This window comes from Nocardia aurantia, assembly GCF_009604425.1.
GTDB classification, from domain to species: Bacteria; Actinomycetota; Actinomycetes; order Mycobacteriales; family Mycobacteriaceae; genus Nocardia; species Nocardia aurantia.
This window is the reverse complement of record NZ_WEGI01000002.1, coordinates 627,048-684,718: the sequence shown is the minus strand read 5'-3', so window position 1 is coordinate 684,718 and position 57,671 is coordinate 627,048. Positions and strand designations below refer to the sequence as shown.

Sequence of the window (57,671 nt, the reverse complement as noted above, 5' to 3'; positions counted from 1 at the left end):
CGGGTCCGGTGACGAACACCCGGCCCTCGGGGGCCATGATCACGACGTCGGTCAGCGCGGGGCCGTAGGCGGCGCCACCGGCGGCGAAGCCGAGCACCACCGAGATCTGCGGAACCAGTCCGGAAGCGCGGACCATGGCCTCGAACACCAGGCCGACCGCGTGCAGGGCCTCGACACCCTCGGCGAGCCGGGCGCCGCCCGAATGCCAGATGCCGACGATGGGCAAGCGCGAGTCGATCGCGGTGTCGATCGCGTCCACGATGTGCTTGCAGCCGTCGACGCCCATCGCGCCGCCCATCACGGTGGCGTCGGAGCAGTAGGCGACGGTACGGACGCCGTCGACCTCGCCAATGGCGGCCAGCACACCGGACTTGTCGCGGGGGTGTAGCGGGAGAACCGTTCCGGGATCGAAAAAGCGCTGCAACCGGCCGAGCGGATCCCGGGGATCGGTTACGGCATCCGCATGAGCGGGAGCCAGAATGGTCATCGCGTTATCTCCTCGAGGGGATATGTAGGAGTCGCTTGAGCGGCTGCGTGTTGTGGAGCGAAGCTATGTGTTGAACTACGGATCGAATCCGGTGGGGCATCCACGTCATCGGGGGAGATATCTCCATTGGAGCACCCCACCGGATTCATCCGATTACCGGCCGGTCAACGGCCGGTGACATCAGTACCGGCCGAAGGTGAGCGCGACATTGTGCCCACCGAAGCCGAACGAGTTGTTGATCGCGTACTCGATGTCCTGACGGCGGGCTTCGCCGTGCACGATATCGAGGTCGATCTCCGGATCCTGGTTCTCCAGGTTCAGCGTGGGCGGCACGATGCCGTCCCGGATGCTGAGCACGGTGAGCACCGACTCCAGGGCGCCGACGGCGCCGATCGAGTGGCCCAGGGCGGATTTGGGAGCGTAGACCGACGCATGGCCGACGCCCGCCTTGTGGATCGCCTTCGCCTCCGCGGTGTCACCGATGGGGGTGGCGGTGGCGTGGGCGTTCACATGGGTGATGTCGTTCGCCGACAGGCCGGCGGTCTGCATCGCGCGCTTCATCGCGCGACCGGCACCGCTGCCCTCCGGATCCGGGGCGACCAGGTGGAAGCCGTCGGAGGTGATACCGGCGCCCATCAGGCGAGCGTGGATGGTGGCCCCGCGCGCCTTGGCGTGTTCCTCGGTCTCGATGACCATGAGCGCACCGGCCTCGCCGAAGACGAAGCCGTCGCGACCGGAATCGAACGGCCGTGACGCACCCTTCGGATCCTCGTTGCGCGTGCTCATCGCCCGCATCATCGAGAACGCCGCGATCGGCACCGAGTCGATGAAGCCCTCGACGCCGCCGGTGACGACGATGTCCGCGTCGCCCATGACGATCATCCGCCACGCGTTCGCGATGGCCTCCGAACCCGACGAGCACGCCGAGACCGGAGTGATGACGCCGGCCCGGGCCTTGAGCTCGAGCCCGACGACCGCGGACGGTCCGTTCGGCATGACCATCTGCACGGCCAGCGGCGAGATCTTGCGATAGCCGCCGGTCTTCAGCTTGTCGACCGAATCGATCAGCGCGTCACCGCCGCCGAGGCCGGTGCCGATAGCCACGGCCAGTCGTTCCGGGTCGACCTCCGGGCTGCCGGCGTTCTTCCACACCTCGCGGCCCAGCACGGTGGCCAAGCGCTCGACGTACGCCATGCGGCGGATCTCGACCCGTTCCAGCAACGTGTCCGGCGATACCTTCAGGTGACCGCCGATGCGGACCGGAAGGTTGTACTGCTCGATGAAGTCGTCCTCGAGAACCTCGATTCCGCTTTCACCATTGAGCAGACCCTTCCACGTCGCATCGACATCGCCCGCGATCGACGTGGTCGCCGCCAGGCTGGTAACGACGACGTTGGGAAAATTCCCGTTGAGGGTGGAAGGAGTGGTCACGGATATCGGCCCTTACTCCGAGTGCCCGAACTTGGCCTTCAGTTCCTCGGCCGCGTCGGAGTTCTCGGCCTCGAGCTTCTGGATGTAGGAGACGGCGTCACCGACGGTCTTCAGGCTGGCCAGATCCTCGTCCGGGATCTTCACGCCGTACTTGTCCTCGGTCTGCACCGCGATCTCGACCATCGAGAGCGAGTCGATGTCCAGGTCATCGACGAAGGACTTCTCCAAGGTCACCTCGGACGGCTCGATGCCCGTCACCTCCTCGATGATCTTGGCGAGCTCTTCGACGATCTGTTCCTGGGTCAGAGCGGCCACTTCGTGGCTCCCTTCTTGTTACATCCGTGGGTTTGCGGTTGTTTCTTCATTCGGTCCGAGCCGGCCGAGCGTTTCGCCCGGCTCGCCCGCGTACCGCATCGTTGCGGTCGCGAGGAAAGCTAGCTGGTTGCGGAGACTCGAGACAACTCGTGCAACTTGGCGATGTCCTCAGGAGCCTTCAGGGCGAGGTTCGGAGTGCCCTTCAGTTCCCGCTTCGCGATTCCGATCAGGGTGCCCGCCGGCGGCAACTCTGCCACCCCGGAAACCCCTGCGGCGCGGACGGTCTCGGTGCAGAGGTCCCACCGGACCGGCCTGGTCACCTGAGCCGCCAGCTTCTCGATGGCGTCCTGACCCGAAGTGACCGGGCTACCGTCGTAATTAGACAGTAGAACGCGCTCAGGTTTGCTGGGAGTTATCTGAGAAATCGCTTCGGTAACGGCGTCCTGGGCGGGTGCCATGAACGTCGTGTGGAAGGCGCCGGCGACAGGCAGCGCGCGCACGCGTGCCTTCTCCGGGGGCGCGGCGGCCAGTTCGGCCAGCGCGTCCAACCGGCCCGCCGCCACGATCTGGCCGACCGCGTTGCGGTTGGCCGGCGTCAGGCCCAATTCCTCGAGCCGGGCGAGCACGGCTTCCTCATCGCCACCGAGCACCGCGGACATGCCGGTCGGCTCGAGTGCGCACGCTCCGGCCATCTCCGCACCGCGGAGAGCGGCCAGGCGCACGGCGTCGTCGGCGGAGATTACCCCGGCGACGGCGGCGGCGGCGAGTTCACCGACGGAATGTCCGGCGACGATGGTGTCGGCCGGCAGCGCGTCCCGCGGAATCTCCGCGAAAGCGAGCAGCGCGGCCGCGACCACCAGGGGCTGGGTCACCGAGGTGTCGGTGATCTCCTCCGCGGTGGCCGTGGTACCGAGGCGAACCAGGTCCAGCCCGATTGCCTTGGACCACAGTTCGAGACGGTCGCGCGCACCGGGGAGATCGAGCCAAGGCGCGAGCATGCCGGGTGTCTGAGAGCCCTGTCCTGGGGCGAACAACGCGATCACGTTGTCAAGAAAACACCCCCGGCACCCGTTTCGGAGATGTCGACGCGAATGAAGCTTGTCGGCGGCTTTTGTGTGGACCCCACAAAACGGCAGTTGGGTCGGCGCAATCGACAGCCTCGCGGCCGGTGTTACAGGTGACCTTCGGAGTAGGTGGCAACTGGGTCTTCTGGGGCGGATGACGACGATTCGTTACGAGTTCGTGTCAAACGGCCTACTGTCGCAGCGACTCGGAGCACGTACGCGTCCCGCGGATTCATCGGATCCCGCCCCGTGATGTCGCCGATTCGCTTCAGCCGATAGCGCACGGTGTTTGGATGAACGAACAGCTGCCGTGCGCAGGTCTCCACCGCGCCACCGCAATCCAGATAGGCGTCCAGGGTGTCGGACAGGGCCGAGCCGGCGGCGGCCAACGGTAACACGAGGTATTCGTTCAGGGCGTCGATCGCGGCACGGTCTCCGAGCAGCGCGCGCTCGGGCAGTAGCTCGGCGGCGTGCACCGGCCGCGGCGCGCCACGCCAGCCCACCACGGCCTCCATCCCGGCCATCGCCTCCACCGCGCTGATGTGCGCCGCGGACAGCGTGCGCATGGTCGGCCCGATCACCACCGGGCCCTCGGAGAACGCCTCGGCCAGCAGATCCGCCAGGAACGGCACCGGGAACGCGCCCTCGCCGAGCATGCCGCTGACCACCATCACCAGCCGCGATCCCTGCACCACCGCCAGCGCCGAGCGGCCGTGCCGGGACGCGATGGTGTGCACCGAACCGACCACCACCTGATCCTTGGGCGGCGTGCCGACCAGCACGGTGGCGAGTGCGGTGGCGTCCCAGTTCAGGGTGGCCGCGCGCGACAGCATCTCCGGGCCGGTGTCTCCGCGTACAACGGCGTCGACGACGAGCGCCTCCAGCCGCGTGTCCCAGGCGCCGCGGGACTCGGCCGCGCTCGCGTACACCGAGGCGGCCGCGAAGCCCAGTTCCCGGCCGTAGCGCAGTACCGCCTCGGTGAGGGCCACCAGCTGCCGATCGTTGCGGGCCAGCGCGGGCAGCCACTGTTCGAAGAAGTCCATGGCCACCCGGACCATGTCGACGGTCTGCCGCAGGGTCAGGCGGCGGGCCAGATCCTGCGGGATCACCTGGAAGGCATCGAGGCTGAACCGGATGTCGCTCTCCGGATCCTGTAGCCATTCCAGGAAGTTCACCACCGCGGTCTGTACCAGCATCTGCACGCCCGCGCGCTGCGCGGCGTCCAGATCGCCGAAGAAGGGGAGCCGGTCCTCCATCGAGGCGATCGCCTCGGTCGACAACCTCCCGGAGAACTGCTTCACCCGCTTCAGCAGCGTGTCCGGCAGCGGATCGCGAGCCTGCGGATTGGGCGAGAGAGCGCCGGTGGGGAGATACACCTCGTGCTCGGACGAGGTGTCATCGATCCGGCGCGGCCGCGGCGGTTTACGTTCCACTTGTCGATTTTCTCCCGCGAGGGTAGCCCCAGTGCATACCCCCAGGTCGTAGGCGTGCCGGACTGGGAAGGCGGAGGTGGGGCGCCGGGCCGGCTACGGCGGCGGTCCGGCGCGTCCCTACTTCCGGTTCTACTCCTCGGTGCTGGTGAGCGACTTCGGTGCGGCGTCGACATCGTGGATGCGATACCGCTCCGCGGCCTGCTTGACCAGCGCCGGGTGCAGTTTGCCCAAACGGGACAGGGCGGCCAGGGCGGCCACCGTGATCGACTGGGCGTCGACATTGAACACCCGCCGCGCCGCCGGCCGGGTGTCGGAGAACCCGAATCCGTCGGTGCCGAGGGTGGTGTAGTCACCGGGTACCCACTTGCGGATCTGATCCGACACCGAGCGCATCCAGTCCGATGCCGCGACGAACGGACCCGCGTTGCCCTCGGCGGAGCCGGGCGCGGCGGACAGCACCTGCGTCACATACGGCACGCCCGGTTCGAGGTCGGGATGGTGCAGGGCCTGAATCTCCTTGGCCAGCGCGTCTTTTCGCAGTTCACTCCAGGAGGTCACCGACCAGACGTCGGCCTGGACGTTCCAGTCCTGCGCGAGCAGTTCCTGGGCGCGCAGGCCGTCCGGCACGGTGACGCCGGCGACCAGGATCTGCGCGCGCAGATCGCCCGTGCCGCCGCGCTTGTACAGGTAGATGCCCTTGAGCAGGCCCTCGACATCGAGGTCGTCCGGCTCCGCAGGCTGCGGATACGGCTCGTTGTAGAGGGTGATGTAGTAGTTCAGGTTCTCGCCGCCGAAGTTGTCCGCGGCCATCTGCGGACGGGTGCCCGGCAGGGCCGTGGACTCCGGAGCCGGCCGGCCGCCGCCGTACATGCGCCGCAGGCCGTCCCGCACGATGTGCGCGATCTCGAAGGAGAACGCCGGATCGTAGGACACCATCGCCGGATTGGTGGACGCCAGCAGCAGCGACTGACCGTCGTTGTGCTGCAGACCCTCACCGGTCAGCGTGGTCCGGCCGGCGGTGGCGCCGAGGATGAAGCCGCGGGTCAGCTGATCGGCCGCGGCCCAGAGGCCGTCGCCGGTGCGCTGGAAACCGAACATCGAATAGAAGATGTAGAGCGGGATCATCGGCTCGCCGTGCGTGGCATAGGAACTGCCCGCCGCGGTGTACGAGGCGGTCGACCCGGCCTCGTTGATGCCCTCGTGCAGGATGTGCCCGACCGGGCTCTCCTTGTACGCCAGCATCAGTTCCGCGTCGACGGACGTGTACAGCTGGCCGTTGCGGTTGTAGATCTTCAGCGACGGGAACCACGAGTCCATACCGAAGGTGCGGGCCTCGTCGGGGATGATCGGAACGATCCGGTCGCCGATGTTCTTGTCCCGCAACAGTTCCTTCATCAGGCGCACGAAAGCCATGGTGGTGGCGACGCTCTGCTTGCCGGAACCCTTGCGCACCGACCGGTAGGGCTCGTCGCCGGGCAGCTGCAACGGCTTCGCCGTCGATCGCCGCTCCGGGACGAAACCGCCGAGGGTGCGGCGGCGGTCCAGCAGGTACTGGATCTCCGGCGCCTCCGGGCCCGGGTGGTAGTACGGCGGCAGATACGGATCCGCCTCCAGCTGTTCGTCGGTGATCGGGATGCGCTGCACGTCGCGGAAGGCCTTCAGGTCGGCCAGCGTCATCTTCTTCATCTGGTGCGTGGCGTTGCGTGCCTCGAAATGCTTGCCGAGGCCGTACCCCTTGATGGTCTTGGCCAGGATCACCGTCGGCTGACCCTGATGCGCCAGCGCGGCGGCGTATGCCGCGTAGATCTTGCGGTAGTCGTGGCCGCCGCGCTTGAGGTTCCAGATCTGCTGATCCGACAGGCCCTTCACCAGTTCCTTGGTGCGCGGGTCACGCCCGAAGAAGTACTCGCGGACGTACGCGCCGTCGTTGGCCTTGTAGGTCTGGTAGTCGCCGTCGGGGGTGGTGTTCATGAGGTTGACCAGCGCGCCGTCGCGGTCGGCCTGCAGCAGCGCGTCCCACTCACGGCCCCAGATGACCTTGATGACGTTCCAGCCGGCGCCGCGGAAGAACGACTCCAGCTCCTGGATGATCTTGCCGTTGCCGCGGACCGGGCCGTCCAGGCGCTGCAGGTTGCAGTTGATGACGAAGGTCAGATTGTCGAGGGCCTCGTTGGCGGCCACCTGGATCAGGCCGCGCGACTCCGGCTCGTCCATCTCACCGTCGCCCAGGAACGCCCAGACGTGCTGATCGGAGGTGTCCTTGATGCCGCGGTCGTGCAGGTAGTGGTTGAACCGCGCCTGATAGATGGCGTTCATCGGGCCCAGGCCCATGGAGACCGTGGGGAATTCCCAGAAGTCGGGCATCAGCCGCGGATGCGGATACGACGACAGGCCGTGGCCCGGACCGCCGTGGCTGTATTCCTGCCGGAACCCGTCCATCTGGGCCTCGGACAGCCGGCCCTCGAGGAAGGCGCGCGCGTAGATGCCGGGGGAGGCGTGGCCCTGGATGAAGACCTGATCGCCGCCGCCGGAATGATCCTTGCCGCGGAAGAAGTGGTTGAAGCCGACCTCGTACAGCGCCGCCGACGAGGCGTAGGTCGAGATGTGGCCGCCGACACCGATACCCGGGCGCTGCGCGCGGTGCACCATGACCGCGGCGTTCCAGCGGATCCAGGCGCGGAAGCGGCGCTCGACCTCCTCGTCGCCGGGGAACCACGGCTCGTTCTCGGTCGGGATCGTGTTGACGTAATCGGTGGAGGTCAGGGCCGGGATCGCCACGTGACGCTCACCGGCGCGCTCGAGCAAGCGCAGCATGAGATAGCGCGCCCGTCCCGGACCCTCCCGGTCGAGCATCTCGTCGAAGGATTCGAGCCATTCGCCCGTCTCTTCCGGATCGATGTCCGGTAGGTACGACGCAACCCCCTCGCGGATCACGCGCACGCGCGCACCGGCGGGCCGCTGCGCCGACTGGTCGGCTGCGGCACCGTTGGAGCTCGACGACATCGGGTGCATCAGGTCGGTCAAAATTCAATGCTCCTCGTACAAAGGGGTGGACAAGCTGATGGCTCTAACCCGGACCGGCCGCATTGGTGCACGGGCCGGCCGACGCTGGACAATGGTTGGGGCGCACCTCACATCCTTCCCGATGATGCGGCCCAGGTCATCATGTCAGGGGGAAATCCAGTACGGTTCGCTAGGCAAGGCTGCGCCGGACACGAAAGTCGGTCGGCGCCACGACAGGACACGCTCGAGTGCCTTCGAGGAGCGGGGAGGATGATGGGACTGCTCAACCCACGAGGGTTCGGGCTGGCATGTGCGGCAGCGGCGATCGGCAGTGGCCTGGTCATAGCGGGATGCTCCAGTTCGGTCCACGGCACGGCGACGGTGAACCAGGCGGACGCGGCGGCCTATCGCACCGAGATGGCATCCTCGGTGGCCGCGGCGAGTTCGTCCCGCAAGGCGGCGGCTCAGGCCAAGGCGATCGGCGACAACTGCAATCCGTTCCGGGACACCACCAGCGTGGCGGTCACGAAGTACAACGACTTCGTCGACGCACACGACGGTAACGCTCCGGATCAGGACGGCAAGCGCGACGACGCCGCCCAGACCCTCGAGGACGCGGCCCGCACGGTCGAGAGCCGGGTGAACTCCGCCGGCGATCAGCTGCCGCCGGAGCTGGCGCAGAAGTTCACCGACTATGTGGCGGCCGCGCGGGAGCTGGCGGCGGAATCTCGGAAAATGAACTACACATCCCCGGTCGGAGCCCTGAACGACGCCAGCAAACGGGTGAACGACGCGCTCAACGCGGTGCGAGGAGCCTGTCCTGCCCGCTGAGAATCACGCTGATACGCGACATTTCGGGGCGGAATCCGGCGGATCGGCTTGCGCTGGGGCGGATAACCATGTTCGCTTGCAACTACATATTGTCGGGAGTTGAGGAGGAGACCACCGTGGTCGCCGCGGCGGACGCGCAGAACTACGCTCAGAAGCTTGGCATCTCACACGGCATGTCGGTCCAGGAGTTGGGCTGGGATGAGGACACCGACGACGCCCTCAGGGACGAGGTCGAGGAGGTGACCGGCTCCGACCTGCTGGACGAGGAGACCGACGAGGTCGTCGACGTCGCCCTGCTCTGGTGGCGTGACGGCGACGGTGATCTGGTCGACGCCCTCATGGACGCCATCGGACCGCTGGCCGACGACGGCGTGGTCTGGGTGCTGACACCCAAGACCGGGCAGTCCGGGCATGTGGACCCCAGCGAGATCGCCGAATCCGCACCCACTGCGGGCCTGACGTCGACCACACCGGTGAGTCTGGGGTCCTGGACCGGCACAAAACTGATGCAGCCCAAGACGCCCTCGAAGCAGCGCTGATCGCCACGCGGCTAAGGTTTCTCCGGGGGCGGGCACTTTTCCCCGCCCCGCGAACCCGAGACGAGAGGGGAATCCGCATGCCGCTCGAAGTGGGCACGGCCGCGCCGGATTTCACGCTGAAGGATCAGAACAACCAGGAAGTCAGCCTGTCCGACTACCGGGGTGAGAAGAACGTCCTGGTGGTGTTCTACCCGCTCGCCTTCACCGGTATCTGCCAGGGTGAGCTGTGCAAGGTGCGCGACGAACTGCCCAAGTTCCAGAACGACAGCGCCGAGATCCTGGCGATCTCGGTCGGCGCGTCGCCGACCCACAAGATCTGGGCCGCCGAGCAGGGCTACACCTTCCCGCTGCTGTCGGACTTCTGGCCGCACGGCGCGGTCGCGCAGTCCTACGGCGTCTTCAACGACGCCACGGGCTTCGCGAACCGCGGCACCTTCGTGGTCGACAAGGACGGCATCATCCGTTTCGCCGAGATGAACGGCCCCGGTGAGGCCCGTGACCAGGCGGCTTGGGAGAAGGCGCTCGCTGCGTTAGATTCGTAAACCACCGCGGTCCACACCGCGTTTCCCTCTCCGTCGGTCGGCCGTCACCCACCGGCGGGATCCGGACGTATAGCTCAGCGGTAGAGCACTGGTTTTACACACCAGCGGTCGGGGGTTCGATCCCCTCTGCGTCCACCATTGCCGGCCTTGTGGGGGAGGCCGCTTCGTGAGGTGGGGGGCACCGGCATACGTTCGGACTTGCGCAGGTCGATGCCAGGTCTACGGAAGTCGGCCTTCGGATGGAAGACGAACGGTGAGCGTGAGCGCACTCACCAGCGATTCGCCGCAGCCCATCAGGGTCGAGCTGTCGCCTGAGCAGATTCGGGACCATCGTCGTCAGGCCGAGCGGATTCTCGCGGGGGAGTTGCCGGACGGTCACGTCGGCGTCCTCGTTGATCAGGATCGATAGCCGAGTCGTCAGTGTCTCACCTGAGAGAGCACCCGGGAAGCCTCGGTCATGCATTCTCGGCGTCGGCTTGGAAGCCGAGTCGCAGTGCACCCAGCGCGATGCGAGTGTCAAGCACAGCGGTCCTCATTCCGGTTGTCTCCCTTGCTGTTCGAGCCGGTTGTGGGTCCGATGCTGGTGCCGGCGCGGTAGGCGTTAGCTTGATCCTGCGCCCGATCGGACGGGTGCGGCTCGATTCGGTGGAAAGGAAGCTCGATGTCCGAGGGTTCGTCTGGTTCGGAGCGCGCGGAACTCGAGGCGCTGCGTCGGGAGAACGCACGGCTGACCGCAGAGCTGGAGGTGTTGGCCGGCCAGTTCCGCGCGGCTGGTCCAGCGCCGGAGGAGTTGGCGCTCGAGTATGAAGACGAAGGGGAGGCCGGAGATCCGCGCGAGCGGGCCCAGAATCTGAATGAAGCCGCCTCGTACTGGGTCCTGGCCGGTGATCTGGTGCGGGCGCGGCGCCGATATCTGGATGCGATCGCTGACGGTGGCGAGGTCGCCGGTGGCGGTGCCCGAGTGTGGTACGCGCTGTTCCTGATGGACCACGGTGACCAACAGGCGGGGCGGAAGCTGCTCGGGACAGTTTTCGATGAAGGTCCGGAGGATTTTTCGGCGTACGAACTCGTGGGTGAGATGTTCGAGGAGCGCGGCGAGTTCGACGCTGCGTTGCGGTGGTTCGAGGCGGGTCTGACTCGGTTGCGGATGGGCGGTGATGATCCGGAGCATCGTCTGGGCCGGTTTCGTCTCAGCGGTGGGCGGGGGCGGGTGCGCCGGGCGCTGGGATTGCCGGAAGATGCTGCTGACCTGCGGGTCGATGCGGACCAAGCGTCTGTGCTGGAGCAGGTGAATCAGCGGTTCCGGCCGCAGGGGCCGGAACCGGTATCGGTGGCGGTGTTGTATTTCCCAGCCGAGGAATTGTCGGAGGTGGATCGCCGGTGGCCGAGACCGGCGGACGAGTACGGCAGTCACGACGAGCACCTGGCGTCGGTTGAGCTCCAGCTGCGGGCTATCGATCCGGGCATGTCGCCGCGGGTCGCCGTGGCCACCGCGGCCGGCTTCGCCGGGTATGTGGCCGACCACGGCGTGGATCCGCTGGATTCGTCGGCGCGCGCGGCGTATGCGGCCGAACTTGCGCGGCGCGGCCAGGCGCTGGTGTGGCCGCCGGGCCGCAACGAGCAATGCTGGTGTGGTTCGGGCCGTAAATACAAGAAATGCTGTGGGAAGCCGAATTGACGAACGAAATCCCGGTCCGGTCCCATCCGCGGCAAAGCTCGGATGGGGTTCGACAGCGGCGTACACATCGAGGATGGCAGCCGCGTTGGAGTGGTGCGGCGGGGCGATCGACACGACCAGTTCACCACCACGGGCGACCGGGATCGACGACGGAGGTCGGGTCGAGCTCACGACTTTCCGAGGAGTTCCGATCTGCGTCCGCTCCACGTGACGACCACCTGGTCACGGGCGCGGCTGGCTGCGACGTAGAGCAGGGAGCGCTCCCGGAGGCGGGCCTCGGTCAGTTCTTCCTCGGGTACTCCCAGTAGACCGGCCTTTGCCGGTACGTGGGCTTCGTCGATGCCGGTCAGGATCACTCGGGAGAATTCCATTCCCTTGGATCGGTGCATCGTCAGGATTTGGACGTGGCCGGGGATTGCTGGGTTGTCGTCCAAGGCACGGGCGCTGATGCCGCGCTCGGCGAGGGCTCGGACCAGTTGACTGCGGTCGCCGACCCCACGAGTGAGTACGGCGACGGTGGAGGGGTCGATCGATGGGTCGGACATCCATTCTTGGAGTTGCTCGGCGACGGTCCGTAACTCCTCGGATACGGAATTGCATTGGCGCAGTATTGGTTTGGGTCCGGTGCGTGCTGATCGGTACTCGGCTGCGGATTCCGGGGCGGCCTCCAAATCGTGGTATTCGGCGCCGGTGAGGATGCCGATGGCGAAGGCCAGGTTCTGTGCGGTGGTCCGATAGTTGAGGGTCAGTCGGCGGGAACGGCCGACGATCTTGATGCCGAGGCGGCCGAGTACCACGGGTTGCCCGTAGATGCGCTGGTGGGAGTCCTCGGCGAGGAACAGGTCATTGGGGGCTTCGGCGACCAGGGCGCGCAGCATCAGCCAGTGCGCCGCGTGCAGGTCCTGGGCTTCGTCGACGATGACATGGTCGGCCGGGCGGTCGGCGGCAGTGCTCGCCCGCTGCTGCAGGTGCTCTGCCGCGATCGCCAGAACCTCTGGGAAGCTCAGTGTTTCGTCCATGCGGCTGCGGCGCCGGTAGGCCTCCACGAGTTTCCATACCGCGATGCGCTGTGGTCTCGAGAGTCGCACACCCCGGCCGGCTCGGGAGACCCGCGCGTACTGCTCGAGTGTGGTCACCTTGTTGGCGAGGACGACCGAGGTGTATTCGGTGTCGAGAAACCAGGGCGTCGCGAGCCTCGGTTCGAGGCCGGTTGCGATGGTGTCGACGATTTCCCGCCACACCTGATCCTTCTTCGTGCGCGCAACGGGAACTTCGGTTCGGATGCCGAGTACGGCTTCGGTCGCGGGTCCGATCTCGGCGGCTTGCCGTACGACATCATTTGCGAGTTTGTCGATTCCTTCGACGTAGATGCCGGGTTCGCCGAGCCTCTTCGCGATTCTGATGCCGGGTTCCAGTGCGGCGAGGTCGGTTTCGAGATTCTTGGCGAGGGTTTTGTTGAACGTGGTGAGCACGATTCGGGCGTTCGGGTTGCGGGTCAGCAGGTTACGGGCGCGGTGGATGGCGACCACGGTTTTGCCCGTGCCGGCACCACCGGAGAGCCGGAAGGGCCCGCTGTAGTCCTTCTCCGCGTATTCGCGTTGCTCCGGATGCAGGAAGATCCGCCAGGCCGCGAAATCACCGCCTTCGATGACACGCCGCAACTCGTCGCTGCCTTCGATGTACGTGAACTGCATCTTCGAGGCCAGCCGGTCGAGTGCCCGGATGATGCGGTCGTCCTCGTCCACCGTCGTGTCGACGGGAACCTCGCTGAACCGGAATTTGTCTCGAATGTCGTCTATGCCGGTGCCGCAACCCAATTCGAGTAGTGCATCGGCCTGCCAGCCGGATGCCCGCGCGGCGATGTCGTTGAGTTCGAAGTCGTCGGCGGCGGCCAGTGCGCGTCCGGCCAAGGAGGCATCGATGCCGAGTCGGTGGGTGAGGTCCGACAGCGTGAATCCTGCCTCGGCCAGAAAGCCTCGGGCGGACTCCGTCGGCGATTCGACCGAGCGCGGCGGGGTCGGGTCGGTCGTGTCCTCGACAGATTCCGTCACGACGCCTTCGAGGATGCCGTTCACCGGGTTGACCCGGAGGACCGCGCGCTCGGCGAGGGAGTTGGCGACGTCGTGCTTCCAGGTCCCCATGTAGACGTAGGTGGTGCCACCCTCCTTCGGGTCGACCCGGAACAGCACGGCGCGATGATTCTGGTCGACCCGGCCCGTGCGGACCCGCCGGTCCACGGCACCCTTGATCGGCTCGATGTGCAATCCGAGGGTGGTGTCGTCGGTCTGCAATTTGTCCAGAAAGCTGAAGACCCGCTGGACCAGGGATCCGTCGAGCTTGGCGAGCGCCTTGCTCTGGTTCATCATCACGATGTTGGCCATCACATCACTCCGTTCGCGATCAGGGCGGTGATGATCGGTGCCGTCTCCGGCGGGCAGATCGTCCAGCCCTGATCGGCCAGCGTATTGGGCGCGGCGTCGCCGCCGTCGAACAGCACCCCGACGCGCGCGCCGGGCCAGGCGATGTCGATGACCTCGCCGTCGTCGGTTTCGAAGCCCTGCTCGGGCACGGGGGTGCCGGCCGCAGCCAGGTCCAGGACCAGCGCTCGTTCGGCGTCGGAGATGCTCGTGTCGTAGAGCGTCTGCCAGTGCGGCGGCAATTCGCCGGCGAGGGTGTCGGCGCGCGGCTCCGGCGCGGCGGTGTCACCCGTCACCAGGCTGCGCGTGGTCACCAGGTGGGTATCGCGCAGGCCGAACCAGTTCGACAAGCGCAGCCATTCCCGCCAACCGTCGCCGGTGCCGAGCGCGGCGTCCCGGTCGTCGAGCACGAGGACGGCGGAAACGGTTGCGGTGTCCGGTCGTATCGCCGCGGTGACGGTCAGTGGTCCGTCGGTGTACGAAGCGCACGCGTGGTCGCCCGCCGGGATCGCCGAGTCATGGTTGTCGAGCAGGGCCAGCGCCCATTCGGCGAGTCCGGAACTGTCACCTCTGCCGCGGTGTTCGCGCATGAACATCAGTGGCAGCCAATGCCCGACCTTCGCCCACTCCTCGATGTCGGGATCGGTCAGGAACCCGAACAATTGAGTGATCGGGTCGGCGAGCAGCAGGTCGGTCAGCGGTCGGCGTAAATTGCCCTGCTGCAGCATGATTCGGCTCAGCTGTGCCGAGTACCAGGACGGGGTGACGGGTTGCCGCGCTTCGAAGCGTTCCAGGTCCTGGTGGCAGAACGACCAGACCATGACTCCGCCCGAGCGGAGAATGGCGCGTTTGCGCGCGTCGTCGGCCACCCGGTTACGGTCTGGTACGGCGTGATATTCACGGCCGTCGGCGAAGATGGCGATGATCGGAATCTCGGGGTCCGAGGTTTTCAATTCGTAGTCGGGCAGGCTGTTGCCCATCTGCATCTGTGGGGTGAGCGTCCAGGTGCGGATGGTCGGACCGGGGATGGTGATGGTGGCCTTGTTGGCGTAGGTGCCCGGGGTCTCCTTGATCGTGGCGCCGAGCGTGCGCAGCCGCTCCAGGAAAGCCTGGTAGAAGCGGCGTTCGAGTGGCGACTCCGGGCTGCCGACGCGATTGTCCGGTGTTTCGTCCACGATCGACTGCGACCATCGATCCCACGCCGGGTCGCTGTCCTGGGCGTCGAGGATCGTGTCGAGGATCTTCACTGCCGTCTTCCGGGAGACCTTGTCCAGCTCGTTCGGCGGGGTGAACGGCAGCAGGCAGTTGTGACAGGCCAGCCGCGACTCGGTCGCGCACGAGCAGCTGTGCAGTACCGCACGGGCCGCGACCAGAGCCGACCACACCTTGTTCGGGTCGGCGAATTCGGCCAGGTAGCCGGTGCCGCCGGGCACGGTGTCATGGATGAGCAGGGCGTGTTGATTGGGTGCGTAGAGGGCATCGGGGACGGCGACGACGTCGAGGTGTTCGGGCGCGCCACCGATCACCTCGCGCAGACCGAGGAGGACGGCCGCGCTCAGGCTGGGATACGCGAAAGTGTCGTAGCGCAGTTCCGGCGGCACGTGAAGCAAGACCGCCTGGGTACGTAGCGTGCGTGCCAGCGCGATATCTCGGACGTGGTGTTCGTCGGTGGCTTTGCGGTACCGGCACCAGCTGCGGTGCTCGTAGATCTCGTTCCGGCCGGCTATCCGGTCGAGCTGCCCGCAGCCCGAGCACACCCGGAACAGGCCGGTGGTCACGTCGGTGCCCGCGATGGTGCGCCGGACGCCCTGGGAAGTACGCCGGCCCACGTTGAGCCAGCGAATGTCGATGCGGCGCAAGTATTCTGCGCCGAAGGCGTGTTCCGTGGCGAACCAGCGCCGGGCGACATTCCCGGGGTCGATATCGGCAGCGGTGACCACGGAGTACACCTCGCGGTGGCGCTCGTCGCGCGAGTCGGTGATGGCGGCCTCGTCGCGGCGCACCTCCGCCGACACCTTCGACATCTCCAGCACCTGCAACTGCTGGCTGACGTCGGTGACGGCACCGTCGCCGCAGCGCGGGCAACTGCCCCGATGTCGGGGCTGTTCGCCGTTCGCGCTGATATCGGCCCACCCGCAACGCGGGCACATTCGCCAGGTGTGGATGGCGGCGGCGCCTCCGCCGAGATCGACGGCGTCGATCCGCACGGCCAGACCCTGGGCGTAGAAGGTGGAGCCGGGGGCCAGTTCGGTCAGGGCGACGCGGGCGCCCCGCTGATAGCTCTCAGCCTCGTCATGGATCTCCTTGGTTTCCGCGTCGATCCAGGTGATGCCGACATCCAGCGTGACCGAATCATCGAGCAGCGTGTAATTGGGCAGCACGCCATAGCGTTCCAACACCCCGACCCAGTGCTCGTCGGTGAGGGCGCTGATGTGTTTGCGGAGCAACCTCAGTGTGCCGCGCGCGGTACGCAGGTTGCGGCGGTCGTCGTCGGTGGCCGCCGGGGAGGTGGCGCGCTGCTCGAACTCCGGTAGCGCGGCGTCGACGGCGGTCCGGCGATCGGTGAGATCGGTGACGTCCCGGTTCCAGCGGTGCACGGTCTCCCGCAGATGCCGGGTGAGCGGGCCGGGTTCGCCGTCCACGCCCGGCGAGGCCCAGGCGCGCAGCCCGTCGCGAGCGGTCCCGTCGAGCAACCCGCCGAATTGGCCGAGGAATCCGTCGAGCAGGTTCGCGGCCCCGGTTTCGGCGGCGTGGATGAGTTGCGCCATCCACGTGTGCTCGTCGAAACTCCCCAGTACCGCGCGGGCGTCGAGCGGATCCAATGCGCCGGGCTGTCGCGCCAGCCGGTCGATGACGTGGGCAACGTACTGGCGTTGCAGGATTTCCTCGGCGGTGAGGAAGGTCGCCGGTGGCCGCACCTTGCCGTCGATCACCGAGAGCGGATCGTAGAGCTTGGGCAGATGCTCACCCCGCCCGCGAATGAAGGCCAATATGAGGGAGTTTCCGGTGCTACGGCCGGCGCGCCCGACCCGCTGCAGATAGGAAGCGACCGTCCGGGGCATCGAACCAAGCATGACCGTCGAGAGGTCGCCGATATCGATACCCATTTCGAGGGTGGGGGTGGCGACGAGCACGTTCGGTGCGGTGGGATCGTCGCCGGATCCCTTGAATTTCGTCTCGTATTCGAGCCGGATCCTGGTCGGCAGCAGCGAGGTGTGTTCGCGCGCCACCACCCGTTTCATTTCGGAGCGGTCGTAGAGCCGGCGATAGAAGTTGTCGCCCTTGTGCGCTCGCTGCAAGGTGCCGGGACAGCGGGCGAGCAGGCACGGCGCGCCCTCGAGCTGATCCACGACGGCGGTGCTGCCGGGATTCTGGGTCCGGCACACCTCGCACACTAGCAGATGCCGGCCCGCCTGCAGGTCGGCCAGGTCCGGCGCACCGACCATGATGCCGCTATCGCTCAATTGATAAGCCGTGAGCGACTTTTCGGTGGTGACGGTGATGACGATGCGTTGCTCGGCCAGCACCGTAAACAACGATCGGGCGAGGAAACCGCCTTCGAACGCGGATACGCCCAGGCAGCGGGAGGCCCATCGCGCGTACCACGAGGAGGGGGCGGTGATCGCGTCAAACCCGTCCGGGACGGTTCGCGCCCCGACCGCCGGAAAGGCCGGGGCGGGACGGCCTTTCGGGAACGCGGGCATCCCCACGCCGCGCGGTCGCCCGCCCCAGATGTAGCGCCGGTTGGCGTCGTGCCGGACGAAGGCCGCCAGCCAGTCGTGCAGGATCGCGCCTTGGGTGCGCATCCGTTCCACCGTGCCGCGCACCCAGCGGGTGATCGCCGCGGTATCGGGTTCAGAGACGGCCAGTTGATATTCCGCACCGGCGAGCGCCTGCCCGCCGAGGCTCGCGACGCGCGCGGGGGAGCCGAGGTCGACCTCGGCGACGACGCTGCCGGTCAGTTCGAGCGTGCGGCCGAGTCGCGATTGCAGGCCGAATTCGAGGTCGATATCGAACTGCACCCGCTGCTTGACTTTGCGTAAGGCACTGCGCCGCTGGTCGATGCGGGCATCTCGCTGCCAGAACGCGACGAATTCATCGTGCTCGACGATGTCGGGCGCGAGCAGATGATAACGCCGGGCCGGGTCGTCGCCCGCCCGCTCGATCACTGCCTCGCACAGTTCGGTGAGCGTCAGTACCGCGGCGGCGTTCGCACCGAAGACCTTGGCGCCGAGAGCGTTCCGCAGCGTCGAGCGCAGGCTGAGCGTATGTGAGCGGGCCTGGACGAACCCGGCCCGGTGGGCGGCGTCCTGCACGCTGTCGGTGAACATCAGCGCCTTCTTCTCGTCGGCGGCGAGTTCCGCATCACCGAACATGTTCGACAGCGCCACCGACAGCTGCGTCGCGACCGCGCTGCCGAGGAAGCGGATGCCGTCGGCGGTGTTGCACGCCGGGCAGACATCCTTGCGCGAATCCTCTTCCGCCGCCGGCCCGTGCAGCATGAGCACCGGAAGGGCGTGTCCCTCCAGAACTTCGGGGCTTTCGGGGTCGGGGGTCTCGTCGCTGAGTTCGCGCTTGTCGACCAGCAGCCAGCGCAGGCCGTCCACGGCGGTGCCGAGCTGGGCCTCGAGCGGCGCGGAGATCAGCGCGCGGATCCGGGCGTCACCGGTGAGATGCAGCGACCGTACCGAGTCCTGATCCGGGTCGAGGACCTCGCCGGTGGGTGCCATTCGCACGCCCCAGCCCGACCTGCCACAGTGGCGGCAGAAGAGGGCGGGCTGATATTCGACGTCAACACCTTCGGGCACGCCGTCGTCGGCCCAGCGGAACCGCGCCGTGACAGCGAGCTCCCGGTCGATCCGGGACAGTTCCCGAACCCACAGGTGCACATCGACATTCAGTGCCGACCTGCCGATTTCGGCACGCAGATGCGACAGCGCGGCAAACACGAAATCGAGGTACCGCTGCCGGGTGGCCTGCGCTCGCGGGTTGTCCCGCTCGGCCGATGGGGCCGGCAGCACCGCCGAGGCGAGTTCGGCCAGCGACACCGCCTTTTCGCAGCGCTTGACCAGCTGGCCGAACACGTTGTGCTTCTTCAGCAGGTCCAGTTGCTCGGCCTCGTCGAGGCGACGCAACTCCGAGGCCAGCTCCCGGAGCCCCGGCGGCTGATCACCGCCCCGCTCGAACAGGGTCGCCAGCACCGCGGCGGTGAGGTGCCCGTTGCTCGGAGCGGTCTCCTTCAACGCGGTCAGGAATGCGACGGCTTCCTCGACAGCCGGGACGATCGGCTGGTACAAGGCGTCGAGCTTCGTTGCCCGATCGAGCAGCCAGGCATCGGATTCGAGCCGGGTCTCCTTGACGAGCGACTCGGCGGGGAAGTGTTCCCCGAACACCTCGTGCGCGAAGTCCAGCATCGCCGTCGGCTCGCCGTCGCCGCCCAGCGTCGCCGAGGTCGCCACCGGGGTGATCCGCCCCAGCGGGCGCGCCCGACCGGCTGCACTCACATTTGTGGCGTCCGTCCAGTACGACTTCACCGCCAGCCCGAGCCGCCGCAGCAGCATCGCCACGTCTGTACCCTGCGCGCCGTCGTAGGTGTGGAACTCGTCGAGCACGACGTACTGCAACGACTCTGCCGACTGCCGCCACATCGCCGCCCGATCCGGCCGCAGCAGCAGATGGTCGAGCATCTTGTAATTGGTGAGCAGGATGTCCGGTGGCGAATCGTGCATCAGCCGCCGATCGGTGATCAGCCCGTCCGCAGAAACCAGGGTCCGCCCGCCCGAGGACTGCTCGCCGGTGTAGAGGCCCGCGGTGACGCCGGCGAGCTCCGGGTGGGTGGCGATCAGCCGCGCGAGCCGCTGCTCCTGGTCGTTGGCCAGCGCGTTCATCGGATAGATGATCAACGCTTTCATTCCTGCGACGCCGCGCTTCTTCGCGCGCAGTACGTGATCGAGAATCGGGATGAGGAACGACTCGGTCTTACCGGATCCGGTACCGGTGGTGACCAGGGTTGGCAGTGGCCGCGGCTGGAACTTGGTCGACAGGCGCCCGAAAGCCTCGGCCTGATGACCGTAGGGCACGAAACCTTGTGGGAGCCAATCCAAATGCATGCCCCAATTGCCGCGTGCGGGGGCGAACGGCAAGCGCAGCCGGAGATAGGGGCCCTTGAACATGCCCGTGCGGGGTTCGCCGACGAAGTCGATCAGGGCCGCCTGGGTGTCGGGGTCGGTCAGCGCGAAGGTGGTCGCGAGGTAGTCGGTGAGACCCTCGCGCAGGTGATTCGCCTGCAGCGTCGGCAGGAGTGCCCCCATGAGTGTTGCTCCTCGACTGATGGTGCGATCGCGCTGTGGTGTCGGCCGTCGACGTCAAGGACGGTATCGCATGGCACGGACATGTCGGGGGAGTCCGGGTGGAAGTCGGCAGGGGCTCGGCTCTGGCGGACTTCGAGGACGCCCCGGGGCCGCCCGCCGCTACCGCACCGTCGAGATCCGCGCCGGCAACCGGATCCTCACCGACGCTGCCCGTGTCCGGGAGGTCCCTGCTGACTGTCGAGACGACGGCAGGCCGCTCACGAGCCTGAGCTGCCGACTGCATCCCAAGCATCCCGGACCAGGCGCAGGGCTTCTGCGGCAGTGACCGTCAGTCGGGTCTGGCCGGAGAGTTGGGCGTGCCACTCGGATTCGGTTGGTGCGGTGGCGAATTGCCAGGACTGTGGAAGCCTGTTGGTCGGCCCGTGCCGGCGGAACAGCCGACCGGCTTGCTCGTCGATCGCTCCCTGGGACGCCAGCGCCCACAGATCCCAGAGGTCGCGGGGTGCGGCACGGTCATGCCAAGCGACAGTCTTGGCTGCGACGAATGCCGCCCGGGTAGGGACCTCGAGGGTGGCTGCCGGAGCATCGGTGTATCGCTGGATCAGCGAACGGGTTTCGAGTGGCCAGCGGGGAATCCCTGTGCCGGCCAGGAGTTGGATCTTGATACCGACGCTGCCGTCGGCCGAGATCAGCCGTGCGGGTTCGGTATCGGCGACGTCCGTGAGCCGGATGTCCCAGTGCAGTCGTCCGAAGCCGCGTTGAGCGGCGCGCGGAAGTGTGTGGGTCAGATCGGCTGCCACCGTGGATCGGGATACCGGGGCTATCAGGTCGATGTCCTCGCTCAATCGCCCGTGCGGGAGATGTGTTCTGGCCAGGGCGGTTCCGCCGAAGAAGATGACCGCGTCGGCGTAGTGGGTGCTGAGGTGGGCGAGTAGCAACGAGATCAGGTGATCGCGTTCGACCTGAGCGTTCGTGACGCCGAATTGTGCTGCGACGGTTGCCCGTTCGTCGATGCCGAGGCTCACGGGTATTCCAGCATACCCATGACGCGGTCGAGTGCGGCTCGCAGTCTCTGTGCGTGGGCGAGTCGATCGAGTTGTTCCGGGTCGCAGCGTCGATAGAGGGTGCGGACGGCTGTGGGGACATCGGTGGCGCTGTCGCCGAGATCGGGTCGGTGTGCGAGGTCCAGAACCGTTTGTTCGGGTGTGGTGACCAGGGTCGATCCGAGCTCCGTGGAGATCGTTTCGGCGTCCAGGTTGTCGGTGTCGCGTGTGACGAAACGGACGATGGCGTCACGGTCGGTGAGCCGGAGCGCGGCGCGCTGTCTCGGTACCGCGACGACCGCGACGGCGAGGGCCCGCGGGATGGCACCGTGAACGCGGGCCGCGCTTATACCCATCAGAACGGCGTGATCGGCGTCGAACACGGCAGTGGCGATGCCCGCCGCCGTGGCCTCGAGGCCGGGTAACCATCTCCTGTCGAGGTGATCCAGCGGGACGACCGTGTAGTAGCCGTGCGCCGGACGGTGTAGCAGGCCGCGCGCCGTCAGCTTGGACAATCGCTGATGGGGGTAACTGTAGAAGGCTGCGGCGTTCCGGGCCGTGAAGGTGCGCATCGGCATGCGTGCCAGCTCCGGCGGCACACCGGAGTGGCGAGTCGGTTGCGAGGTGGCATCCTTCTCCATCACTATGAGGATTCTAGCCTATAAGGCAAGATATCCGATAGTGAAGCTCGCCGCCACCGGCCACATCGTGCGGTGCCGTCCGACGGGACACCGGAGCTCGACCGGCATCATGTCTCCCAAGCCGTGCCGATGTAGTTGGCGACCGTCAGGGCGCGGAACTGCGGATCGGCCTGCTCAGAAGTTATCAGCACCGGGGGTGGTAGGAATCGCGGGAGGACGAGTTTCGCCCCGTTGCGCTGGGAGTAGTCCAGGATTGCCTGGCAGATTCGCTCCTGATGTGCCGTTGTCAGCTCGATCAGCTCGTCGAAGACAGCGGCTTGGTTCGCGTGCCGGAACGGCAGCGTCGGTTCGGTGCCGGCGGTGAGGACGACGGCGCGATCGGCGGTGAAGGGAACGGACCTTCGAGTCGTCGTCGGGGTCGTTGAGACGGATCACCACCACGTTCGTGTTGCGGACGACGGCGGTGCCGATCCGGCCGGTTTACCACACGGCGGTGGAGTCGGCGGTCGGTTGTCTGTCGACGGTCGCGAGACCGAGCATTGTTCTCCTGTAATGAAATTGGATGGTGTTCGGTGGAAATTGGCGCTGCCGAGCGCAAACGGGTTGCCGGGTACGGCATAGACCGATCGGTTCGCGGATCGGGCTGTGGGGGTAGCGAAAGTTTGTCGGTAGTGGGCCGATTGGGACAGTTCAGTGGAAACGGCTGTGGTTCAGGAGGTTCGGGCTTTTGCCAGAGCCGAGAAGTGCTGGTGGGCCACCTGCATGTCCCGCTCGCGATCCACGCCGGTGAAGGGGGCGGCGTAGGTGATGCCGTCCGCGATGATGTCGGTGCGACCCAGCGTGGGGTCCTCCCGGAGTTCGGAGGCGATCTTCGTCGGGAGCTGGCGGCCGTTGGCGTCGTAGCGGGCTTCGCGTTCGTAACGTTGGAGGACCGGGAATTGGGTGCGGTAGATGGTGAGGAGCTCGTCGGCGGTGATGTCGAGCATCACGGCGACAATGGCGTCGATTTCGACCAGGGCTCGGCGGCGGTCTGCGGCGGTGCGGAGCGGTGTGCGCGCGTCCCAGTTGGGGCCTGGGGTGCCGAGTGCGACGGAAGTGTTTATATCGAAACTGGGTGTCCACGAATCCGATTGCCAGGATGGGCTGTACAGCTCGTTCCACAGTTCCGCGAATGGGGTGACCTGGCAGTTGAGCCGCAGGGTTCTGAGGATCAAGTGTTCTTCGAGTGCGTGGCCGGTCGGGCACGGAAGCTGGAGCCAAGTCGATGCTTTGATATGGGCATTGCCGATCACTTTAATCATGAAATCGGCGACGAGAGAGTGACTCACGCCTGCAACGACGACGAGTCGGCGATTATCGCCTGCGATTGTAAGGCTATGGACTGCGTGTACATGCGTGGGACCTGGTGGCAGCAGAGCGGATTGGAGGGTGCGAACCGTTGCTGTATCGCACATTTCCCGCCAAGCGAGGCGGAAATAACTGCAGCTGGACTCGCTGTTCCAGCGCGGGTACGCTGCAAGGTACTCGGCTGATGGCCGCGCCACCTGATAATTGGTTCGAGGGATGAAGTTCTCGGGTACGGTTTCCAAGTCGATCGGTGAGTAGTCCCCTTTGCTGCGCATTGTCAGGTTGCCTTGTTGATATATAGGGGTGGCGACAGTGAAGTGTGGACCCTGCAAAATTGTATCGTGCCAGTATTCGGGAACGGCGGAGCGCGCTTCGAAGTAACCGAGCTTGCGATCTGCCGTCTCGTGCCAACCCGCTGTCCACGGAAAGGCGAAATCGGACATTCTGGGTGCGGTGGCGATCTTATCGAGTACATGTGCGCTTATGCGGTTCACTGGGTACAACATGCGAGCTTCCGTTACCGGGGTGTCGGCCTCATCAATTAGGGCTGCCCAATTGGAAAGCTCGGTGTCAGTAACTACGATGATGCGCTCGGCGTGCGGCCGGATATCCCACTGCCCGTTAGGGTCTTTCACTCCAGGTGTGGGGCCATCGCCGTCGTGGTGTAGCGAGCGCAGTACCACTTCGGGGTGATAGAGAGTGGCGGCTTGGAGGAAATGGACATTCGGCCGGATATCTCCATAGACATGGACGCCGAAAGTTCGGGCGTGACCGAGATCGGCGAACAGGTTGAGTTGATTATAGAATTGCCAGTGACGTCGGAGACGTTGGTAGCACTCTCTTCGCAGGTCGCTTGCCCGCGTTTCGGTGAAGTGGCTCTCCGGATGGATCAGCGAGACGATTCCGTTCGGCGCCGATGAGCGCCAAGTACGTTCCATGAAGCACCGATAGGAATCGGGTTGCAGACCGGTCAGGACGGGTCGATCAATACCCGATCCTAGGTGTTCGCTCTGGCCGGCCTGCTTGGCCCGCTCGTCCAGGTACACATTGTGGGTACTGGGCGAACCCATTGCCTCAACACGCTTCTCGCGTTTTGCGGCTTCCGACGGTTTGTGCGCCAGCTGCCACCAAGGATCGAAATCGGCGAGCACCGCGGCCTCATCCCAATCCGGCCGGACCCAGGGCGGGTTCCCCACCTGGAGGTCGAAGCCGCTCCGCGCGAACACCGGAGCGAAGTCGAGCTCCCAGTGGTGGAACCCTTGGCTCTCGGCGATTTCGGCACTCACCTCGAGCCACGCAAACCTCTCCAGCGCTTTGTCGATCGGTAATGCCTGGGAGAACGTCCGGCCCGTGTTCTCGGCAACTTCCAGATCTTGCCAGCTGAGGTCACCGGCAAGACTGATCTGCCCGTGTTTCTCGAACTTCCCGGCCTTCGGTGGCACCCCGAGCACGGCTTCCAACCCGCCGACCCACTGATCCCAATCCGGCGCAACGACATCGCCGGTCACCGGCCAGGACCACAGCGCGCACCACGCGTCCATTACTCGCCGCAGCCGCCGGTAGGCCCCGTTCTCGTCGTACAGCACCGCCTCGATCTGCTCTCGGCTGACAGCGGGTCCGGTTTCGACCGGCTCCCCGCCCCACAGGTGAAGATCTCGCTGGACAGCCGATTCGGCGATGCTGAGACGTCGGAAGGTCAACTCCCACAATGTGTCCACCCGTTGCGCCAGCCCGGCGAGCCGCTTCGCGATCTCCTTCGAGGGCGACTTGCGGATCTCGTTGCGCCACAGTCGCAGTTCCTCCCGCTTCGCCGGCGTGTACGTCTTCGCCTCGGGGGTGTCGATCACCGCTCCCCACCCTTCGGCAGGCAACAGGAAGTGGTGGATCCCCGCCCCGATCTCCTCCCCGAGCGCAACATCCTTCGGCACGGCCTTCAGCCACGCCTTCTTCGCCAATTGCCCTGGCTGATACACCGCTCGCCGTGCCCCGATGAGTGAATTGCCCCGCCGCAGATGCAATCCGAACCATGGCGCCTGCAATCCGGCCACCATGGTGTCGAGCCACAGCGAGATCTCGGCGAGTTCGACGGCGGTGGCGTTGAGGTCCACCCCGTACACCTGGTGAAGGGCGATGTGCGCCTTCACCTTCTGCAATTCGACCGGATACTCGTCGGCCTCGATCCGCTTGCCGAGGTCTTCCTGTTTGCGCTTCAGGTATTCGGCGGCGAGCTGCCGCACGGCCTCGATGGCGAACGCGCCGGATCCCAGCGTCGGTTCGCAGATGGTGAGGCCGAGGATATCCTCGGGGGTGGTGCGGTGGTCGTTCTGGTCGAGTAGTTCCTCCAGCGCTTGGGAGACAACGAATTTGGTGAGCACCTCCGGCGTGTAGTAGGAGGCGGACTGCTGGCGTTCGCGGCCGGCGAGGCGGAACACGAAGGTGCCCTTGGCATGCACTACAGGGCGCAATTCGTGGGTGTCCGGATCTTCCTTGCGCACGAAATCGGTCTCGGCGAGGTGGTCGGCGCGGCCGACGGGCACCACCCAGGAGCCCTTCTCCGGATTACCGTCCTTGGCGACCTCGTAGAGGTCCTCCTCGGCGAAGAAGCCGGTGTAGGACATCAGTCCCTCGTACACCGCCCCGAGCTGGTTGATACCGAGTTCGGCATAGCTGATGAAGCCACGGTCGGAACCCTTGCGGCCCTTGCTCTCCTTGCTGAGCAGCAGATGCTCGAGCACCTCCTGCGTGGCCGCGTTGCCGAGCCCGACCTCGTCGATCAGCGCGGTTGCTCTCTCGGAGAACAGGTCTGCGCGCAGCGGGTTGAATTCGAGGCCCGGGGCGGGGTCGTCGGCGATGTTCTGCCGCACGGCCGGACTGTGACCACCCTCGACGAGGTCGAACAGTTTCTTCAGTGACTCGTACAGGTGGGTGCCGGTGCGGGCGCGGTGGGAGACCAGTTCGGTAAGGGTGAGTTCGCGCAGGCGGTCCAGACCGTAGCCCTCCTCGTATTCGGCTGCGCCGGTGGGCAATACCTGCATTTCCGGGGATGCCTCGGCATACAGCAGGAACAGGATTCGATACAGGAAGCGCAGGGATTGTTTCGCCAGTTCGTCGCCGTCGACGCCGGCCATGGTCAGGCCGCGTTCGCGGCGGCGGCGGACGACCTCGTTGGCGATGATCTCGATCGACAGGCGGATGCCTTCGCGCAGATCCTTGGAGACGCCGACGGTGTGCTTGACCGAGTCCTCCAGCACGCCGGTCCACCAGATGGCGCCGTCGGCGTCGGGCAGCAGCGCCTGGTGGCCGAAAATGGCGCAGGCGCGGTCGATTTCGCCGCCGCGCGCCTCGTGTTTGCGTTCGGCGACGACCAGCAGGTCGACCGCCAGGTAGCGGCCCTCGGCCCAGCGTTCGGCCTCGGCGAGCAGCTGCCACTGGCCCGCCTGCACCACTACGAACGTCGGCGGGGTGTCGGAGCGGAATGCGGCCGAGACGGCTTTGGACACCGACTCGATCGGCTTGTCGTCCTCGGTGGCGGGGGTGCCGAGCAGGCCGGTCTCGGGGGCCAGTAGATCCTCCAGCGCGGACACCGGATTCGCTTGCAGGAAAAGAACGTTCGTTGTGCCGGGTAGTTGGGTGTCCGGGATCACCAAGTCGGAGCCGGCGCGTTCGGCGGTGAATGCGGACAGTTCGCCGTGGTAGCCCCAGATCTCGCGGATCCGGTCGTGGACCTTCGCGGCGGCTTCCGGATTCTCGATGAGTGCGGCCAGCGCGGTTTGCAGGTCCCGGGCTGCGGCGAGGAAACGGCTGCGGACGGTGGCGCGGCCTTCCTTCGCCTCGGCGTCCCAGGTTTTGCGCAGTTCCGTCACGCGGCCGTGGAAGGACTCCTTCACCGAATCGGTGGTGAAGTAGTGCTCGCTGATCCAGTCCTCGCCGACGACGATGGAGTCGAACGAAGGCATGGTCACCGATCATTTTCCGGGACGATCACCAGCAGCGGACGTACCAGTTGCTGGGTGGGGGCGAGGGATTCGGCCAGCCGCTGTTCCTCGGCGATGCGGTGAGAGAGCTTGTCCACCTTGGACTTTCGGCTGCCGAACAATTCGAGCTGGTCGGCGGCGGCATACCACCGGTCGGCGCGGGCCCGCCAGGCCGCGAGGCGCTCGGTGGCCGAACTCTCCTGCTGATCCAGAACCAGTCGCATTGCCTGCGCGGCCTGCTCGACGGCGCGGGGGATCAGGGGACGCAGGGCGGCGGCGTCCTCGAGCAGGCCGGGGTTGGGGGTGCCGGGGCGCAGGCCGGTGTCGGTGAGCAGGAATCCGAGGTCCTGGTGGGTTTCCACCAGCGAGAACGAGGGGTTGGCCGGACTCGGGAAGGTGACCGTGGCGAACACCCGGGACACCAGCTGGCCGCGCCGGTTCATCAGCGTGCCCATCAGCAGTACGGTCGGCGCGGCCAGTGAACCACGGATGGCGAACACCTGATTACGGCCGAGCGCGCTCAGCGCCCGGTCACTGGCCCAATCGAGCACCGGGTGCAGCGGCCCCAGGAAGTGGGCTTCCGGCCAGGTGGTGTTGTCGACGCCCTTGCCCTGCTTGGCGGCGCGCAGCTGGGCGTCGCCGACCTGGGGTGTGGTGGCCAGCTTCAGGCGTTCGAGGACGCGGCCGTGCTCGAGATAGTTCTGCGGGAGCTGGTTCAGCCGCCGGCGTAGATCGCGTGGTGGGATCAGTTCGGCGACACCGTGATTGGCGTGCACGGTCCAGCCGATGCCGCCCGCGGCGGGTTCGGCGTGGGGGACGTCGTCGAAGGCGGCGCGCAGCGCCTCGTCGAGGAAGGTAACGTCGTCGGGGTAGAGGCTCTGGCGGGGAAGTTCGGGCAGCTCGGGGGTGTCGTCGTCGAGCAGGTCAAGCTGTGCGAAGAAGGCGTCGATGTCGTCGCCGTCGCGTACCTCCTCGATGCTGCGGACCTGTTCGTCCAGAGTTGTCTTGCGGGCCAGGACATCTCGGATCGCCGACTCTTCCTCGCCTACGCTGTGCCGGCCCATCAGGGAGGCGACGTCGCCGAGCGCGGAATGCGCCTGGTTCTCCTTTTCCAGCAGCCGCGACAGCACCCGTAGGTCGCCGGAGAACGCCGGGTCGGACGGTTCCAGGATCAGCGAGGAGATGACCGGCGGGCGGCGCTGGCCGTAGCGGTCGATGCGGCCGTTGCGCTGCTCGATGCGGATCAAGGACCACGGGATGTCGTAGTGGATCAGATGGTGGCACTGGGCGTGCAGGTTCACGCCCTCGGAGGCGACGTCACCGGTGACCAGTACCCGGATCGGGGAGGTGGCGAGCTTGAAGCTGTCCACGATCTCCTGCTGTTCCACATCCGACAGGCCGCCGTGCAGCATCACGACGTGCTCCGGCCGCAGTCCCAGGGCGGAGGGCAGCAGTTCGGTGAGCCACTTCAAGGTGGCGATGCGTTCAGCGAAGACGACCGCGCGCAGGTCCGACGCCGGGCCGACGCCGATCTCGGTCAGTCGCTGGACCAGTGCCGCCTGCTTGCCCGCCGCCTCGGTGAACGCCTTGTCGTTTAGATCGGAAAGCGTTGTCAGAGAAGATAATTCGAGGCGCGCTGCCGGGCTGCCGGTGAGCTTGGCGCGGCGCTGATCGATGGATTCACGCAGCGCGGCCGGCGAGGAGAGGAACGCCTTGGCCAGCGTCCAGGGGAACAGTGCCTTGATCTCACCGGAGTACGGCGACGAACCGTTGGGCGGATGCAGCCATACCTGGGCCAGTTCGCGGGCCACCGCGTCCTCCGCGTCGGAGGGTTGCACCAGCCGATGGACGGGTTCGGCGCGCTCGGCCCAATCGCTGCCGACCTCGGCGGCCACCTCGTCGTGATGACGGTGCCTGCGGATCAGCAGGGATTGCACGTCGGCCTTCTCGAAGGAGCCGTCGGCGGCCACGGCGGTCGGGTCGAGCAGGCGCAGCAATTCCGCGAAGGACTCCTCGCGGCCGTTGTGCGGGGTGGCCGAGGCCAGGATCAGCGCTTCGGTGTTCGGGGCCAGTACGCGGGCCAGCTCGTTGTTCTGGGTACCGGTGTTGGTGAGGTTGTGGGACTCGTCGATCACCACGGCATCCCAGTACTGACGCTCCAGATGCGCCTTGTAGCGGGGGCTTTTGAGGGTATCGATCGAGATGATCGCGCGCTTGTAGTAGGTGAACGGGTTACGGGTGGCCGGCAGCTTCTGGCGCACCTTCTGAATGCCCGCCGAATCCAGGCGCACGAACGGAAGTGCGAAGCGGCACCACAGTTCGTGCTGCATCTGTTCGAGGACGTGCCGCGGCGTGACGATGAGGATGCGTTCGCCCCGGCCACGCCGGACCAGCTCGGACAGGATCATGCCGATCTCGAGCGTCTTGCCCAGGCCGACCGCGTCGGCGAGCAGGATGCGTGGGCGGATCAGGCGGGGATCGAGCGCTTTCGCCACCGCGGCCCGCTGGTAGCCGAGCGAATCGGCGAGCATCCGGGTGGAGACGGTGAGGGTCTGGTCGCCGTAGGGGAACGGGGTCTTGCGCAGCAGCGCCTCCAGCCATAGCCGGGAATCCCGATAGCCCGACGACCCGTCCGCGACGATCTCGGCCTCGGCCGGGTCCTGCACGGTGATCGTGTCCAGACTGTCGTAGAAGGTGGCGGTGGTGTCGGCGACCAACTCGGATAGTCCCCGCACCCGCAGCAGCCACCCGTCGGAACCCTGCTCGGCTGCGGTGACCAGCCATTCTTCGTCGCGGATAACGACAATCGAGCCGGGAGCGACATTGAGGTCGGCACGCGAATGCGCGGAGGTCATTCGAGAGTGCTCCTGGCTGTGTTGACGGTTGAAGAAGCAACTTAGTACCGTTCGGAGGCCATGGGGTGTTCCATGACACATCAACAGCAGGTGGGCACGGTCTACCGGGGAAGGCGCGATGGTACTGAGACCGGCCGCCGCGAGCTTCAGCCTGGCCGGGACCGGCGGGTGGTGCGCGGCGCGAGATTCACGGAGGTGATCCGGTGCAGGTCGTCGGGGGACGCTACGACCTCATCCGCCAGGTCGGCGCCGGTGGCATGGGGCAGGTCTTCGAGGGGTTCGATCGCAATCTCAAACGCCGCGTCGCAGTGAAATTCGCCCACGCGAGTCTCGAATCGGATCCGGAGTGGACCAAACGCTTTCTGCGTGAAGCGGAGCTCATGGCCACCGTGCGGCATCCGGGCACGCCCGAGATCTACGATGCCGGTCTCACCGACAGCGAGCCGTACCGTCCGTACCTGGTCATGGAATTCGTCGACGGCCGCACGCTCGAGGATGTGCTCGCCCGTCGTGGGCCGTTGCCGATCGGCATCGTCGCCGCCCTCGGTGCGCAGGCGGCCGCGGTGTTGGCGGCCACCCACCGGCACCGCATCTATCACCGTGACCTCAAGCCGTCGAATCTGATGCTCTGCGACGACGGAACGCTCAAGGTGCTGGACTTCGGGCTGGCCATCGCGCTGGACGCCGACGGCAGCCGCTACACCTCGACCGGGCAGACGATCGGCACCCCCGCCTTCATGGCGCCCGAGCAGATCGAATCCCGGGATGTGACAGCACAAACCGATTTGTACGCGCTCGGCCTCGTCCTGCACGAGCTGCTCACCGGAGCACGTGTCGTCACCGGCCCCAATGCCTTCAAGGTGTGGTCCCGGCAGATGTCCGCTCCCGCGCCCGACATTCGGGTCCAGCGTCCCGATGTTCCGGCGGATATGGCGGGATTGATCATGTGCATGCTCGAGAAGAAACCGGAAAGCCGACCGGCGGGGGCCACGGCCGTGCACGCTGTGCTCATCCGTCATGCCCTGGATGTGGCGGAGTTGGCGGACGACGAGAACAGCCCGGCCCGCATGTACGCCCTGGCGGTCGCCGCACCGGTGCGGATTCCGGTTGCCGCCGACGTGGCCGAATCCGCGCCAGAGGTTCACGACCATTCGGTACCGGCGACCGACGCTGCGGTACCGACGGACGATTCCGTCCGCGGCGACCTGCATCGCGCTGTCGAGAAGGCACGACGTCTCGCCGGCGAGTTTCGGTATCACCCTGCCCTACGGCATCTCCATACTGCCGTCCACACGACCATCGCGCTGCTGGGAGCCCGAGACGCCGACGTAGTGGACGCCAGAATCCAACTGGCCAGCTTGCGTTTCGAGTCCGGTGGACATGCCGAGGCCGCCGAACTCTACCGTGCTCTCATCGATGACCTCACCGCCGGGCGCGGTCCCTACGACGATCAGGTCATGCACTGCCAGCATCGGCTCGCCGAGTGCGCGCTCGCGCTTGGTCATACCCGCGAAGCTGTGGACCGGTTCCGGCGCCTGAAAGCCCAACTGGAGGCACGGCACGGGTCATCGGACCGGCGGGTACTCGAGATCGCGGAGATCATCGGCAACGGCGTCCATCACAGACATGATGCGTGATCTTCCTACCTACAGTAGGAGATCTAATGGCAACTCCCCTGTTTCGTAGGAGGTCGGGGGCGGTTCGGGGTCGGGTTTTCCCGATATTCTGGAAGTGGCGGCGGTGGTTCATCGGTCCGCCTGTCGAGGTCTCCGCGGACGGCGGGGTGGTGGTCGCTCGTGGCGATATCTTCTTTCCGAAAGGACACCGTTGTGGGTATTTCCGTGTCCACCGACGACCGATTGACCCGACCGGGCGGTATTCGTACCGTCGACGTGGGGGAGTTGGTTGTGCGGTATCTGCCCGATGGGCTGACTCCGTTGCACGGGGCGAAGTGGTTGCCGGGGACCACGCCCGAATTCTGGGCAGTGGGTGATCATGCCAAGTATCTGGACGCGGGCGGGGATCTGATCGCCAGTGTGGGCGGGTTGCTCGTCACGCATCGGGGGTTGGGGCGGTCGATGCTGATCGATGCGGGGTTCGGGCCGATGGAGTATCAGACGCCGTTCGGGACGTTGCGGGGTGGGGCGATGCTCGGGAGTTTGGGGGCGGTGGGGCTCGTGCCCTCGGACGTCGAGTTGGTGGCGTTGACGCATCTGCACGGTGATCACATCGGGTATCTGTGGCAGGCGCCGGGGGCGGACGGGCGGTTTCCGTTCGCGCACGCTCGGGTTGCTGTGGCCGAAAGCGAGTGGGCGCGACCGGATCTGGCGGCGCGGGAGGGGACGTCGCCGGAGATGGTGGCCTGCTTCGCGGATCAGGTCGCGGTGTGCCGGGACGGGGAGGAGATCTTTCCGGGGGTCACGGCGTTGACGCTGCCGGGGCACACCGTCGGGCACACCGGATATCTGCTGCGATCCGAGGGGGAGACGCTCGTCGTGCTCGGGGACGCTCTGCATACGCCGTTGCAGGTGACGTATCCGGAGCTGTCCTCGGCCAGTGATCTCGATCCGCGGCTGGCCATCGATGTGCGACGGCGCATCGTGAACACGGTGGCGGACAACGGGTTTCTGGCCTTCGGGGGTCATTTCGCGGCCGTGCAGTTCGGGCACTGTCTCCGGGGCGACGGCGGGGCGGCGGTCTGGGAGCCGTTGCCCGCCGAATAGGGTTGTGCGGCAGCTATTTCGGTTGTCACGTGTCGTAGACGGGTGTGAACGAGATCTGCCACCAGTTCTCACCCGCTACGTACGGGAAGACCCATTCCTGTACGGTGACGTGGACGCGTTGTGTCGCACCGGTTTTCGGGTCGCGCATGATCAGTTCGGAGCCGGCGACCGCCTCCAGGGGGCCCTCGGTGCTGCTCCAGAGCCGGTGGAATTCCGGTGCTCGGCGCAGGCGGTCCTGCAACTGGTGCAGTCGTTCGTCGGGCATCGTCCCGTCGGCGAGGTGTTGCAGGCCGGAGAGCAGGATGTTGGCGAGCTGGAGCCATCTGCCGGTGTCGTCGGAGCAGGCGACGGAGCCTGTTTCGGCGGTGTCGGTGGCGTCGAAGACCAGTTGGGCGTGGCGGTCCAGGAGTAACCACTCGGCCAGGTTTCCGTAGAGCTCCAGGCCCGGGAACATGTGCCGCGCAGCGTCGTTGGCGTAGCCGACGTACCAGGTCGCGGCCGTCACCACCAGGGCCGGGGACGGTAGTGTTCGCGCGACGCCGATCAGCCGGGCCGGCGGTTGCGGGACCGGGAGGTCCGTCATCGGGACCTGGCCGAACATCAGATTGATCAGATGCCGTTTGGTCTGTGGGGCGACCTCCAGCGGTTCGAACATGTCGGCCAGTGTGGTGATCGGCACGCGCGCACCGAGTTCCGCCGCCTCCACCGTCCGCCACGAGCGATTGATCTTCTCGGCTAGTTCTTTTCGCGACATGCCCAGCTTCAGCCGTAACTTCTTGATCGCCTGTCCGAGCGCTTTGGCGGTGGCGCGACTCGGAATTCCGGTCTCGGGCATGGGATGACCTCTGATCGATCTGTCCAGGAAATGCTGGGCAGGTCAGGATGCCATATTTTCCCATGGAAGTTCACATGCGGTGGACAGGAACGGACCGGTCCGGACGGAAATGGGAAATATCGGCCCGGTCAGGAATGGGCTCTGCGGTATTCCTGGGGGCTCATTCCGCGCACCCGCTTGAAGGCCGTGCTCAGTGCGAAGGGGGTGCCGTAGCCCACTCGGGCGGCAATGGATTCCAGGGTGGTGTCCGGATTGTCGAGGAGCAGGTCCGCGGCGAGGGAGAGCCGCCAGTGGGTCAGGTAGGTCATGGGGGGTTCGCCGACGCGGGCGGTGAAGCGGCGCGCGAGGGCGGCTCGGGAGATACCCACCTCGCGGGCCAGGGATTCGATGGTCCAGGGGTGGGCGGGGTTGTTCTCCAGGAGGCGGAGGGCGGGGCCGGCGACGGGGTCGGTCCGGGCCCGGTACCAGTCGGGGGCGGGATTGCCGGGGTGGGCGAACCAGGTGCGGAGGACGGCTATCAGGAGCAGGTCCAGGAGGCGGTCGAGAACGGCTTCCTGGCCCGGATCGTCCTTGACTATCTCCTCGCGCAGCAGCGGGATCAGGTGGGACTGCCAGGAATCCGCCGGGAGGACCAGGATCGGCGGGAGAGCGGTCAGGAGGCGGCGGCTGATCTCTCCCGCCGTTTCGTAGGTGCCGGTGAGCATGACCGTGTCGCCGTCCGGGTCGTTGCCCCAGGTGCGGACGCCCAGGTCCATCGCCTGCGACAGGTCGGCGCCGTCCGTGGTGGTGCAGATCTGGCCGGGGTGGATGATCACCGTCGGGGGAGTGCCGGGGTCGTCGGCGACCGTGTAGTGGTCGGGGCCGCGGGCGATGGCGACATCGCCCTTGCCGAGCCGGATCGGGCCGGCGGCGTCGGGGATCAGCCAGGCGTGGCCGCGGACGACCGCGACCACCGTCACGGGGGCCTCGTCCTCGATGCGCATCGACCAGGGTGGGTTGAGTATCGAGCGGAGCAGGAATGCTCCTCGTGCGCGGGGGCCGTCGAGGAGTCCGGCCAGGGCGTCCATATCGGAGACAGTAGTCCGTCGCATACGTCGGCGGCCATCGGCGTGGACGCTCGCGTATGCGGACGCGATTCCGGGCCATGGAGGGTCTCGCCGTAGGGCTCTGTAATGGGTTCATGGCTATCGATAACGCGTTCGTGCGGGGGTTGACCCTCTATACCGCGATCACCAGTGGGGTGTGTGCGGGGATCTTCTATGCCTTCTCGGCCTTCGTCATGTCGGCGTTGGGGAATCTGCCCGCGGGGCAAGGGATCGCCGCGATGAACTCGATCAACAAGCAGGCGCCGACCTTCTGGTTCATGGTGGTGCTGATGGGGACTGCCCTCACCGGTCTGGTGCTGGGGGTGTACGGGGTGTTCCATCTGAATCGGCCGGGGGCGCTGTTGCTGGTGGTGGGGGCGCTGGCCTATCTGGTGGCGATCGTGACGACCGGCGCCTTCCATGTGCCGCGCAACGATCGGCTGCTCGGGATGGATCCGGAATCCGTTGCGGCGGCCGACTATTGGCGGACCTACGTGACGGAGTGGACGTGGGGGAATCATCTGCGGGTGGTGGGTCCGCTGGTGGCGGCGGTGGCCTTCACCGTGGCGTGGCGGCAGTCGCGGTAGGGGCCGACGCGTGAATCTCTGGCGCATGCCGGTACCGGAGGTCTATGCTGGGACTGAGTCCCAGTAGTGGGACTTGGAATCATCAACGTGGTTATGACCGGAAGGAGCCCGGATGTCCTCGGGCGATGCGTCGAGATTGTCTCTGGCCGAACTGATTTCGTTGCAGGGGCAGCGTGCCGTGATCACGGGGGGTGGGCGCGGTCTGGGTAAGGCGATCGCGTTCCGGCTGGTCGAGGCCGGCGCGGAGGTGCTGATCGGTGATATCCAGGAGGAACTCGCCCGTGCCGCCGCGGCGGAGATCGAGGAGCGCTACGGGGTGCGGGCCGTCGGGGTCGCGTTGGACGTCAGTGATTCGGCGTCGGTGGCGGCGGCCGCCGAGCGGGCCGTGGCCGAGTTCGGCGGGCTGAACGTCTGGGTGAACAATGCCGGGATCTTCCCGGCCGTGCCGCTGCTGGAGATGACCGACGAGACCTGGGACGGGGTGTTCGCCGTGAACGCTCGTGGCACGTTTCTCGGCGCGCGGGAGGCGGCGCGGCGGATGGCCGGCGGGGGCGTGATCGTCAACATCGTGTCGATCGCCGGATTCCGTGGTAGCGCACCGGGATTGGCGGCGTATGTGGGATCCAAGCACGCCGCGCGGGGGCTCACCCGGGAGCTGGCTCTGGAGCTCGCGCCGATGGGTATCCGGGTGCTCGGGGTCGCGCCGGGCTATGTGCCGACAGAGGGCAACCTGCTCGCGGCGCAGGCCGCGGGCTTCCTGCCGGAGGACGCCACACCGAGCGATCTGATGCTGCCCAGCCCGATCGGCCGGGGTGGCACGCCCGACGATATCGCCCGCGTGGTGCTGTTCTGCGCGTCCGAGCTGTCGTCCTACATGACCGGCAGCACGCTGCTGGTCGACGGCGGCACCATGGCATGAGAGGTCCGAGGCCGGATGGCGGGTGCACGTCGCTCACGAAAAGTGTGTGACCAGGTAGGATTCCGGCGATGACCGATCCGGAACGCCTCAGCACCAGGGAAATCGCCCGTGTGGCGGTGCGAGATCGGCTGGCGGAGGTGGGGTTCGAACTCTTCCATCGCGAGGGTTTCGACCGGGTCACCGTGAACGATCTGGCTGCCGCGGCGGGAGTGGGGCGCAGTACCTTTCTGCGCTACTTCACCAGCAAGGAAGATGTGGTGCTGGGGGCGCTGGAGACCGAGGGGCAGCGGCTGGCCGCCGCCCTCGCGGCGCGGCCCGGCTCCGAGGACGAGTGGACCGCGCTGCGCCGCGGACTGGACGTGATCGTCGAGCCGTACCTCCGGGATCCGGCGAAGGCGCTGGCGTTGACCCAGCTGATCCTGCGCACCCCCGCACTGTCCGCCCACAGCCTGGAGAAGCAGCAGAGCTGGCGGCCGCGGCTGGTGGCCGCGCTGTCCGCCCGCTCCGGCGCCACCGAACTGGCCCTGTCGGTGCGGGCCGCGGCGGCGCTGGACTGTCTCAATGTCGCGGTCGAATTGTGGGCCGCCTCGGACGGGCAGCGCGATCTGGTGGAACTGCTCGACGGGGGTTTCGAGGTGTTGCGGCCCCGATAGTGTTGCGGCGCTCGATGACCGGGCCCGGAGGCCGCCGCGGGCGGGCGGCGGCTCGCGTTCACCCCTCGGGAAATCGAACGCTATCGTCGAACAGTTCCGTGTTGCGGATTCGTTCCGGCTCAGTCGTCGGTCGGTTCCTCGGTGAGGCGATCGACGTGGCGGGTGTCGGGGGATGCCAGGGTTACCACTGCGCCGACGGTGGCGACGATGGCGAGGGCGAGGACGGATTGGTGGATGCCGTGCATGAAGGCGTCTATGGCGGCGGCGGTGAGGGGGCGGCCTTCGGGGCCTGCTTGGGCTGTTACGGCGAGGGCGCCGGCCAGGGAGTCGCCGACGGGGCCGCGGATCTGTTCGGGGAGGCCGGGGAGGGCTGGTTGGATGCGGTGGTGGTAGCCGGCGGCGAGGACGCCGCCGGACATGGCGATGCCGATCGCGGCGCCCAGTTCGCGGGCGGCGTCGTTGACCGCCGCGGCGACACCGTGTTTCGCGGTCGGGGTGGTGCCGATGATGACCGCGGTGGCCGGGGTCGCGCACAGGCCGATGCCGGCGCCGACCAGGGCCAGCGGTAGCACGATCGCGGAGTAGTGGGTATCGGGGTGCAGGCGGAGGAGCAGGAACAGGCCGGCGGACATGGTGGCCAGGCCGGTGACGGTCATCCAGCGCAGGCCGATCCAGCGCATCAGCATCGGGGCGATCACCGCGAGCGGCAGCAGGGGGCCGGCCATCGGGGCTACGGCGAGGGTGGAGCGGAGGGGGCTGTAGCCCAGGACCAGCTGCAGGTATTGGACCAGGATCAGGGCCAGGCCGAAGGTGACCACGAATTGGAGCATCAGCGAGGTGACGCCGGTGCTGAAGGCTCGGTGGGCGAACAGGCGGACCGGTAGGAGGGGGCGGGTGGTGCGGAGTTCGACGATCACGAACACGGCGCCGGCGACCGCGGCGCCGGCCAGGAGGGCGATGGTTTGTGGTGCGCGCCAACCGTATTCGGGCGCCTCGGTGAGGCCGTAGACCAGCAGGCCGATCGCGGCGGCCGAGGTGACCGAACCCGGCAGGTCGATGCGGGGGTGGTCCGGTTCGCGGGAACCGGGCATCGCGAGTGCCGCCACCGCCAGGACGGCGGCCACCGCGGCGAGGACGACGAAGATCGACGGCCAGGACCAATAGCGAAGCAGCACACCGGAACCGACGAGGCCGATCACGCCGCCGGAGCCCGCGACCGCGGCCCAGACGCCCACCGCCCGGCCCCAGTGTTCCGGCGGGAAGACGCCGGTCAGGATGGACAGGGTCGACGGCATGACCAGTGCGGCGCCGATTCCGGAGATCATGCGGGCCACGATCACCCACATCGGTTCGTGCACGGTCAGCGCGAGGATCGATCCGGCGCTGAATACCGTGAGGCCGGCGATCAGCATGCCGCGGCGGCCGTAGCGGTCGCCGAGTGCGCCGGCGGGCAGCAGCAGCGCGGCCAGGATCAGGGTGTAGCCGTCGACCATCCAGGTCAGCTGGCTCTGGGTGGCGCCGGTGGCGGTGGCGATCTGCGGCAGCGCCGTGTACAGCGCGGCCATCGACGCCATCACCAGGCCCACGCCCAGGCAGGACACGATCAGGGTCCAGCGGCGCTGCCATGCCGACAGCGTGGCGGGGCGCTCCAGTACTCGTTGGTCGGTCACGGCGCCTCCAGGGTTTCGATACCATCGGTATCGCTTCGCTACTTTCGGTAGCGTAGCGACCACCGGTGGGGATGGAAACCCTCCGGCACTGTGATGTCCGGCAGGATGGAAGTGATGAGTCAGGTTCCGCAGCTCGACGACGGCCCGGAGTCGGTCGACCCCCGCCGGGCGCGATCACGGGATCGGCTGCTCGCCGCCGCGACCCAACTACTGACCTCCGGTGGCGTCGAGGCGGTCACGGTGGACGCGGTCACTCGGGCCTCCAAGGTCGCCCGCACCACCTTGTACCGCAATTTCGGCAACAGTGCGGGACTGCTCGCCGCCGCCTTCGAACGTCTTCTCCCGCAGGTGGTTCCACCCGCCCCGGACGGCACGCTGGAACAGCAGCTGACCGAACTGCTCACCAGTCAGGCCGCCGCGATCGAACAGGCGCCCATGCAGCTGAGCACCCTCGCCTGGATGGGCCTGGGCCTCGGCCCGACGTCCACGGCCACCGTCGAGGATCCGTCCCCGATGGTGAAATCGTTGCGCGCCAGCGTGATCGAGCACTATCGGGTGCCGTTCGATCGGGTCCTCGAAACCCCTTCCGCCCGTGCCGAACTCGGCGACCACGACCGAATCTTCGTCTTCGCCCAGCTCCTCGGCCCGATCATCTTCATGAAGCTCACCGGTCTGCGCACCGTCACCCCCGAGGACTGCGCCCGCATCGTCCGGGACTTCCTCGCCGCCCAACGGGTGCTGCGGGATTCACAGCACGAGGTCGGTGAGCCGGTCCCAGTTGAGCTCGATCCGGATCGGTAGGTCGACCGCGAAGGCGGTGCCCGGCTTCAGGTGCCGGGCCAGTCGATAATGACCCACGCCGTGGTCCAGGGCGTAGGTCTCGATGCCGGTCACTTCCGTGTCCGAGACGCTGACCAGCCAGTACCACGGGATTCCGGCTGCCGCGTACTCGTACATCTTGGCGAGCCGATCGGTTTTCACGCGATTCGGCGAGGTCACTTCGACAACTGTTCTCACGTGCCACGCGGGGATCGGGCGCAGGTCCGGCGGGCTGTGCTCGAACAGGGCGACATCGGGTCGGCGGATCGTCGCGCGCGGCACATCCCACAGCACTACTTCGACATTCCGGGCGGCATTCAGCCGGGCTGAGGGGTCTCGCGCCGTGTGCTCGCGTGCCGCATCCGCCAGCATCGTGAGCAGCCGATGGGTTGTTCTCCGCTCATGGGAGTTCGATGATTCGCGGCGCACCGCGTCGCCGTTGACCACTTCCACCAATCGCCGAAAATCCTCGGGAAATTTTCGCCAGGTGCCGACCGTAATCGATTCGGGCTGAATGTTTTCCGGTCGGGCCCACTCGAAGATCGTGGTCATGTGGCGATTCTAGGCGGCGGGTCCCCAGCACTCGGTGAGGAAGAGGCGGATCTCGCGGGCGCGTTCGTCGTCTTCGGGGGCTCGGCCGAGGAAACCGCCGTGGGCGGCGGCTTCCCAGACGTGCAGGGCGGCGGGGATGCCGGCGGCGCGGAGGGCTCGGTGCAGGCGGACGGTGTCGGACAGGAGCATGTCGCGGGTGCCGGACAGCAGGAGGGCCGGGGGGAAGCCGGGGGTGAAATCGCCGAAGACAGGGGACAGGTAGGGGTTGCGCGGGTCTTGGTCGCCGAGGTAGAGGCGCGGGGTGGGGGAGTGGGTCAGGAGGTTGTCCAGGCCGAGGTTGGTCTGCCAGGTGTCGCCGGATTCGGTGAGGTCGGCGGCGGGGGTGGCGAGGACGATGCCGGCCGGTAGGGGGAGGCCCTCGTCGCGGGCGCGCAGGACGGTGGCGGCGGCGAGGTTGCCGCCGGCCGAGACGCCGCCGATCACGATCTCGTGAGAATCGCGGTGGCGCAACAGTTCCCGGTAGGCGGCGACGCAGTCGTCGAGGGCCGCGGGGAAGGGGTGGTCGGGGGGCATGCGGTAGTCGACGGACCAGCAGTGGTGGCCGATGCGGTGGGCGTTGTCGATGCCGCGGGTGCGGCAGAGTTCGCCGCCGCCCTGGATGAAGGCGCCGCCGTGGATCTCCAGGTAGGTGCGGCGGTCGTTCTCCGGGAGGCCGCGCGGGGTGATCGCGTAGACCCGTGCGGCGCCGACCGGGATCTCCTCGACCTCGGCCGGGGCGCCGGAGCCGGGAGCCATGCGCAGCCCGCCGGCATCGAGGTCGGCGATGAGGGTGCGCCAGGCTTCGGGGTCGTTCAGGGCGGGCCATTGCGGTGCGGGGGCGAGGGGGCCGAGCGCGAGGATGGCCTGGGCCTGGGGGCTGACCGAGGACGGCACCGGGATGTCGCGGGCGGGCAGATGCAGGGCGGCGGGTGCGTCGCTGGTGGTCACCACCGAACTCCTTCGAGAAGCTAAATCTGATACTGGAGAATAGCATTCTTGAGGTGTCGGTCAGCTCGGTGGCGCGGCTGCGAATCCGATTTCCGGGCGGCGTGTAGGCGACACCGCTCATGCAGAAGGCAGGCGGCGTTGGAGCCGGCCGGGTGGACGTGGCGGTGCGAGTCCAGGCGAAGCGACGCCGCGCGCCGAGGATCGCGGTTCGCTACCGGGGGCCGGTGATGCGGCGATTGTCCCAGGTGAGCATGCGGTCCTCCGGCACGAAGCGGAGGTATGCCATGGTCGCGTAGTGGTTTCGGGTCGCCGGGGGGAGGTCGGCGGCGGGGGTGCGGAACGCCGCGTATTTCTGTTCGAAGGCGGCGGCGATGCGGTCCGCTTCGGCGGGGTCGGTGACCTCGGTGACGGTTCCGGAGAGGTGGACCGCGCGCAGTTCGGCCCAGAGTTCGCCGGACTCGATCAGGAACGAGGCGCGGGGGTCGCGGCGGACGCGGGCCAATTTCTTTGCGCCGGGAGGGGTTTGCAGGCCGATCGTGCGGTCGGCGACGATGTACCAGACCGGCAGGGTGATCGGGCGGCCGTCGGCGGTCAGCGTGGTGAGGATGCCGGTGTGCGCGGTCTCCAGCGCATGCCATGCCTCGTCGGGGGAAAGCCTCAGGCCCATGTGGTCTCACCTCGGGTGGTCGCGTGCGCGAGCAGTTCGTCCTTCAGTATCTTGCCCAAAGCGTTGACGGGTAGTTCGGCGCGGATCTCGATGTGGCGGGGCACCTTGTAGTTGGCCATGCGGTCGCGGGCCCAGGCGAGCAGCCCGGCGGGGGTGTCGGTGGCGCCGGGGCGGAGGACCACGAAGGCCGCGCCGACCTCCCCGAGACGGGGGTCGGGGACGCCGATCACGGCCACCCGCGCGACCGCGTCGTGGCTCAGCAGCAGGTTCTCGATCTCGGCGGGATACACGTTGAAGCCACCGACGACGAACATCTCCTTCATCCGCCCGGTGATGATCAGGTTCCCGTGCTCGTCGAGGCGGCCGAGGTCGCCGGTGTGCAGCCAGCCGTCGCCGTCGATGGCCGCCGCGGTCGCGGCGGGGTCGTCGAGGTAGCCGGTCATCAGGTGGTAGCCGCGGATCACGATCTCGCCGTGCTCGCCGGGCGGCAGCGCGCCGCCGCCACTGTCGATGATGCGGATCTCGGTGTCCGGCATGGCCTTTCCGGCGGTGTGGGCGACGGTGTCGAGGTCGTCGCCGGGGCGGCAGAGCGAGGCCGGGCCGTTGGTCTCGGTGAGGCCGTAGCCGCTGAGGATGGTGGTGAACGTCATCTCGTCGCGCAGCCGGCGGATCAGGTCCACCGGAATGGTCGCCGCGCCGATCACGGTGGCGCGCAACGAGGACAGGTCGTAGCGGTCGCGGTCCGGGCTGTCGAGCAGGTCCTGCAGCAGCGTCGGCGGGCCGGGCAGCAGCGTGATGCGCTCGCGCTCGACGGCGGCCAGCACGGTGCCGACGTCGAACACCGCCATCGGGACGACGGTCGCGCCGCGCAGCAGCGTGGCCAGCCACCCGGCCTTGTAGCCGAACGAGTGGAAGAACGGGGTGATCACCAGTTGCTTTCCGCCGGAGTGCAATCCGACGATGTCGCACCAGTCGTCGTAGAGCCGCAGCAACCGGCCGTGGGTGGCGACGGCGCCCTTGGGGCGGCCGGTGGTGCCGGAGGTGAACAGGATGTCGCACGGGTCGTCGGCGCGGATCGACGCGATCCGCTCGGTGGCCGCCTGCTCGCTGACCAGGCGGCCCGCGCCCAGGTACCGGGGCCACGGGACGTCCTCGCGGGCGGGGCCGTTCAGCACCACCACGCGGATCGGCTCGGGCAGTTCCGCTCGGTGCGGCGCCAGCAGCGCGGCGAAGTTCGCGCCGAGGAAGTCGTTGTCGGTGAACACGATTCGCACGCCGGCGCGGGCGAGCACCTCGGCGGCCTCCGCGCCCTTGAACCGGGTGTTCACCGGTACGACGACGCCGCGGGCCCCGAGGATGCCCAGGGCGGCCACGATCCAGCGGTAGCCGTTGGGCGCCCAGATCGCGGCGCGGTCGCCGGGCAGGATGCCGGCCGCCTGGGCCGCCCGGGTGGACTGGACCACGCCGGAGGCCAAGCGCGCGTAGGTGATTCGGATCTCGCCGTCGACCACGGCCTCGCGGTCGGGCTGGGCGGCGGCGATCCGCAGCAGCCGGGCGGGGATGCTGCGGTCGGTGTCGTCGAACACGGTGGAGCGCCGGTCTAGTCGGTGCGGACCCAGACGGCCTTGGTGGTGAGGTACTGCCCGAGGGCGTCGGGACCGTTCTCGTGACCCCAGCCGCTCATCTTGTAGCCGCCGAACGGGACGGCCGGGTCGAACAGGTTGTAGGTGTTGACCCAGACGGTGCCGGTGCGCATCAGGGCGGCCAGCCGGTGCGCGTTGCCGAGGTTGGTCGTCCAGATGCCGCCCGCCAGACCGAATTCGGTGTCGTTGGACCGGGCCGCGACCTCCTCGACGGTGTCGAACGGCAGCAGGCAGCCCACCGGCCCGAAGATCTCCTCGCGGACCACCGCCATATCGTCGGTGACGTCGGCCAGCAGGGTCGGCGGGACGAAGTAGCCGTTGGCGAGATCGCCGTCGGTGAGGCGGGCGCCGCCGGCCAGCACCCGGGCGCCGGCCTCCCGGCCGATGTCGAGATAGCCGGTGACCCGGGACAATTGGGCCTGGGACACCAGCGGGCCGATCCGGGTCTGCGGGTCGAGGCTCGGGCCCACCTTCAGTTTCGCGGTATAGGCGGTCAGCGCCGCCGCGAACTCCTCGAAGATGGGGCGTTCCACGAAGATTCGGGTGCCGGCGCAGCACGCCTGCCCGGAGTTGCCGAACACCCCCATCGCGACGCCGGGTACCGCGCGGCGGAAGTCCGCGTCGGCGAACACGACATCCGGTGACTTGCCGCCGAGTTCGAGAGTCAGCCGCTTCAGGTTGCCCGCGGACGCGCGGACGATCGCCTGGCCGGTGGCGGTGGAGCCGGTGAACGCGACCTTGTCCACGCCGGGGTGCTCCACCAGCGCCGCGCCGGCCTCGCCGAAGCCGGTGACGATGTTGACCACGCCGTCGGGAAGGTCCGTCCCGGAAAGCAATTCGCCGATGCGCAGCGCGACCAGACTCGCCTCCTCGGCGGGTTTGAGCACCATCGTGCAGCCGCTGGCCAGCACCGGCGCCAGCTTCCACAGCACGTTGTTGATCGGGCTGTTCCACGGGATGATCGACGCGACCACGCCGACCGGTTCGTGCGAGGTGTAGGTGAGGATCTGCCACGGCATCGAGTTCGGCAGGGTGCGGCCGTGGATCTTGGTGGCGAAGCCCGCGAAGTAGCGCAGCACCTCGACCAGTTTGTCGGCCCCCGCGCCCGGATCGCGGCCGATCGGCATGCCCATGTCGACGGCCTCCAGCCGCCGCAGTTCCGCCGCGTTCGCCTCGATGACGTCGGCGACCTGCCAGATGATCGACTGCCGCGCCGCCGGCGTCAGCGACCGCCAGGGGCCCTCGAACGCCGCCCGCGCGGCCGCCACCGCGCGGTTCACATCGTCCGGGTCGGCCTGCGCGATCTCCGCGATCGTCGCGCCGGTGGACGGGTCGATACTCGGAAACGTTCGGCCGGAAGCGGATTCGACCCATTCGCCGCCGATCAGCAGGCGCTTGGGGTCGCCGGTCAGGAACGGCAGGGACTGTCGGTCGAGTGCGGCGTTCGTCGGCATGGGAGTCCTCTCTCGCGAGCACCGCACATCGCCTCGCGCCGGTGCGGCCACCTACAAGAGAGTAAGCGCTCATCTATTTAAGCGCCATCGTTTGCGGTAATAGGGTTGCCGGACAACGAAACCGGCCGAGTCGGATCCGGCACCGCGGCGGCCCGGAACGGGGATCGCCGGCGGTGGCGGACAGGAAGTGAGCGGCGGGGGCCGGGTGGTCGGTGGCCACCCGGCCCGCGGTTCCGGTTCGACGGCCCGCTTCGGGCTGTGCCGAGAACACTACTGCCACAACATCATTCGAAGCTGCCGCCCTCGGCGGCCAGGCGTGCCAGCAGCGGCGCGGGCGCCCAGCCCGGCTCGTCCTCGTGGTAGCGGTGCAGCGCGGCGACGACGGTGGGCAGGCCCACCCGGTCCGCGTACCACATGGGCCCGCCGCGGTGCCGTGGGAAGCCGTAACCGGAGAGGTAGACCACGTCGATGTCGGAGGCGCGCTGGGCGAACCCCTCCTCGAGGATGCGAGCGCCCTCGTCGGTGAGCGCCAGCACCAGCCGCTGCACGATCTCGTCCGGCTCGAAGGTCTGCGGCTTGGTGCCGTGCTTCTCGTGGTACGACGCCAGCAGGTCGGCGACGACCGGGCTGGGCTGCGGGTCGCGGCCGTTGTAGTCGTACCAGCCGGCGCCGGTCTTCTGGCCGAATCGGCCCAGCTCGCACAGGGAGTCGGCGATCTCCTCGCGCGGCACGTCCGGATGCTCGGCGTAGCGGCGCTTGCGGATCGCCCAGCTGATGTCGTTGCCGGCCAGGTCGGCCACCCGGAACGGGCCCATCGCGAAGCCGAAACCCTCGATGGCGGAATCGATCTCGGCCGGGGTGGCGCCCTGGCGCAGCAGTGCGAACGCGGCGGTGCGGTAGTTGTTCAGCATCCGGTTGCCGATGAATCCGTCGCAGACGCCGGCGATCACGCCGACCTTGCCGATGCGCTGGCCCAGGGCCATCGCGGTCACCAGCACATCGTCGGCGGTGCGGTCGCCGCGCACGATCTCCAGCAGCTTCATCACGTTCGCGGGGCTGAAGAAGTGCAGGCCCACGACGTCCTCGGGCCGGCCGGTGACCGCGGCGATCGCGTTCAGGTCCAGCGAGGAGGTGTTGGAGGCCAGGATCGCGCCGGGCTTCACCACCTCGTCGAGCTTCGTGAAGACGGTGCGCTTGACGTCCATGTCCTCGAACACCGCCTCGATGACGAGGTCGCTGTCGGACAGGTCGGCGTAGTCCAGGGTCGGGGTCAGCAGGGCCATGCGCTGTTCCAGCGCGTCCGCGGCGAGTTTGCCCTTGTCGACCTGGACCTGGTAATTGCGCCGGATCACGCCGAGTCCGCGATCCAGCGCTTCCTGCGCGGTCTCCAGGATGGTCACCGGGATGCCGACGTTGAGGAAGTTCATCGCGATGCCGCCGCCCATGGTGCCGGCGCCGAGCACGCCGACCTTCGCCACCGGGCGCGGCCGGACGTCGGCGCCGATGCCCGGGATCTTGCGCGCCGCACGCTCGGCGAAGAAGGCGTGCCGCAGGGCGGCGGACTGGTCACCGGCCACGAGTTCGGTGAAGGTGGCGCGCTCGGCGGCCAGGCCCTCGTCGAAGGGGGTGGTCACCGCGGTCGCGACCAGATCGAAGGCGGCGACCGGTGCCAGGAAGCCCCGGCTGCGCTTGACCAGCGCCGCGCGCTGCGGTGCGGCGGCGGCCGGATCGCCGGTGGCGGTCAGGTCGCGGACCCGGGGCAGCGGGCGGGTCGCGGCGATCTCACCGGCGAAGGCGACGGCCGCGGTGACGGCGTCGGCTTCGACCACCCGGTCCAGCAGTCGCTGACCCTCGAGGGCGGCGAGCGCGCCGGCGGTGCGGGGGGCGCCGGTGGTGATCATGTCGACGGCCGTCGCGAAACCGAGTGCGCGCGGCAGCCGCTGCGTGCCGCCGGCGCCGGGCACCAGGCCGAGGTTGACCTCGGGCAGGCCCAGCTTGCTGCCGGTGGTCGCGACCCGGTAGTGCGCGCCCAGGGCCAATTCCAGGCCGCCGCCGAGGCAGGTGCCCTCGATCGCGGCCACCACCGGCTTGTCCGCGGCGTCGAGCGCGGCGATCACCTCGTTGAGCGTCGGCGAGGCGGTGGACTTCGGGGTGCCGAATTCGGTGATGTCGGCGCCGGCGGAGAAGAAGCCGTTACCGCCGGTGAGCACGATCGCATCGATGCCGGAGTCGTCCAGGGCCCGGCGCAGCCCGGACACGATGCCGTCGCGCGTGCTGTGCCCGAGTCCGTTGACCGGGGGATTGTCGATACGGATGAGTGCGGTGCGGCCTTGTGCCTCGTAATGGATGGCCATGCTGTCGTCTCACTTCCTGACTCGGTGTAATAGTCATACCATCCAGCGAGAATGGCATTCTCGGTCACCGCGCGGCATTCATGGCGGACGCGCAGCCGGCTGACAGCTTCCGTTTACTTGTGGATGCGAGCGTGAGCCGCGTTTGCTGCAGTATCGATGGTTCCGACCGATGAAGGTAACTGATGAGGGTGAATGAGTCCGGCGGCCGCAGGGCCGCCGGTGCGGGGCTGGGATTTGCCGCGATGCTGCTGGGTTGCGTGGTCGCCGCCGCGGTCGATTCGCCGGTGGCGCAGGCCGATACGTATGTGCCGCTGCCGGACGGCGAGCAGTCCCTGACCACCGCGACGGGGGTTCGGGTCGATCTCACGCGCTCCGGCGAACACGCGGTGGTCTCGCCGTCGATCGCGTCCAACGGACTGTCCCGGACCGCCGGCATGTCCGCCACGGTGTACGCGACCGTCGACGGCGCGACCTCCGGCAAGCTCGTGACCGGGTACGTGGTCGGGTGTCAGGTCGATCTCTCCGGCGGCGTGTCGCTCGGCGGTGACATCTACATCTCCCCGAATTCGGCCTATCCCGAGATCTATCCGAACATCAACCTGGTGCCGGGTGGGGTCGCGACGGTCAAGTTCGACACCAAGAAGCTCGATCCCGCCGCGAACGCGGTCGGTATCGCCTACAGCGAGCGTGCGGTCCAGGTCAGCGGTTGTGCCGGTTACGCGCAGGCGCGGGCGTTCAGCACCCTGACCGTGAAGAACGACCGCGGCTCGGCCGAGGTGACCCTGTACGGCCTGCCCTTCAGTATCGGATGAGCGCCGTGTCCCTCATCGACGAACCGGGACGACCCGGCACAGGAAAGCGGAAGCCCGCCATGCGAGGTGCCCTGAGCTCGGTATTCGTGGCATTCGCCAGCGTGCCGATGCTGATCGCCGCCGGCGGCGCGGCGCACGCCGACACCCAGGTCGCGTTGCCCGACGGGCATATTCAGTTGAACACCCGGGACGGGCTGACCATCGACGTGGACCGCAGCGGGGAACACGCGACGATCTCGTCCTCGATCGCCGACAATCCGTTGTCGCGCAACGCGTGGGTCTCCGGGGTGACCTCGGTGCATGTGGCGGCGCCGGACGGGGTCAAGGTGACCGGCGGCCGGATCGAGACCGGATATCTGCTCGGCTGCCAGGTCGATCTCGGCAGCGGGGTGCATGCCGAGGGCAGTGGCGATTCGGCGGGGCAGTCCGCCGGTCCGGGCAAAGGTGGCGCGAAGGGCCAGGGTGAGCCCGGCGATGACCAGGGCGACGACCAGAGCGGTGGCGGCGACTCCGGGGGCGGCGATGCCGGCGGTGGCGGCGGGTCCGGCGGCGGCTACGGCGGCGGAGGTGGCGGCGGTGGGCTGACCGTCGGCACCGGGGATCTCGGCGTGGGCGTCGACGGCAACGGTCTCTCGCCGTACGGGGATCCGAACATGTCGCTGCACCTGAAACCGGGGTCGGTCACCACCAAACAGGTGCAGACCTACACCTTCACCGGCACCGACGGCATCACGCAGTATGTGGACCACGCGCTGTCGATCGACGGCTGCGCCGGCGCCGCGGAGGCCCGCGCCTACACGACGGTGACCGTCCACGACAACGTCATGGACGGCTCACAGACGTTGTGGGGCAGGCCGTTCAGCATCGGCTGAGGATCGGATCAGCCACCGTCGGCGGCGATCGCGTCGCGGACGGTGGTCTCCTGGTCGCCGAGCACCGGATCGGGCCGGGCGACGATCGAATACACCGCCTTCGTGTCGGCGAGTTGGTCGCGCAGCCAGATCCGGCGGTAGGTGCCGTTGTGCGGCTGGCTGTGATCGCCGACCGCGGTGGTCTCGATTCCGACCGCACGGCACAGCGCGACCGTGCGCGGCACGCTGAAGTCCTGGGTGACGACGACCGCTCTGCGGACCCCGAAGATCCGGTACGCCCGCGCACAGGACGCGTAGGTGTCGAAGCCGGCGTAGTCCACCGCGATCTTCTCCGCCGGTACGCCCCTGTTCATCAGATAGCGGCGCATGGCGTCGGGCTCGTTGTAGGACCACTGCCCGTGGTCGCCGCTGAGCAGCAGCGCCTTCACCTTCCCGGTCTCGAGCAGGGCGCGGCCGAGGTCCAGCCGCGCGGCCAGATACGGGGAGGGATTCCCGGTGGCGTAGACCTGCGCGCCGAGCACCAGCGCCACATCGGCGGGCGGCACGGTCGTCGCGGTGTACTCCCGGCCGGCCGCCCGCGAGCGGACCCAGCCGTCCGCCGCCAGGACCACCGCCGCCAGCAGCACGACGATCACCGTGAGTCCGATCGTCACCCGCCGGATGACCGGCCGCCGCCACCATCTCTTGCGGGGTCCCGCCCCCGAAATCTCCGAGCCCACGCACGCAGTCTGCCGGAAAATTCGCGGCCGCGCCGGAACCGGTCGGACCGTGATGGGCGGACCTGCCCCGGAAACCGGGTTCGAACGGGCACAATGCGGATATGGATGGCTGGGGTGGGCCAGCAATCGACCGGCGGGCGGGCAGGGAGCTCGACGGGGCCGGTGTGCGCAAACGACACGGGCGGCACTACACCCCGGACCGGCTCGCGCGATTCCTGGCCGATCGGCTGCTGACGCATCTGGTTCCGGGGGAGACGCTGCGCATCCTGGACCCGGCCTGTGGTGACGGGGAGTTGCTGCTGGCACTGGGAGATGCCGTGGCGCAACGGTTTCCGGGCCTGCCGGTCCGGGCCGCCGGTTACGATCTGGATCCGGCGGCGGTGCGGGTGGCGCGCGAGCGGGCCGCGAAACTCGACGTGACCTGGCAGGTCGGCGACTTTCTGTACGCCGCGGAGAAATTGGCGGACGAGCAGTTCGACGTGGTGATCACCAATCCGCCGTATGTGCGGACCCAGCAACTCGGTGCGCGGACGGCGCGGCTGCTGCGCGATCGGTTCGGGCTCACGGGGCGGATAGATCTCACCCATCCCTTCGTGGCCAGCGTGCCGCGCCTGCTCCGGCCCGGCGGGGTGCTCGGATTGCTGTGCGCCAACCGGTTTCTCACCACCAAGGCGGGGGCGAATCTGCGCGCGCTGCTGTGCCGCGACCTGATCCCGGTGGAGCTCTACGATCTCGGCGACACCAAACTGTTCGAGGCGGCGGTGCTGCCCGCGGTCACCATCGCGGTGCGTCCGCCGCCGGGGACGAGCGGTTCCCGGAGCTGTCGCTACGTCGCCGCGTACGAGGCGTCGGCGGATACCGCCGCGCGAACGTTGCCGCGGACCGCCGGCGACCGCGGCCCGAATCCTGTTGCCGCGCGGACCCTCCCGGCGACAACCGGCCGGGCCGGTGACCTGTTCACCGCACTGAACGCCGACCGCGACACCGTGGTTCGGCACGACGGCCGGGTCATCGCGGTCCAGGTCGGCACACTGGACTGCGGGGCCGCGGGATCGGTTGCGGCCGAGCGCGCCACGGCGGCCGACGGCTCGAACGGTATCCCGTGGCGGTTGTCGCAGCCGGATACCGATGCCTGGTTGCGGCGGATCGCGGCCGGAACCTGGCACAGTTTCGGGGAGCTGGCGCGAATCCGGGTGGGAATCAAGACCACCGCGGATCGGGTGTTCATCTCCGATCGGTGGCATGAGGTGCGGCCGGAACCGGAGGCGGAGTTGCTGTTCGACCTGCTCACTCACCACGATCTGACTCCGTGGCGCATCACCCGCGGGCGGCCGACCCGGGTGCTCTATCCCTACGATGTCACCCGGACCCGTCGCACGCCCGTCGACCTCTCCGAATTCCCTTGCACCGCAGCCTATCTGGCCACGCACAAGGACGTCCTCGCCGCGCGTGACTACGTGGTGGGCGGGGGCCGGGAGTGGTTCGAGATCTGGGTGCCGCAGCGGCCGCACCTGTGGCGGTCGCCGAAACTGGTGTTCCCGGACATCAGCGTGGCGCCGCGGTTCGCGTTCGACCGCAGCGGCGCGATCGTCAACGGTGACTGCTACTGGATCTCGGTGCCGGACCTGCACGGCTCGGCGGCCGAGGCGGACCGGTTCGCGTATCTGCTGATGGGCGTGGCCAATTCGGCGCTGGGCCTGCGTTTCTACGACGCCGTCTGCGGCAACCGGCTGTACTCGGGACGACGCCGGTGGATCACCCAGTACGTGACGCGGCTGCCGGTTCCGGATCCGTCCACCCCGGCCGCCGAGGCGCTCACCGTCCTGGTCCGCGACCTGATCGAGGGCGCGGAACCGGATCCCGGCGCGCTCGACGAACTGGTCGCGGCCGCTTTCGGCCTGCCCGGGTGAATCCGGGTCGCGCTCAGGACGAACGCACGCCGACCATGGGCAGCAGTGTGCGGCGGGCGAATTCACGGGCGGCGGATTCGTCGCGCAGCGGGATCCGCCCCTCCGGGGTCAGCATCAGCGACTGCGCCAGGCGCGCCAGCACCTCGGCGACGAGGTCGGGGTCGAAATCCAGTGCGGTATCCGATTCCTGGAGACCGCGCAGTTTCTCGGCGAGGTAGATGCGGCCGACCTCGAGCACGGGACCGCCGTCGACGGTCAGCCGCGGCAGGATCAGCTCGGGTTCGGTGCGCAGCAGTCGTTGCAGCAGTTCGTTGCGGGCGAGCAGGGTCGTGAAGGACGCGAAGATCTCCACCAGCTCGTCGACGCCGGAGCCGCCGGTGATCCGGGCGGCTCGTTCCTCGATCGCCGCCACGAACCGTTGCGCCTCCCGCACCCCGACCGCCTCGACCAGGTCGTTCTTGGATTCGAACCGCCGGTACAGGGTGGCGGGGCTGATGCCGGCGCGCCGCGCGATCTCACCCATGCTGGTGCGCTTGATCCCGAAGTCCAGGAACGCCGACAGCGCGCTCTCCAGCAGCTGTTCGCCGTCGGCCCGCGGCTTCTCCAGGATGCGCGCCAGGATGGGTGGAACGGTGGGCATCGAGTCTCCATGTCGCATTCGGTCCGCGGGGCAGCGACCCGGCGCGGAAGGGTGTCGATCAGTATCTCATCGACTCGCGGCCGATCCGGGGGACGCGTGCTCGCGTGACGATGTCAGGGACGGTTGGCGACGTTCAGGTCGAACGCGACCATCTCCCGCTCGATCGCATTGGCGGCGAAGTCGATGCCCCGCGCGCGCAATTCGTGGACTCGGCGCCGCAGCGCCTCGATGCCACCGGGCTCCGCGGCGATGTCCGCCACGCTGATCCGCCCGGCGGGTCGGTGCATACCGGACTGCTCGTACGCCACCGTGGTACCTCCTGCTCACCCGCGAACGAGCCCGGAATTCCGCGCGGGCTCGGGTCGCGCGTGCGCCGCACCGAGGTCATCGGCCGCTCCACCGGGCACGTTGGCGAAAATGTTAACAAAATGTGTCCACTCCGCAGCCCGGTGTGGGCTCTTTCACATCACCTCGGCGTCCCGGTGCGCGCCGATGTTGTGCACGTAGACGGCGGCATTGAGCCGGATGCGGTCGATCTCGGCGGGTCCCAGTTCCCGGCGGACCTTGCCCGGTACGCCGGCCACCAGTGAGCCCGGCGGGATCCGCGCGCCCTCGGGAATCAGGGCGTTGGCGGCGATCAGGCTGCCGGTCCCGATGACCGCGCCGTTGAGCACCGTCGCGCCCATGCCGACCAGCACATCGTCCTCGACCGTGCAGCCGTGCAGGATCGCGTTGTGCCCCACCGACACTCCGGCGCCGATGACGAGCGGGAATCCGGGATCGGCGTGCAGCGCGCAGCCGTCCTGGATGTTGGTGCGAGCGCCGATCGAGATGTCCTCGACATCGGCGCGGACCACGGTGCTGTACCAGATGCCGACCTCGGCGCCGAGCCGCACCCGGCCGATCACGGTCGCGTTCGGCGCCAGCCACGCCGTCTCGTCGACCTGCGGCTCGAATTCACCCAGTCTGATCTTCATACCGCCGACCCTAGCCGGGCCGGGCGGATCACCGGCCGGTACCGGGGCCGGGAGCGTACTCGGCGCGCAGCGATTGTTTGCGCAGTTTGCCGGCGTCGTCCCGGGGGAGGCTCGCGACGATGCGAATCGTGGTGGGGTGCTTGAACTTCGCGAGGCGCTCGCGCAGTGCCCCGGCGATGCCGGCCGGGGTGAGGGTGGCGCCGGGTCGCGGGACGATGTGCGCGGCAACGGTTTCGCCGAGATCCGCGTCGGGGATGCCGAAGACCGCGACATCCTCCACCGCCGGAATCGCCATGATCGCGTGCTCGATCTCGGCGGGATGGATGTTCACCCCGCCGCGGATGATGATCTCCGCGGATCTGCCGGTGAGATGGAGGAATCCGTCCTCGTCGAGGTAGCCGGTGTCGCCGACGCACAGCCGGCCGGGCACCGGGCCGTCGTGGCCGCCCGTGCGGTTGAGGTAGTGGAAATCGGGCCAGTAGTCGGCGCCCCGGACGTACACGTCGCCGATCTCCCCGGGCGGCAACGGATGTCCGGCCGCGTCGGCGACCACCACCGCGGAACCGTCGGCGGGCCGCCCGACACTGCCCGGATGAGCGAGCCACTCCTCCGCGTCGATCCAGGTGATCGTGCCCGCCTCGGTGCAGCCGTAGAACTCGCGCACCGCGGACCCGAACCATTCGATCGCGGCGCGTTTCACCGCGGGCGGGCAGGGCGCCGACGAATGAATCAGGTGGGTCAGGCTCGACACGTCGTAGCCCGCGCGCACCTCGGCGGGCAGCGACAGCAGCCGTGACAGCATGGTCGGCACCACCTTCGCCTGGGTGATCCGATACCGCTGCACGTGGTCGAGGAACCGCCGCGGATCGAATCGCGGCATCACGGTGATCGAGGCGCCCATCCGGAGTGCCAGCACCGCAACGGCGTTCGGGCTGGTGTGGTACAGCGGCCCGGCGACCAGCACCTCGGCCTGCGGGGTCAGTCCCATCCGGGTGGCGGTCGCACCCGCGATCGACAGCAGCTGCTCGGCGGTGAGCCGTTCGCGCAGTACACCTTTCGGCCGTCCCGTGGTACCGGAGGTGTAGATCAGGCCCATCGAGTCGGCGATCGCGCCCTCGACCTGGCCCAGCGGTCGCGGCTCGGCGGCGATCAGGTCCTCGAGCAGGCGGTGCCGGCCGGTGGGCCGGGCGAGCGCCGCGTCGAGCCCGGCCTCGGCGAGCAGTTCCGGCGGCATCGCCGCCTCCACGACTCCCGTTGTGGCGCCCGCGATGTCGAGCGCGCCCTCGACCACGCCGACGAATTCGGTGTGCACGACGACGAGCAGCGGACCGCTGTCGGCGAGTACGTGCGCGACCTCCGGGGCGGTCCACGCGGTGTTGATCGGCACCGGATTCGCGCCGGTGGCCGCCACCGCGAGCGACGCCTCCAGGAACTCGATGTCGTTGCGCAGCAACAGCGCCACTCGCGCGCCGCGGCCCGCCCCGGCGGCCGCCAGTGCCGCCGCCAGCCGCCCGGCCCGTTCGTGCACCTCGGAATGCCGCCGAATCCGGTTGCCGCACCGCACAACCGGTGCCGGATGCTCGCCCATGCCCGGCAGTCTGCCACGCCCGCCCGGCGATACGCACAGCCGCCGCTACTAGACTCACAGGCGGGCGCTCGGGGGCTCGGAGAAGTGCGGTGCGGGGAGGGAAGACTGTGTGGTATCTGATCGACGCCGCGCGCCCGGATCGGGTCGTCCGGCACATCCCGGGCGAGGGCGTGGCACGGGAACGGTCGCTGCAACGGGCCGTCCGCCCCGGCTTCCTCACCGCCCTGGCCGAGGTCGCGATCGCCGAGGCGGTGGACTCCGGCCGGACCTGCGAACGCCGGGCCCTGATCCGCGGTGCGGGCTTCGACGTCGTCGCGGTGCCGATCGCCGGGTACGAGGGTGCGGTGGCGGCCGTGCGGCTGTGGGTCGGCGCGACCGGCGCCCCGCGCGACGATCCGCCGCCGGCGGACGTCTTCGTCTGGCACGGCCCTCAATGGACGCTGCGCAGCGGCGGCCTCGGCGGCGCGGTCCTGCCCGCCGGCCACCCGCTGCTGCACGGCGCCTGGTTCTTGTCCCGGGTACTGGAGTGTGAGGGCCGGGATCGGCTGATCGCGGCCGCGCTCGAGCCCCGGCCGGGCACCGGATGGGAGGGACCGATGCGAGTGCTGACGGCCGACGGCGACATCGCGCGGGTCTACGGCTGGTTCCGTTACCACGCCCCCGATCGGCTGCGCGGCCTGCTGCTGCGGGCGGAGGCCGGGCATGAACCGGACCTCGCGCTGCCCGCTCACCACCACGACACCACCGCCACGCTGCTCGGCGGCACCACCGCGCTGATCGATCTGCGCAACATGCAGATCATCGAATGGCTGACCCCGCCGCTGCCCGGCATCGCCTGGCGGCACCATCCGGCCTCGCACGGCACGGCGCCGCCGCCGCGGTCCGACCACAACCTGCTGAGCAGTCATCTCATCCATCCCGGCGATCGCGAGGACTACCTGCGGGTGCTGACCGAACTGGCCGGTGGACGGCAGGAATCCGGCCGGATGACGGTGCGGCTGCTGACCGTCGACGGCGGCTGGGTGCCGGTCGAGCTGCATGCCGTCCGGCACGCCGGTGCGCCCGACCGGTTCCTGAGCTGCCTCATCCAGCCCGTCGGCGACGTCGCGCGGACCTGAGTCGGCCGGGCGTGTCACAGTCGCCGCGGCGACGTCGTCATCATGGTGAGAAGGTCCGCGGAACCGGGCGGATCGCATGCGGGAGAGGTGGTGGCCGTGACCGAGCCGATCGTGGGCGACATCGAGCGGACAGAACTGGCGCGCCGATTCGAGGAGTTGCGCCCGTATCTGCGCCGGCTGGCCTACAGCACGCTCGGCAGTCTCAGCGACGCCGACGACGTCGTGCAGGAGGCGTGGCTGAGGCTGCAACGCTGGCACGAGAACGGCTCGGCGACCGAGCGGATCGACAATCTGCGCGCCTGGCTCAGCACCGTCACCGGCCGCCTGGCGCTGGACCAGCTGGGTTCGGCGCGGGCCCGCCGCGAGCAGTACGTCGGTGAATGGCTGCCGGAGCCGGAGGTGACCTCGTGGGACGATCCCGCCGATCGGGTCACCCAGGACGAGCGGGTCACGACCGCGCTGCTCATGGTGCTGGAATCGCTGTCGCCGGCCGAGCGCACCGCCTTCGTGCTGCAGGACGTGTTCGGGATGTCGGGTCCGGAGGTGGCCGAGGTGGTCGGCCGTACCCCGGCCGCGGTGCGGCAGTTGGCCTCTCGCGCGCGCAAGCATGTGGAGGCGGGCACGCCGCGGTTCCCGGCCAGCCGCGACGAGCACGAGAAGGTGGTGTCCGCGTTCGCGCTGGCCTGGCGCTCCGGTGACCTGTCCGCGCTGGTGGGCGTGCTGGACGAGAACGTCACCCTGATCTCCGACGGCGGCGGCAAGGTGCCCGCGATCCGGCGGCCGGTCAGCGGCGCCGAGGTGGTCGCGAAGCTGTTCTTCGGCTGGTTCCGGGCGGGCACCAACGCCTCCGGCCGCACTGTGCTGGTCAACGGGCGGCCCGGCCTGGCGGTGTTCGACGGCAGCCATCTCGGCGTGATGTCGTTCACCATCGACGACGGGCGGATCAGCGCGATCCAGATCGTGCGCAACCCGGACAAGCTGCGCGAGCTGCCGGAGTGGGAGCCGGACTGGTATCTGTGAGCGGCCGGTCGGCCTGAGCGGCCGGTCGGCCGGCGTCCGTGCGCGACTGGTCAGCCGGTGCCCGCGGCGAAGCCGTCCGGGGAGCCGGCGGCCAGGCCGTGTGCGGCGGCCACTTCCGCCGAGAGCAGTTGTCCCGCATCGGCGGTCAGGCCCTGCGCCAGGCCCGGATCGGCCCGGCAGGCCGCCCGCCAGCCGCGGTCGGCGATGGTGCGCACATACGGCAGCGTCGCGTTGGTCAGCGCCACGGTCGCGGTGTGCGGTACCGCGCCGGGCATGTTGGCGACGCAGTAGAACAGCGAATCCGCCACGCGGAAGGTCGGATTCGCGTGCGTCGTGGGCACCGAGCTCTGGAAGCAGCCGCCCTGGTCGATGGCGATGTCGACCAGGACCGAACCCGGCCGCATCCGCGCCACCAGGGTGTCCGGCACCAGCTGTGGCGCCCGCGCGCCCGGGACCAGCACCGAGCCGATCACCAGATCCGCTGCGAGAACGGCCCTTTCGACCTCCGCGACGTTCGAGCCGATGGTGACGACCCGGCCGCCGAACCGGGCGTCGAGCTGCCGCAGCTTCGGCAGGCTGGTGTCCAGCACGGTCACCCGCGCACCCATCCCGGCCGCCACCGCCGTGGCATTCGATCCGGCGACGCCGCCGCCGATCACCACCACGTTCGCCGGGCGCACCCCCGGCACCCCGCCGAGCAGCACCCCGGCGCCGCCGTTCGGCGCCATCAGGTGGTACGCCCCGACCTGGGCGCCGAGTTTGCCCGCCACCTCGCTCATCGGCGCCAGCAACGGCAGCGAGCCCTCCGGCCCGCGGACCGTCTCGTAGGCGATCGCGGTGATCCCCGACGCGAGGACGGCCTCGGTGCAGGCCCGGGAGGCGGCCAGATGCAGGTAGGTGAACAGCACCAGTCCGGGCCGCATCCGCGAATATTCCGGCGCGACGGGCTCTTTCACCTTCAGGATCAGATCGGCGGCCTGCCACACCTCGTCGGCGGTGGGCAGGGTCCGCGCGCCGGCGGTGAGGTAGTCGGCGTCGGTGAATCCGGATCCGATTCCGGCACAGGCCTCGACCACCACCTCGTGCCCGTGCCGGACGAGCTCGCCGGCGCCGGCCGGGGTCAGCGCCACCCGGGCCTCCTGCTCCTTGATCTCCC

42 protein-coding genes and 1 tRNA gene (2 of these 43 cut by a window edge) are annotated in these 57,671 nt (G+C 68.2%); 16 read left to right on the top strand and 27 right to left on the bottom strand.

Translation table 11 applies throughout. From position 1 onward, the window contains the following. From NRB56_RS06440 to aceE, 6 genes are all read right to left on the bottom strand, one after another. Positions 1 to 487: the 5' portion of an acyl-CoA carboxylase subunit beta gene (locus tag NRB56_RS06440; RefSeq protein WP_153339492.1), read on the bottom strand. 959 nt of this gene lie to the left of the window's left edge; the window shows 487 of its 1,446 coding nt (coding positions 1–487); the start codon lies at positions 485 to 487; its stop codon lies beyond the left edge, outside the window. A gap of 180 nt (positions 488 to 667) precedes the next feature. After that, entirely contained in the window at positions 668 to 1,918 is a 1,251-nt protein-coding gene (locus NRB56_RS06435; protein ID WP_319942631.1) for a KasA/KasB family beta-ketoacyl-ACP synthase, read from the bottom strand. A gap of 12 nt (positions 1,919 to 1,930) precedes the next feature. Then, the gene (gene acpM / locus NRB56_RS06430; RefSeq protein WP_319942630.1) at positions 1,931 to 2,233 is read right to left on the bottom strand and encodes a meromycolate extension acyl carrier protein AcpM; all 303 of its coding nucleotides are present in this window, start codon (positions 2,231 to 2,233) and stop codon (positions 1,931 to 1,933) included. A gap of 119 nt (positions 2,234 to 2,352) precedes the next feature. After that, on the bottom strand, positions 2,353 to 3,276 hold the full coding sequence (locus NRB56_RS06425) for an ACP S-malonyltransferase (RefSeq protein ID WP_319942629.1): 924 nt from the start codon (positions 3,274 to 3,276) through the stop codon (positions 2,353 to 2,355). Positions 3,277 to 3,404: 128 nt separating this feature from the next. Then, the gene (locus tag NRB56_RS06420; RefSeq protein WP_319942656.1) at positions 3,405 to 4,673 is read right to left on the bottom strand and encodes a PucR family transcriptional regulator; all 1,269 of its coding nucleotides are present in this window, start codon (positions 4,671 to 4,673) and stop codon (positions 3,405 to 3,407) included. A 186-nt stretch (positions 4,674 to 4,859) separates the two neighbouring features. Next, entirely contained in the window at positions 4,860 to 7,733 is a 2,874-nt protein-coding gene (gene aceE, locus NRB56_RS06415; protein ID WP_153339648.1) for a pyruvate dehydrogenase (acetyl-transferring), homodimeric type, read from the bottom strand. A 270-nt stretch (positions 7,734 to 8,003) separates the two neighbouring features. Between aceE and NRB56_RS06410 the strand changes: the two genes are divergently transcribed. The 5 genes from NRB56_RS06410 (at position 8,004) to NRB56_RS06390 (ending at position 11,323) form a co-directional block, all read left to right on the top strand. Further along, positions 8,004 to 8,564 carry a hypothetical protein gene (locus tag NRB56_RS06410; RefSeq protein WP_227837205.1) on the top strand — a complete coding sequence of 187 codons (561 nt, stop codon included), beginning with the start codon at positions 8,004 to 8,006 and terminating at the stop codon, positions 8,562 to 8,564. A 116-nt stretch (positions 8,565 to 8,680) separates the two neighbouring features. After that, entirely contained in the window at positions 8,681 to 9,103 is a 423-nt protein-coding gene (locus NRB56_RS06405; RefSeq protein WP_319942655.1) for a DUF3052 domain-containing protein, read from the top strand. 77 nt (positions 9,104 to 9,180) lie between these two features. After that, on the top strand, positions 9,181 to 9,645 hold the full coding sequence (locus NRB56_RS06400; protein ID WP_153339489.1) for a peroxiredoxin: 465 nt from the start codon (positions 9,181 to 9,183) through the stop codon (positions 9,643 to 9,645). A 63-nt stretch (positions 9,646 to 9,708) separates the two neighbouring features. Beyond that, positions 9,709 to 9,783: transfer RNA gene (locus NRB56_RS06395), tRNA-Val, on the top strand. Between the two features lie 523 nt (positions 9,784 to 10,306). Then, entirely contained in the window at positions 10,307 to 11,323 is a 1,017-nt protein-coding gene (locus NRB56_RS06390) for an SEC-C domain-containing protein (protein WP_153339488.1), read from the top strand. Positions 11,324 to 11,490: 167 nt separating this feature from the next. Here the strand turns inward: NRB56_RS06390 and NRB56_RS06385 are convergent, their stop codons facing one another. The 6 genes from NRB56_RS06385 to NRB56_RS06360 all read right to left on the bottom strand — a co-directional run bounded on the left by NRB56_RS06385 (position 11,491) and on the right by NRB56_RS06360 (position 29,911). After that, positions 11,491 to 13,704 (bottom strand): 3'-5' exonuclease, encoded by a 2,214-nt coding sequence (locus NRB56_RS06385; protein WP_153339487.1) that lies wholly within the window; start codon positions 13,702 to 13,704, stop codon positions 11,491 to 11,493. Then, positions 13,704 to 20,051 (bottom strand): DEAD/DEAH box helicase, encoded by a 6,348-nt coding sequence (locus tag NRB56_RS06380; RefSeq protein WP_153339486.1) that lies wholly within the window; start codon positions 20,049 to 20,051, stop codon positions 13,704 to 13,706. The genes NRB56_RS06385 and NRB56_RS06380 overlap by 1 nt, the downstream gene beginning before the upstream one ends. A gap of 257 nt (positions 20,052 to 20,308) precedes the next feature. Further along, positions 20,309 to 21,076 carry a nucleotidyl transferase AbiEii/AbiGii toxin family protein gene (locus NRB56_RS06375; protein WP_319942628.1) on the bottom strand — a complete coding sequence of 256 codons (768 nt, stop codon included), beginning with the start codon at positions 21,074 to 21,076 and terminating at the stop codon, positions 20,309 to 20,311. Then, entirely contained in the window at positions 21,073 to 21,735 is a 663-nt protein-coding gene (locus NRB56_RS06370) for a type IV toxin-antitoxin system AbiEi family antitoxin domain-containing protein (protein ID WP_153339646.1), read from the bottom strand. The genes NRB56_RS06375 and NRB56_RS06370 overlap by 4 nt, the downstream gene beginning before the upstream one ends. A 710-nt stretch (positions 21,736 to 22,445) precedes the next feature. Next, positions 22,446 to 27,038: an Eco57I restriction-modification methylase domain-containing protein gene (locus NRB56_RS06365; protein ID WP_153339484.1), complete on the bottom strand. Its 4,593-nt coding sequence runs from the start codon at positions 27,036 to 27,038 to the stop codon at positions 22,446 to 22,448. 2 nt (positions 27,039 to 27,040) lie between these two features. Continuing rightward, a complete protein-coding gene (locus tag NRB56_RS06360; protein ID WP_153339483.1) occupies positions 27,041 to 29,911 on the bottom strand; it encodes a helicase-related protein in 2,871 nt (956 codons plus the stop codon). A 203-nt stretch (positions 29,912 to 30,114) separates the two neighbouring features. Here NRB56_RS06360 and NRB56_RS06355 point away from each other — a divergent pair, with 203 nt between their 5' ends. Further along, positions 30,115 to 31,548 (top strand): serine/threonine-protein kinase, encoded by a 1,434-nt coding sequence (locus tag NRB56_RS06355; protein ID WP_319942627.1) that lies wholly within the window; start codon positions 30,115 to 30,117, stop codon positions 31,546 to 31,548. Positions 31,549 to 31,740: 192 nt separating this feature from the next. Further along, positions 31,741 to 32,634: an MBL fold metallo-hydrolase gene (locus NRB56_RS06350; protein ID WP_319942626.1), complete on the top strand. Its 894-nt coding sequence runs from the start codon at positions 31,741 to 31,743 to the stop codon at positions 32,632 to 32,634. A 25-nt stretch (positions 32,635 to 32,659) separates the two neighbouring features. Here the strand turns inward: NRB56_RS06350 and NRB56_RS06345 are convergent, their stop codons facing one another. Both NRB56_RS06345 and NRB56_RS06340 read right to left on the bottom strand, forming a co-directional pair. Further along, positions 32,660 to 33,469 (bottom strand): hypothetical protein, encoded by an 810-nt coding sequence (locus tag NRB56_RS06345; protein WP_153339481.1) that lies wholly within the window; start codon positions 33,467 to 33,469, stop codon positions 32,660 to 32,662. 128 nt (positions 33,470 to 33,597) lie between these two features. Next, positions 33,598 to 34,536 (bottom strand): AraC family transcriptional regulator, encoded by a 939-nt coding sequence (locus NRB56_RS06340; protein WP_153339480.1) that lies wholly within the window; start codon positions 34,534 to 34,536, stop codon positions 33,598 to 33,600. Positions 34,537 to 34,649: 113 nt separating this feature from the next. Here NRB56_RS06340 and NRB56_RS06335 point away from each other — a divergent pair, with 113 nt between their 5' ends. The 3 genes from NRB56_RS06335 (at position 34,650) to NRB56_RS06325 (ending at position 36,713) form a co-directional block, all read left to right on the top strand. Next, positions 34,650 to 35,141: an anthrone oxygenase family protein gene (locus NRB56_RS06335; protein ID WP_153339479.1), complete on the top strand. Its 492-nt coding sequence runs from the start codon at positions 34,650 to 34,652 to the stop codon at positions 35,139 to 35,141. A gap of 112 nt (positions 35,142 to 35,253) precedes the next feature. Further along, positions 35,254 to 36,060: an SDR family NAD(P)-dependent oxidoreductase gene (locus tag NRB56_RS06330; protein ID WP_153339478.1), complete on the top strand. Its 807-nt coding sequence runs from the start codon at positions 35,254 to 35,256 to the stop codon at positions 36,058 to 36,060. A gap of 68 nt (positions 36,061 to 36,128) precedes the next feature. After that, entirely contained in the window at positions 36,129 to 36,713 is a 585-nt protein-coding gene (locus tag NRB56_RS06325) for a TetR family transcriptional regulator (protein WP_153339477.1), read from the top strand. Positions 36,714 to 36,832: 119 nt separating this feature from the next. Here NRB56_RS06325 and NRB56_RS06320 read toward each other — a convergent pair whose 3' ends face one another. Further along, on the bottom strand, positions 36,833 to 38,383 hold the full coding sequence (locus NRB56_RS06320; protein ID WP_319942625.1) for an MFS transporter: 1,551 nt from the start codon (positions 38,381 to 38,383) through the stop codon (positions 36,833 to 36,835). Positions 38,384 to 38,497: 114 nt separating this feature from the next. On the opposite strand from NRB56_RS06320, the gene NRB56_RS06315 reads away from it, so the two are divergent. After that, positions 38,498 to 39,184 carry a TetR/AcrR family transcriptional regulator gene (locus NRB56_RS06315; protein ID WP_319942624.1) on the top strand — a complete coding sequence of 229 codons (687 nt, stop codon included), beginning with the start codon at positions 38,498 to 38,500 and terminating at the stop codon, positions 39,182 to 39,184. Here NRB56_RS06315 and NRB56_RS06310 read toward each other — a convergent pair. The 6 genes from NRB56_RS06310 to NRB56_RS06285 form a co-directional block, all read right to left on the bottom strand. After that, positions 39,131 to 39,754, bottom strand: a complete 624-nt coding sequence (locus NRB56_RS06310; protein WP_153339475.1) for a Uma2 family endonuclease — start codon at positions 39,752 to 39,754, stop codon at positions 39,131 to 39,133. The two genes, NRB56_RS06315 and NRB56_RS06310, sit on opposite strands and share 54 nt — an antisense overlap. A gap of 9 nt (positions 39,755 to 39,763) precedes the next feature. After that, entirely contained in the window at positions 39,764 to 40,741 is a 978-nt protein-coding gene (locus NRB56_RS06305; protein ID WP_319942623.1) for an alpha/beta hydrolase, read from the bottom strand. 211 nt (positions 40,742 to 40,952) lie between these two features. Then, positions 40,953 to 41,408 (bottom strand): pyridoxamine 5'-phosphate oxidase family protein, encoded by a 456-nt coding sequence (locus NRB56_RS06300; protein ID WP_153339474.1) that lies wholly within the window; start codon positions 41,406 to 41,408, stop codon positions 40,953 to 40,955. Further along, positions 41,399 to 42,994 carry a FadD3 family acyl-CoA ligase gene (locus tag NRB56_RS06295; RefSeq protein WP_319942622.1) on the bottom strand — a complete coding sequence of 532 codons (1,596 nt, stop codon included), beginning with the start codon at positions 42,992 to 42,994 and terminating at the stop codon, positions 41,399 to 41,401. The genes NRB56_RS06300 and NRB56_RS06295 overlap by 10 nt, the downstream gene beginning before the upstream one ends. A 14-nt stretch (positions 42,995 to 43,008) precedes the next feature. Then, positions 43,009 to 44,505 (bottom strand): aldehyde dehydrogenase family protein, encoded by a 1,497-nt coding sequence (locus NRB56_RS06290; protein ID WP_153339473.1) that lies wholly within the window; start codon positions 44,503 to 44,505, stop codon positions 43,009 to 43,011. 284 nt (positions 44,506 to 44,789) lie between these two features. Then, a complete protein-coding gene (locus NRB56_RS06285; RefSeq protein WP_153339472.1) occupies positions 44,790 to 46,859 on the bottom strand; it encodes a 3-hydroxyacyl-CoA dehydrogenase NAD-binding domain-containing protein in 2,070 nt (689 codons plus the stop codon). A 182-nt stretch (positions 46,860 to 47,041) separates the two neighbouring features. On the opposite strand from NRB56_RS06285, the gene NRB56_RS06280 reads away from it, so the two are divergent. Both NRB56_RS06280 and NRB56_RS06275 read left to right on the top strand, forming a co-directional pair. Beyond that, complete coding sequence (locus NRB56_RS06280; protein ID WP_153339471.1) at positions 47,042 to 47,671, top strand: MspA family porin; 630 nt, start codon at positions 47,042 to 47,044, stop codon at positions 47,669 to 47,671. 59 nt (positions 47,672 to 47,730) lie between these two features. Further along, entirely contained in the window at positions 47,731 to 48,543 is an 813-nt protein-coding gene (locus NRB56_RS06275) for an MspA family porin (protein ID WP_194290736.1), read from the top strand. 8 nt (positions 48,544 to 48,551) lie between these two features. Here the strand turns inward: NRB56_RS06275 and NRB56_RS06270 are convergent, their stop codons facing one another. Next, positions 48,552 to 49,196: a SanA/YdcF family protein gene (locus NRB56_RS06270; protein WP_319942621.1), complete on the bottom strand. Its 645-nt coding sequence runs from the start codon at positions 49,194 to 49,196 to the stop codon at positions 48,552 to 48,554. 167 nt (positions 49,197 to 49,363) lie between these two features. On the opposite strand from NRB56_RS06270, the gene NRB56_RS06265 reads away from it, so the two are divergent. Further along, positions 49,364 to 51,172, top strand: coding sequence for an Eco57I restriction-modification methylase domain-containing protein (locus tag NRB56_RS06265; RefSeq protein WP_153339469.1), 1,809 nt, complete (start codon positions 49,364 to 49,366; stop codon positions 51,170 to 51,172). A gap of 13 nt (positions 51,173 to 51,185) precedes the next feature. On the opposite strand, the gene NRB56_RS06260 is transcribed toward NRB56_RS06265, so the two are convergent. The 4 genes from NRB56_RS06260 to NRB56_RS06245 form a co-directional block, all read right to left on the bottom strand. Next, positions 51,186 to 51,812: a TetR/AcrR family transcriptional regulator gene (locus tag NRB56_RS06260; RefSeq protein ID WP_153339468.1), complete on the bottom strand. Its 627-nt coding sequence runs from the start codon at positions 51,810 to 51,812 to the stop codon at positions 51,186 to 51,188. Positions 51,813 to 51,925: 113 nt separating this feature from the next. After that, complete coding sequence (locus NRB56_RS06255) at positions 51,926 to 52,120, bottom strand: hypothetical protein (RefSeq protein WP_019928429.1); 195 nt, start codon at positions 52,118 to 52,120, stop codon at positions 51,926 to 51,928. Positions 52,121 to 52,273: 153 nt separating this feature from the next. Further along, positions 52,274 to 52,789 carry a gamma carbonic anhydrase family protein gene (locus tag NRB56_RS06250; protein ID WP_153339467.1) on the bottom strand — a complete coding sequence of 172 codons (516 nt, stop codon included), beginning with the start codon at positions 52,787 to 52,789 and terminating at the stop codon, positions 52,274 to 52,276. A 28-nt stretch (positions 52,790 to 52,817) separates the two neighbouring features. After that, positions 52,818 to 54,377 carry an AMP-binding protein gene (locus NRB56_RS06245; RefSeq protein ID WP_153339466.1) on the bottom strand — a complete coding sequence of 520 codons (1,560 nt, stop codon included), beginning with the start codon at positions 54,375 to 54,377 and terminating at the stop codon, positions 52,818 to 52,820. Between the two features lie 107 nt (positions 54,378 to 54,484). Between NRB56_RS06245 and NRB56_RS06240 the strand changes: the two genes are divergently transcribed. Both NRB56_RS06240 and sigJ read left to right on the top strand, forming a co-directional pair. Continuing rightward, the gene (locus tag NRB56_RS06240; protein ID WP_319942620.1) at positions 54,485 to 55,495 is read left to right on the top strand and encodes a GAF domain-containing protein; all 1,011 of its coding nucleotides are present in this window, start codon (positions 54,485 to 54,487) and stop codon (positions 55,493 to 55,495) included. A gap of 90 nt (positions 55,496 to 55,585) precedes the next feature. Further along, the gene (gene sigJ / locus NRB56_RS06235; protein WP_319942619.1) at positions 55,586 to 56,515 is read left to right on the top strand and encodes an RNA polymerase sigma factor SigJ; all 930 of its coding nucleotides are present in this window, start codon (positions 55,586 to 55,588) and stop codon (positions 56,513 to 56,515) included. A 50-nt stretch (positions 56,516 to 56,565) separates the two neighbouring features. Here sigJ and ald read toward each other — a convergent pair whose 3' ends face one another. Then, positions 56,566 to 57,671: the 3' portion of an alanine dehydrogenase gene (ald, locus tag NRB56_RS06230; RefSeq protein WP_153339464.1), read on the bottom strand. 19 nt of this gene lie beyond the right edge of the window; the window shows 1,106 of its 1,125 coding nt (coding positions 20–1,125); its start codon lies off the right edge, out of view; its stop codon occupies positions 56,566 to 56,568.

Excerpts from the sequence above, each read along its gene's own strand:
- aceE (WP_153339648.1), bottom strand. The coding sequence starts at position 7,733 with ATGTCGTCGAGCTCCAACGGTGCCGCAGCCGACCAGTCGGCGCAGCGG.
- NRB56_RS06410 (WP_227837205.1), top strand. The coding sequence starts at position 8,004 with ATGATGGGACTGCTCAACCCACGAGGGTTCGGGCTGGCATGTGCGGCA.
- NRB56_RS06400 (WP_153339489.1), top strand. The coding sequence starts at position 9,181 with ATGCCGCTCGAAGTGGGCACGGCCGCGCCGGATTTCACGCTGAAGGAT.
- NRB56_RS06390 (WP_153339488.1), top strand. The coding sequence starts at position 10,307 with ATGTCCGAGGGTTCGTCTGGTTCGGAGCGCGCGGAACTCGAGGCGCTG.
- NRB56_RS06385 (WP_153339487.1), bottom strand. The coding sequence starts at position 13,704 with ATGGCCAACATCGTGATGATGAACCAGAGCAAGGCGCTCGCCAAGCTC.
- NRB56_RS06380 (WP_153339486.1), bottom strand. The coding sequence starts at position 20,051 with ATGGGGGCACTCCTGCCGACGCTGCAGGCGAATCACCTGCGCGAGGGT.
- NRB56_RS06370 (WP_153339646.1), bottom strand. The coding sequence starts at position 21,735 with ATGGAGAAGGATGCCACCTCGCAACCGACTCGCCACTCCGGTGTGCCG.
- NRB56_RS06365 (WP_153339484.1), bottom strand. The coding sequence starts at position 27,038 with ATGCCTTCGTTCGACTCCATCGTCGTCGGCGAGGACTGGATCAGCGAG.
- NRB56_RS06360 (WP_153339483.1), bottom strand. The coding sequence starts at position 29,911 with ATGACCTCCGCGCATTCGCGTGCCGACCTCAATGTCGCTCCCGGCTCG.
- NRB56_RS06345 (WP_153339481.1), bottom strand. The coding sequence starts at position 33,469 with ATGCCCGAGACCGGAATTCCGAGTCGCGCCACCGCCAAAGCGCTCGGA.
- NRB56_RS06340 (WP_153339480.1), bottom strand. The coding sequence starts at position 34,536 with ATGGACGCCCTGGCCGGACTCCTCGACGGCCCCCGCGCACGAGGAGCA.
- NRB56_RS06335 (WP_153339479.1), top strand. The coding sequence starts at position 34,650 with ATGGCTATCGATAACGCGTTCGTGCGGGGGTTGACCCTCTATACCGCG.
- NRB56_RS06330 (WP_153339478.1), top strand. The coding sequence starts at position 35,254 with ATGTCCTCGGGCGATGCGTCGAGATTGTCTCTGGCCGAACTGATTTCG.
- NRB56_RS06325 (WP_153339477.1), top strand. The coding sequence starts at position 36,129 with ATGACCGATCCGGAACGCCTCAGCACCAGGGAAATCGCCCGTGTGGCG.
- NRB56_RS06315 (WP_319942624.1), top strand. The coding sequence starts at position 38,498 with ATGAGTCAGGTTCCGCAGCTCGACGACGGCCCGGAGTCGGTCGACCCC.
- NRB56_RS06310 (WP_153339475.1), bottom strand. The coding sequence starts at position 39,754 with ATGACCACGATCTTCGAGTGGGCCCGACCGGAAAACATTCAGCCCGAA.
- NRB56_RS06300 (WP_153339474.1), bottom strand. The coding sequence starts at position 41,408 with ATGGGCCTGAGGCTTTCCCCCGACGAGGCATGGCATGCGCTGGAGACC.
- NRB56_RS06290 (WP_153339473.1), bottom strand. The coding sequence starts at position 44,505 with ATGCCGACGAACGCCGCACTCGACCGACAGTCCCTGCCGTTCCTGACC.
- NRB56_RS06285 (WP_153339472.1), bottom strand. The coding sequence starts at position 46,859 with ATGGCCATCCATTACGAGGCACAAGGCCGCACCGCACTCATCCGTATC.
- NRB56_RS06280 (WP_153339471.1), top strand. The coding sequence starts at position 47,042 with ATGAGGGTGAATGAGTCCGGCGGCCGCAGGGCCGCCGGTGCGGGGCTG.
- NRB56_RS06275 (WP_194290736.1), top strand. The coding sequence starts at position 47,731 with ATGCGAGGTGCCCTGAGCTCGGTATTCGTGGCATTCGCCAGCGTGCCG.
- NRB56_RS06265 (WP_153339469.1), top strand. The coding sequence starts at position 49,364 with ATGGATGGCTGGGGTGGGCCAGCAATCGACCGGCGGGCGGGCAGGGAG.
- NRB56_RS06260 (WP_153339468.1), bottom strand. The coding sequence starts at position 51,812 with ATGCCCACCGTTCCACCCATCCTGGCGCGCATCCTGGAGAAGCCGCGG.
- NRB56_RS06250 (WP_153339467.1), bottom strand. The coding sequence starts at position 52,789 with ATGAAGATCAGACTGGGTGAATTCGAGCCGCAGGTCGACGAGACGGCG.
- NRB56_RS06245 (WP_153339466.1), bottom strand. The coding sequence starts at position 54,377 with ATGGGCGAGCATCCGGCACCGGTTGTGCGGTGCGGCAACCGGATTCGG.